At 71.5% G+C, this 56,317-nt stretch carries 54 protein-coding genes (1 of these 54 cut by a window edge); 32 read left to right on the top strand and 22 right to left on the bottom strand.

Annotation, left to right across the window (positions count from 1 at the left end):
• From ACGFI8_RS13725 to ACGFI8_RS13735, 3 genes are all read left to right on the top strand, one after another.
• Positions 1-834 (top strand): hypothetical protein (locus ACGFI8_RS13725; protein WP_392804118.1); only part of this gene is annotated, 834 nt, incomplete at its 5' end.
• A gap of 52 nt (positions 835-886) precedes the next feature.
• Positions 887-1,291, top strand: a complete 405-nt coding sequence (locus tag ACGFI8_RS13730) for a hypothetical protein (RefSeq protein ID WP_392804119.1) — start codon at positions 887-889, stop codon at positions 1,289-1,291.
• Between the two features lie 12 nt (positions 1,292-1,303).
• Entirely contained in the window at positions 1,304-2,362 is a 1,059-nt protein-coding gene (locus ACGFI8_RS13735) for a hypothetical protein (RefSeq protein ID WP_392804121.1), read from the top strand.
• On the opposite strand, the gene ACGFI8_RS13740 is transcribed toward ACGFI8_RS13735, so the two are convergent.
• Positions 2,341-2,550, bottom strand: coding sequence for a hypothetical protein (locus tag ACGFI8_RS13740; RefSeq protein WP_392804123.1), 210 nt, complete (start codon positions 2,548-2,550; stop codon positions 2,341-2,343). The two genes, ACGFI8_RS13735 and ACGFI8_RS13740, sit on opposite strands and share 22 nt — an antisense overlap.
• A gap of 33 nt (positions 2,551-2,583) precedes the next feature.
• Positions 2,584-3,072 carry a hypothetical protein gene (locus ACGFI8_RS13745; protein ID WP_392804125.1) on the bottom strand — a complete coding sequence of 163 codons (489 nt, stop codon included), beginning with the start codon at positions 3,070-3,072 and terminating at the stop codon, positions 2,584-2,586.
• A gap of 182 nt (positions 3,073-3,254) precedes the next feature.
• Between ACGFI8_RS13745 and ACGFI8_RS13750 the strand changes: the two genes are divergently transcribed.
• The 8 genes from ACGFI8_RS13750 (at position 3,255) to ACGFI8_RS13785 (ending at position 12,267) form a co-directional block, all read left to right on the top strand.
• On the top strand, positions 3,255-3,419 hold the full coding sequence (locus ACGFI8_RS13750; RefSeq protein ID WP_392804127.1) for a hypothetical protein: 165 nt from the start codon (positions 3,255-3,257) through the stop codon (positions 3,417-3,419).
• 131 nt (positions 3,420-3,550) lie between these two features.
• Entirely contained in the window at positions 3,551-4,405 is an 855-nt protein-coding gene (locus ACGFI8_RS13755; RefSeq protein ID WP_392804129.1) for an IS5 family transposase, read from the top strand.
• Between the two features lie 105 nt (positions 4,406-4,510).
• Positions 4,511-5,308, top strand: a complete 798-nt coding sequence (locus tag ACGFI8_RS13760; protein WP_392805343.1) for an ABC transporter ATP-binding protein — start codon at positions 4,511-4,513, stop codon at positions 5,306-5,308.
• Between the two features lie 9 nt (positions 5,309-5,317).
• Positions 5,318-6,079, top strand: coding sequence for an ABC transporter permease (locus tag ACGFI8_RS13765; RefSeq protein ID WP_392804131.1), 762 nt, complete (start codon positions 5,318-5,320; stop codon positions 6,077-6,079).
• Between the two features lie 29 nt (positions 6,080-6,108).
• The gene (locus ACGFI8_RS13770; protein ID WP_392804133.1) at positions 6,109-6,891 is read left to right on the top strand and encodes a MerR family DNA-binding transcriptional regulator; all 783 of its coding nucleotides are present in this window, start codon (positions 6,109-6,111) and stop codon (positions 6,889-6,891) included.
• Between the two features lie 185 nt (positions 6,892-7,076).
• Positions 7,077-8,651 (top strand): sigma-70 family RNA polymerase sigma factor, encoded by a 1,575-nt coding sequence (locus tag ACGFI8_RS13775; RefSeq protein WP_392804135.1) that lies wholly within the window; start codon positions 7,077-7,079, stop codon positions 8,649-8,651.
• Between the two features lie 478 nt (positions 8,652-9,129).
• The gene (locus ACGFI8_RS13780; RefSeq protein WP_392804137.1) at positions 9,130-10,596 is read left to right on the top strand and encodes a non-reducing end alpha-L-arabinofuranosidase family hydrolase; all 1,467 of its coding nucleotides are present in this window, start codon (positions 9,130-9,132) and stop codon (positions 10,594-10,596) included.
• A 264-nt stretch (positions 10,597-10,860) separates the two neighbouring features.
• Positions 10,861-12,267 (top strand): PQQ-binding-like beta-propeller repeat protein, encoded by a 1,407-nt coding sequence (locus ACGFI8_RS13785; protein WP_392804139.1) that lies wholly within the window; start codon positions 10,861-10,863, stop codon positions 12,265-12,267.
• Here ACGFI8_RS13785 and ACGFI8_RS13790 read toward each other — a convergent pair.
• Together ACGFI8_RS13790 and ACGFI8_RS13795 are read right to left on the bottom strand one after the other, a co-directional pair.
• Entirely contained in the window at positions 12,155-13,348 is a 1,194-nt protein-coding gene (locus tag ACGFI8_RS13790; protein ID WP_392804141.1) for a hypothetical protein, read from the bottom strand. The two genes, ACGFI8_RS13785 and ACGFI8_RS13790, sit on opposite strands and share 113 nt — an antisense overlap.
• On the bottom strand, positions 13,348-13,620 hold the full coding sequence (locus tag ACGFI8_RS13795) for a PadR family transcriptional regulator (protein ID WP_392805346.1): 273 nt from the start codon (positions 13,618-13,620) through the stop codon (positions 13,348-13,350). The genes ACGFI8_RS13790 and ACGFI8_RS13795 overlap by 1 nt, the downstream gene beginning before the upstream one ends.
• Positions 13,621-14,086: 466 nt before the next feature.
• Here ACGFI8_RS13795 and ACGFI8_RS13800 point away from each other — a divergent pair, with 466 nt between their 5' ends.
• Genes ACGFI8_RS13800 through ACGFI8_RS13820 form a run of 5 tightly spaced genes read left to right on the top strand, consistent with a single transcriptional unit; the run spans position 14,087 to position 19,365 of the window.
• Positions 14,087-15,898 (top strand): BTAD domain-containing putative transcriptional regulator, encoded by a 1,812-nt coding sequence (locus ACGFI8_RS13800; protein ID WP_392804143.1) that lies wholly within the window; start codon positions 14,087-14,089, stop codon positions 15,896-15,898.
• A 42-nt stretch (positions 15,899-15,940) separates the two neighbouring features.
• Complete coding sequence (locus ACGFI8_RS13805; RefSeq protein WP_392804145.1) at positions 15,941-16,513, top strand: MauE/DoxX family redox-associated membrane protein; 573 nt, start codon at positions 15,941-15,943, stop codon at positions 16,511-16,513.
• 13 nt (positions 16,514-16,526) lie between these two features.
• Entirely contained in the window at positions 16,527-17,072 is a 546-nt protein-coding gene (locus ACGFI8_RS13810; RefSeq protein ID WP_392804147.1) for a TlpA family protein disulfide reductase, read from the top strand.
• The gene (locus ACGFI8_RS13815) at positions 17,069-18,934 is read left to right on the top strand and encodes an ABC transporter ATP-binding protein (RefSeq protein ID WP_392804149.1); all 1,866 of its coding nucleotides are present in this window, start codon (positions 17,069-17,071) and stop codon (positions 18,932-18,934) included. Before ACGFI8_RS13810 ends, ACGFI8_RS13815 begins: the two co-directional genes overlap by 4 nt.
• On the top strand, positions 18,928-19,365 hold the full coding sequence (locus tag ACGFI8_RS13820; RefSeq protein ID WP_392804151.1) for a S26 family signal peptidase: 438 nt from the start codon (positions 18,928-18,930) through the stop codon (positions 19,363-19,365). Before ACGFI8_RS13815 ends, ACGFI8_RS13820 begins: the two co-directional genes overlap by 7 nt.
• Before the next feature lie 61 nt (positions 19,366-19,426).
• On the opposite strand, the gene ACGFI8_RS13825 is transcribed toward ACGFI8_RS13820, so the two are convergent.
• Positions 19,427-19,609, bottom strand: coding sequence for a hypothetical protein (locus ACGFI8_RS13825; protein ID WP_392804153.1), 183 nt, complete (start codon positions 19,607-19,609; stop codon positions 19,427-19,429).
• Positions 19,610-19,720: 111 nt separating this feature from the next.
• On the opposite strand from ACGFI8_RS13825, the gene ACGFI8_RS13830 reads away from it, so the two are divergent.
• Positions 19,721-22,507, top strand: coding sequence for a BTAD domain-containing putative transcriptional regulator (locus ACGFI8_RS13830; RefSeq protein ID WP_392804155.1), 2,787 nt, complete (start codon positions 19,721-19,723; stop codon positions 22,505-22,507).
• A gap of 331 nt (positions 22,508-22,838) precedes the next feature.
• A complete protein-coding gene (locus tag ACGFI8_RS13835) occupies positions 22,839-24,284 on the top strand; it encodes an endo-1,4-beta-xylanase (RefSeq protein WP_392804157.1) in 1,446 nt (481 codons plus the stop codon).
• A gap of 36 nt (positions 24,285-24,320) precedes the next feature.
• Here the strand turns inward: ACGFI8_RS13835 and ACGFI8_RS13840 are convergent, their stop codons facing one another.
• The gene (locus ACGFI8_RS13840) at positions 24,321-24,458 is read right to left on the bottom strand and encodes a hypothetical protein (RefSeq protein ID WP_392804159.1); all 138 of its coding nucleotides are present in this window, start codon (positions 24,456-24,458) and stop codon (positions 24,321-24,323) included.
• Positions 24,459-24,489: 31 nt separating this feature from the next.
• Here ACGFI8_RS13840 and ACGFI8_RS13845 point away from each other — a divergent pair, with 31 nt between their 5' ends.
• Positions 24,490-26,022: a PucR family transcriptional regulator gene (locus ACGFI8_RS13845; RefSeq protein ID WP_392804160.1), complete on the top strand. Its 1,533-nt coding sequence runs from the start codon at positions 24,490-24,492 to the stop codon at positions 26,020-26,022.
• 92 nt (positions 26,023-26,114) lie between these two features.
• Here the strand turns inward: ACGFI8_RS13845 and ACGFI8_RS13850 are convergent, their stop codons facing one another.
• Complete coding sequence (locus tag ACGFI8_RS13850) at positions 26,115-27,134, bottom strand: coiled-coil domain-containing protein (RefSeq protein ID WP_392804162.1); 1,020 nt, start codon at positions 27,132-27,134, stop codon at positions 26,115-26,117.
• Positions 27,135-27,187: 53 nt separating this feature from the next.
• Between ACGFI8_RS13850 and ACGFI8_RS13855 the strand changes: the two genes are divergently transcribed.
• The 7 genes from ACGFI8_RS13855 to ACGFI8_RS13885 all read left to right on the top strand — a co-directional run bounded on the left by ACGFI8_RS13855 (position 27,188) and on the right by ACGFI8_RS13885 (position 35,679).
• Complete coding sequence (locus ACGFI8_RS13855) at positions 27,188-28,456, top strand: aspartate aminotransferase family protein (RefSeq protein ID WP_392804164.1); 1,269 nt, start codon at positions 27,188-27,190, stop codon at positions 28,454-28,456.
• A gap of 481 nt (positions 28,457-28,937) precedes the next feature.
• Entirely contained in the window at positions 28,938-29,840 is a 903-nt protein-coding gene (locus ACGFI8_RS13860) for a MurR/RpiR family transcriptional regulator (RefSeq protein ID WP_392805349.1), read from the top strand.
• Between the two features lie 38 nt (positions 29,841-29,878).
• A complete protein-coding gene (locus tag ACGFI8_RS13865; protein ID WP_392805352.1) occupies positions 29,879-30,631 on the top strand; it encodes a sugar isomerase domain-containing protein in 753 nt (250 codons plus the stop codon).
• Between the two features lie 22 nt (positions 30,632-30,653).
• Positions 30,654-32,069, top strand: a complete 1,416-nt coding sequence (gene ngcE / locus ACGFI8_RS13870; protein ID WP_392804166.1) for an N-acetylglucosamine/diacetylchitobiose ABC transporter substrate-binding protein — start codon at positions 30,654-30,656, stop codon at positions 32,067-32,069.
• Between the two features lie 40 nt (positions 32,070-32,109).
• The gene (locus ACGFI8_RS13875; RefSeq protein ID WP_392804168.1) at positions 32,110-32,991 is read left to right on the top strand and encodes a carbohydrate ABC transporter permease; all 882 of its coding nucleotides are present in this window, start codon (positions 32,110-32,112) and stop codon (positions 32,989-32,991) included.
• A gap of 12 nt (positions 32,992-33,003) precedes the next feature.
• The gene (locus tag ACGFI8_RS13880; RefSeq protein ID WP_392804170.1) at positions 33,004-33,948 is read left to right on the top strand and encodes a carbohydrate ABC transporter permease; all 945 of its coding nucleotides are present in this window, start codon (positions 33,004-33,006) and stop codon (positions 33,946-33,948) included.
• 45 nt (positions 33,949-33,993) lie between these two features.
• Positions 33,994-35,679 carry a bifunctional 3'-5' exonuclease/DNA polymerase gene (locus tag ACGFI8_RS13885; protein ID WP_392804172.1) on the top strand — a complete coding sequence of 562 codons (1,686 nt, stop codon included), beginning with the start codon at positions 33,994-33,996 and terminating at the stop codon, positions 35,677-35,679.
• Here ACGFI8_RS13885 and ACGFI8_RS13890 read toward each other — a convergent pair.
• The gene (locus ACGFI8_RS13890; RefSeq protein ID WP_392804174.1) at positions 35,661-36,083 is read right to left on the bottom strand and encodes an NUDIX domain-containing protein; all 423 of its coding nucleotides are present in this window, start codon (positions 36,081-36,083) and stop codon (positions 35,661-35,663) included. The two genes, ACGFI8_RS13885 and ACGFI8_RS13890, sit on opposite strands and share 19 nt — an antisense overlap.
• Positions 36,084-36,201: 118 nt before the next feature.
• On the opposite strand from ACGFI8_RS13890, the gene ACGFI8_RS13895 reads away from it, so the two are divergent.
• From ACGFI8_RS13895 to ACGFI8_RS13905, 3 genes are all read left to right on the top strand, one after another.
• Positions 36,202-36,810, top strand: coding sequence for an NTP transferase domain-containing protein (locus ACGFI8_RS13895; RefSeq protein WP_392804175.1), 609 nt, complete (start codon positions 36,202-36,204; stop codon positions 36,808-36,810).
• 66 nt (positions 36,811-36,876) lie between these two features.
• Positions 36,877-37,245 (top strand): hypothetical protein, encoded by a 369-nt coding sequence (locus tag ACGFI8_RS13900; protein WP_392804177.1) that lies wholly within the window; start codon positions 36,877-36,879, stop codon positions 37,243-37,245.
• Positions 37,230-38,339 carry an XdhC family protein gene (locus ACGFI8_RS13905; protein WP_392804179.1) on the top strand — a complete coding sequence of 370 codons (1,110 nt, stop codon included), beginning with the start codon at positions 37,230-37,232 and terminating at the stop codon, positions 38,337-38,339. The genes ACGFI8_RS13900 and ACGFI8_RS13905 overlap by 16 nt, the downstream gene beginning before the upstream one ends.
• A gap of 143 nt (positions 38,340-38,482) precedes the next feature.
• Here ACGFI8_RS13905 and ACGFI8_RS13910 read toward each other — a convergent pair whose 3' ends face one another.
• The 4 genes from ACGFI8_RS13910 to ACGFI8_RS13925 all read right to left on the bottom strand — a co-directional run bounded on the left by ACGFI8_RS13910 (position 38,483) and on the right by ACGFI8_RS13925 (position 41,574).
• Positions 38,483-39,082, bottom strand: a complete 600-nt coding sequence (locus tag ACGFI8_RS13910) for a hypothetical protein (protein ID WP_392804181.1) — start codon at positions 39,080-39,082, stop codon at positions 38,483-38,485.
• 103 nt (positions 39,083-39,185) lie between these two features.
• Positions 39,186-39,824, bottom strand: a complete 639-nt coding sequence (locus tag ACGFI8_RS13915) for a nucleoside/nucleotide kinase family protein (RefSeq protein ID WP_392804182.1) — start codon at positions 39,822-39,824, stop codon at positions 39,186-39,188.
• Positions 39,821-40,609 (bottom strand): SDR family oxidoreductase, encoded by a 789-nt coding sequence (locus tag ACGFI8_RS13920; protein WP_392804184.1) that lies wholly within the window; start codon positions 40,607-40,609, stop codon positions 39,821-39,823. Before ACGFI8_RS13920 ends, ACGFI8_RS13915 begins: the two co-directional genes overlap by 4 nt.
• Positions 40,606-41,574, bottom strand: a complete 969-nt coding sequence (locus ACGFI8_RS13925) for an LLM class F420-dependent oxidoreductase (RefSeq protein ID WP_392805354.1) — start codon at positions 41,572-41,574, stop codon at positions 40,606-40,608. Before ACGFI8_RS13925 ends, ACGFI8_RS13920 begins: the two co-directional genes overlap by 4 nt.
• Before the next feature lie 149 nt (positions 41,575-41,723).
• Between ACGFI8_RS13925 and ACGFI8_RS13930 the strand changes: the two genes are divergently transcribed.
• Positions 41,724-41,930: a hypothetical protein gene (locus tag ACGFI8_RS13930; RefSeq protein ID WP_392804186.1), complete on the top strand. Its 207-nt coding sequence runs from the start codon at positions 41,724-41,726 to the stop codon at positions 41,928-41,930.
• 59 nt (positions 41,931-41,989) lie between these two features.
• Here the strand turns inward: ACGFI8_RS13930 and pth2 are convergent, their stop codons facing one another.
• The 4 genes from pth2 to ACGFI8_RS13950 form a co-directional block, all read right to left on the bottom strand.
• Positions 41,990-42,352 (bottom strand): peptidyl-tRNA hydrolase Pth2, encoded by a 363-nt coding sequence (pth2, locus tag ACGFI8_RS13935; RefSeq protein WP_392804188.1) that lies wholly within the window; start codon positions 42,350-42,352, stop codon positions 41,990-41,992.
• An 11-nt stretch (positions 42,353-42,363) separates the two neighbouring features.
• On the bottom strand, positions 42,364-43,173 hold the full coding sequence (locus tag ACGFI8_RS13940) for a metal-dependent hydrolase (RefSeq protein WP_392804190.1): 810 nt from the start codon (positions 43,171-43,173) through the stop codon (positions 42,364-42,366).
• Positions 43,174-43,216: 43 nt separating this feature from the next.
• Positions 43,217-43,867, bottom strand: coding sequence for an SDR family NAD(P)-dependent oxidoreductase (locus tag ACGFI8_RS13945; protein ID WP_392804192.1), 651 nt, complete (start codon positions 43,865-43,867; stop codon positions 43,217-43,219).
• 64 nt (positions 43,868-43,931) lie between these two features.
• Complete coding sequence (locus ACGFI8_RS13950; protein WP_392804194.1) at positions 43,932-44,501, bottom strand: DUF1707 domain-containing protein; 570 nt, start codon at positions 44,499-44,501, stop codon at positions 43,932-43,934.
• A 123-nt stretch (positions 44,502-44,624) separates the two neighbouring features.
• Between ACGFI8_RS13950 and ACGFI8_RS13955 the strand changes: the two genes are divergently transcribed.
• Both ACGFI8_RS13955 and ACGFI8_RS13960 read left to right on the top strand, forming a co-directional pair.
• On the top strand, positions 44,625-45,878 hold the full coding sequence (locus ACGFI8_RS13955) for a sensor histidine kinase (RefSeq protein ID WP_392804196.1): 1,254 nt from the start codon (positions 44,625-44,627) through the stop codon (positions 45,876-45,878).
• Complete coding sequence (locus tag ACGFI8_RS13960; RefSeq protein ID WP_392804197.1) at positions 45,875-46,540, top strand: response regulator; 666 nt, start codon at positions 45,875-45,877, stop codon at positions 46,538-46,540. The genes ACGFI8_RS13955 and ACGFI8_RS13960 overlap by 4 nt, the downstream gene beginning before the upstream one ends.
• Before the next feature lie 18 nt (positions 46,541-46,558).
• Here the strand turns inward: ACGFI8_RS13960 and ACGFI8_RS13965 are convergent, their stop codons facing one another.
• From ACGFI8_RS13965 to ACGFI8_RS13990, 6 genes are all read right to left on the bottom strand, one after another.
• Entirely contained in the window at positions 46,559-47,992 is a 1,434-nt protein-coding gene (locus tag ACGFI8_RS13965) for a GH1 family beta-glucosidase (protein ID WP_392804198.1), read from the bottom strand.
• A gap of 110 nt (positions 47,993-48,102) precedes the next feature.
• Positions 48,103-50,346: a DUF3488 and transglutaminase-like domain-containing protein gene (locus ACGFI8_RS13970; RefSeq protein WP_392804199.1), complete on the bottom strand. Its 2,244-nt coding sequence runs from the start codon at positions 50,344-50,346 to the stop codon at positions 48,103-48,105.
• The gene (locus ACGFI8_RS13975; RefSeq protein WP_392804201.1) at positions 50,340-51,470 is read right to left on the bottom strand and encodes a DUF58 domain-containing protein; all 1,131 of its coding nucleotides are present in this window, start codon (positions 51,468-51,470) and stop codon (positions 50,340-50,342) included. Before ACGFI8_RS13975 ends, ACGFI8_RS13970 begins: the two co-directional genes overlap by 7 nt.
• Before the next feature lie 4 nt (positions 51,471-51,474).
• Positions 51,475-52,449: an AAA family ATPase gene (locus tag ACGFI8_RS13980; protein WP_392805357.1), complete on the bottom strand. Its 975-nt coding sequence runs from the start codon at positions 52,447-52,449 to the stop codon at positions 51,475-51,477.
• Positions 52,450-52,479: 30 nt separating this feature from the next.
• Positions 52,480-55,062: a fibronectin type III domain-containing protein gene (locus ACGFI8_RS13985; RefSeq protein WP_392804203.1), complete on the bottom strand. Its 2,583-nt coding sequence runs from the start codon at positions 55,060-55,062 to the stop codon at positions 52,480-52,482.
• A 117-nt stretch (positions 55,063-55,179) separates the two neighbouring features.
• Positions 55,180-56,317, bottom strand: partial view of a tetratricopeptide repeat protein gene (locus ACGFI8_RS13990; protein ID WP_392804205.1) — the 3' portion only. 173 nt of this gene lie beyond the right edge of the window; 1,138 of the gene's 1,311 nt are visible here — the last part of the coding sequence; the start codon falls outside the window, past its right edge; it ends in the stop codon at positions 55,180-55,182.

The raw sequence follows: 56,317 nt of genomic DNA on the forward strand, positions 1-56,317 counted from the left end.
GAGCCGACGCCGTGCAAGGCGCACGGAATGTCTAACGGGGAGCCGAAATCAACCATGCCATCGCAAGAGGCGACGCGTCGCCGGTCGCGGGCGGCAGGCGGCGTCATTGCCCTGAGCCTGGCTGCCGTCATGGCCGCCGCCTGCACCACCGGTCCTCATCCCGAGCCACAGCCGACGAGCGCGGCGCCGAGCACCTCGGCGACCGCGCCGGCCTGCTCGCCGCGCGTCCTTGAATCGGGCTTCGCCAGAAAAGGAGCCGATTTCTGGTACGGCTTCATCGTGGAGAACCCGTGCGACCAGGCCGCGGTCCAGAACCTGGTCACTGTGCAGCCGATGACAGCGTCGGGAACACCCGCGGGCGAGCCGCAAACCGGCCTGGCCAACGTCCCGGTCCTTCTGCCCGGACAGCGGCTCGGGATCGGTGGCTTGCTCCATGTGCTACAGGGCGCGGACACCGTGGCCACACTGTCATTCAACATCCCGGACAACGATCTGCTGCCGGCCGGCTTCTTCAAGGCGTGGCCGAGGTCGGCGACCGCGCGGAACGTCACCTACGGCCCGCCCGATGCGGGCGGATACGTTTCGACAACGTTCGAGATCGTGACCGATCCGCCGAACACACCGATGTGCCAGCCGGTCGCGCACATCATCGCTCGCGACAAGGCGGGTCACATCGTCTACGGCAACCTTGAGCCCATCAAGGGCCCGATGGTTTCGCTCAGCGTGCCGTTTCCGGCAAGCGCCGACTTGTCCAAGACGGAGATCTACGTCGAGCAGGGCCAGTACGTCTTTGGGCGAAACCTACAAGCTGTTGCGTGCAGCGCAGCAGCATGAGCAATGCCGCGTCCGCGGTCGGGCGGCGCGGTCTAGCCGGGGGAGGCCGAGCATGTCGTTGAAGGGCCACGATCTTGCGGTGGATTTGTCGCGACTGAGGATGATCGGGACCGTTGACCTGCCGTTGATGGCCTACGTCTACGCGTCGTTGAACAACCTTGTTGCTGACTCCGCTAACGATGCCGCCGCGTTCGCCCAACCTGTCGTCGCCAGCGACCAGGCTGGTCCGATCTGGACGGAGCTGCGCAACCTGTTGCAGAACGCCCTCGGCAACACGTCCGCTGTCCTGGACGAGACCGGCCACACCATCCTGCGCATCGCCGACCTGTATGCCGAAACCGACGCGGCGGCGGCCCAGGAGCTTAACAACGTCTGGGCCGGCGGGCCGCCCGCGCAGCTGTTCGTCTCTGGCGAATTGCTGGTGCCCGGTCCACCCGCACCGATCAAGCAGGCGTGAGGGCAGGCATCTGTGGGCGACGCGTACGTCTACCGCAGCGCGGCCGATCTGCAGGCGCTCGGTGAGCGGGTCCGTGACACCGCCATCCGGGTCACCCTGACGCACGCCGAGCAATACCTGATGGCGCAGCAGCGGGCCAGCAACAAGGCCAGCCAGGGGCAGCCCGAGTACATCCCATCGAGTCGCGCCGACGACGACGCCCGGTTGCGCACGTTCGTTGCCGAGGAATTCGCCGGGATTCCCACCATGTTCACGCAGTTTGCGGTGCCGGACCCGAACGCCTGCCAGCCGATGGCCGATGCACTGTTTCGCGTCGCCGCCACGCTACAGCCCTCGCTGCAGCTGAAGGCAGAAAGCAACAAACTGTATGACCCGGTCGCCGTCGGCAACGACACGCTGAAGTTTCCACTCGGGGCGTACACCGATGCGATCCAGGTTCGCATGCAGCATTGGGCCGGTTCAGCGGCAGACTCGTTCATGTTCTACCTGAAGCTGTACGAGCGCTCGACGCTGTGCCAACGCCAGGTCGCGGTAGGACTCGCCCTCACGCTCCAGGCAGAGCTGGAGATCAAGAGGCGCATGCTCACAGACGTATGGACGCTCGGAGAAACCACGATCAAGGTGCTCGACGCGCTGGACCACTTTCACTGCCCGACGCGAGGCGGCGCGGCCATGATCCTCACCGTTATCGGAGCGCTCGCCGCGGTCGCCGTCGCCGCAGGACCAGTGGCGGAGTCACTCCTCGCCGCCGGCACCGGCGCGGCCATCGCCGGCATCCAGGGAGTCGGATCCATCCTCTCGACCGGCGGGCCTTACACGGTGGAGCAGCCGCTCGGCGGCGGGACCGTTCCCGACGTCATCCAATCGATGCAGACCGCCATGACGCGCATCACGCGCATCATCGACGACAAGCAACGCGAACTTGCGGCCGACCTGCACGGCTTCGCCGAGCAGGTCTATCACTCCATGAGCCTCATCCACCTCGACCCGCCATTCACCGACGAGAGACTCAAAACCGGCACCGCCGCCGACCTGGACAACACCGGTGGTCAACTGTTCTTCGATCGGTAGAAGCTGTGCAACGCACGCTGCGCCGCTGCCCCACCCCCACCGGCAGCGCCGAAGACCCGCGACATCGTCAGCTGGATAAGGTCGTCAGCGGTGGCCGTGCCACCGCGCACCACGGGCCCGGCGGGCGCCGCGGCCGCCGGTGGCGTGGCGGCCGGCGCGACCAGCACGGCCGCGACGACGAGTGCCACCGGCGTGTAACGCAGCAGGTTCCGTACGGCCGGTCAGCGCCAGTTGGAGTAGTACCAGGACGACGAGGAGAGGCAGTCGCCGTAGATGGCGGCCCGCGCGGCGTAGGCACCGTTGACCATCTTCGACCACAGGTCTCCGGTGCCGACCGGCCCCTGGGGGCTGTTGACCACGGACTCGACGCGCCAGCCGCCGTTCTGGGCGCACCAGGAGGACGAAGAGGCCGCCTCCACCCAGTTGGCGTTGCAGCGCGGCGAGTACATCAGGAAGACGGCGTTGTAAAGGCTGCGATCCGGGCTGGCCATCGCATAGCCCTGCAGGCCGTTGGGGTCCTTCACCTGATAGGCGTCGGCCCGGCAGCTGACGCCCGCGCGGTCGACCGTGCGGCCCGGGTCCCGACCGACGCAGCTCGCGGCCGAGCAGGGCGGGCCGTCGACGTACGCCTGCGCCGGCGTGGCGACCACCAGACCGACCGCGACCATGCAGAGCGCCACCAGACCAGCGACGCTGACACGCAACGACATGGCTTTCTCCTTCTTCGATGTCCGGGGATGAGCGTTTCGTACCGGCCGGGGCCCTCGAGCGGGAAGCCGTTCGTCGTCCGGGATTGCCGTTCGGCCGCGCTACCAGGGTGTTCGGCGCCAGGCCCGAACGCGCCGGACGCTCCCCGGACGCGCTAGGACCCGTGTCGCAATCGCAGTCATGGATGCGTACGGGGCGTATGGGCCGGCACCACGGGGCACGTCACCGCAAGTCCATCAACGAGCTGACCTACATCGCCGACTGGCTCGCCGATTGCCTCGCCGGACGCGCCCCTGACAGCGTGCTGACACTGGTCGGCCAGGACGGCCGGATCAGGCGAACCCCGTGATCTGACCGCCCTGCCTAAGAGAGACCGTCAATTGGGCGGAAGTCGGTCAGGACGACGGTTCGGGGTAGCAAACAGGCACGGGCGTGTCGATCATCGGAGTTCTCGACGCTCTGTGACCGACAAGGACGCCCGTGCCTGCCATCCCATCATCGCTGTTGGAACCCGTCTGGGTCGAGTTCGCCGCGCTGCTGCCCGAACGCAGCGAGTTCCATCCCGATCATCCGTTGGGCTGCCACCGGCGTCGCATCCCCGACCGGGTCGTGTTCGAACACCTTGTCGACGCGCTGGTCCACGGGTCCGGCTACGAACGTATCGCCACCTCCGCCTGCTCGGATTCCACGATCCGCCGCCGGCTCAAGACCTGGGCGGCCGCCGGCATCGCCGAACGCGTCCATGCGGTGGCCCTCGCAGCCTACGACCGGATCATCGGCCTGCAGTTGGCCGACATCACGGCGGACGGGTGCATCACGAAGGCCCCCTGCGGCGGAGACAAGGCCGGACCGTCCCCAGTGGACAGACGCAAGGGCGGCCTGAAACGCTCGGCCGCCACCGACGGCGCCGGTGTCCCCCTCGGAATCGTCTCCGCGGGCGCCAACCGCCACGACTCACCCCTGCTCGGCCCGACACTGCAGGCCGCCACCGACCAGGTCGGCGCCCACTGGCCCGACGACATCACCGTCCATCTCGACGCCGGCTACGACTCCAACGTCACCCGCACCCTGCTCGACGGGCTGGGGCTGCACGGCGAGATCGCCCGCAAGGGTGTCCCCGCGCTGGTGCAGGTCGGCAAACGGTGGGTCGCCGAGCGTACCCACGCCTGGATGAACGGCTACGGCAAGCTGCGCCGCTGCACCGACCGCGACGGCAAGATCGTGGACTTCTTCCTGTATCTCGCCGCAGCCTTCGTCACCGTCCGTGCACTCATCCGCGAGGCCCGAACCCGGTATCGCTGGTCGACCAGGCCCACCACCCGCCGCCTCAAGTGATCCAATTGACGGTCTCTCTAAGTTGCCGGGCGGCGCAGCGAGACGTACCGAATATGCCCTGCGGACTTGACTATGACGCTGCGTCAACCCTTCATGCTGGCGGTCATGGGCATTCCTTCAACAACCCACCAGGTCCACGTGCCTGCGATCCACGTGCAGGGCCTGGAGAAGTCGTACAAGGAGCTGCGTGTGCTGCGCGGCGTGGACTTCGAGGTGGCGCGTGGCAGCATCTTCGCCCTGCTCGGCTCGAACGGGGCGGGCAAGACCACGGCGGTGAGAATCCTTTCCACGCTGCTCAAGGCCGACGCGGGGACCGCTCGGGTCAACGGCTTCGATGTCGTGACACAGGCCGCCGACGTCCGTGAGTCCATCAGCCTCACCGGACAGTTCGCGGCCGTCGACGAGATCCTCAGCGGGCGGGAGAACCTCGTCCTGATCGCCCGGCTCAGGCACCAGAAGGATCCGGGCACGATTGCGGATGACCTCCTGAGGCGCTTCTCGCTGACCCAGGCGGGCGCCCGGAGGGTGGCGACATACTCCGGTGGCATGCGCCGCCGTCTGGACATCGCGATGAGTCTCATCGGGAATCCGCCGGTCATCTTTCTCGACGAGCCGACGACCGGGTTGGACCCAGAGGCGCGCATCGAGGTGTGGCAGGCCATCAAGGAGCTTGCGGGCGGCGGCACGACCGTGCTGCTGACGACTCAGTACCTGGACGAGGCCGAACAGCTCGCCGACAGGATCGCGATTCTTCACGAGGGCCGGATCATCGTCGACGGCACCCTGGCCGAGCTCAAGCAACTGCTGCCGGCCGCCAAGGTCGAGTACGTCGAGAAACAGCCTTCCCTCGAGGAAGTCTTCCTCTCGGTCGTCGGCCGCGCCGGCGAAGACGCCAAGAAGTAAAGGACGAAAATGGCCACGCATTTCTTCGCCGATACCGCCGTGCTCACCGGGCGGACCATGCGCCACGTCACTCGCAGCCTGGACACCATCATCACGACCGCGATCACACCGATCGCCATCATGCTGCTATTCGTCTACGTGTTCGGCGGCGCGATCGACACCGGGTCGGTCTCGTACGTGAACTACCTGCTTCCCGGCATCCTGCTCATCACCATCGCGTCGGGCATCTCGTACACCGCGTTCCGGCTCTTCACGGACATGCAGGGCGGGATCTTCGAGCGTTTCCAGTCCATGCCCATCGCTCGGTCGGGCGTGCTCTGGGCGCACGTGCTGACCTCGCTGCTTGCCAACCTGATGTCGCTCGTGGTCGTCGTCGGCGTCGCCCTCCTGATGGGGTTCCGCTCGGGCGCCGGTGTGCTGGCCTGGCTCGCGGTCGCCGGCATCCTCGTCCTGTTCACCCTGGCGTTGACATGGCTTGCCGTCATACCCGGTCTCACCGCGAAGAGCGTGGACGGCGCGAGCGCGTTCTCCTACCCGCTCATCTTCCTGCCGTTCATCAGCTCGGCGTTCGTGCCCACCGACACCATGCCCGGCCCGGTGCGCGCCTTCGCCGAGCACCAGCCGGTGACCTCCATCGTCAACGCGATACGCGACCTGTTCGCCCAGCAACCGGTCGGCACCAGCATCTGGACCGCCCTCGCCTGGTGCGGCGGCATCCTCGTCGTCGCCTACGTCTTCGCGAACATCATCTACCGTCGCAAAATCTCGTGAGCCGGGCTTGGTGAGGGCAGGATCAGAACATGCTGACGATCGGTCAACTGGCGGAGTACGCCGGCGTCACGGTGCGGGCGGTGCGGCACTACCACCAGGTCGGACTCCTGCCAGAGCCGGAGCGAGACGCGTCGGGTTACCGCCGGTACGGCGCCATGGCAGTCGTGTCCCTCATCAAGATCCGCACCCTCGCCAACGCCGGCGTGCCGCTGTCGCAGATCCGTCAGATGCTCGACGCCGACGCGTCGACGTTCGCCGAAGCGGCCCGAAGGATCGACAGTCACCTCCGCGACGAGATCGAACGGCTCGAGACCAGCCGCAAGCAGATCGCGCAACTCGCCGCCGGTGACAGTCTGGTGCTCTCACCCGCGGTGGTGTCCTATCTCGATCGCCTCCGGGAGATCGGGGCGTCGGAACGGATGGTGGCGGGCGAGCGGGACGGGTGGATCCTGATCGCGGCTCGCTGGCCCGACCGCATCCATGAGTGGATGCCCAGGAAACTCGCAGAGCTCGAAGATCCGCAAATGGTCCGGCTCTATCGTCTCCTGTCGGACATCTTCGACGGCGACCTGGGCGACGACGACCCGCGACTGCGGGAAGCCGCCGACATCTTGGCTGCCCTCGCCGAGCAGGCATACGCGTCCGGCGATATCGACGTTGGCGAGGGGGCGCACGACGACCTGCCGTTCGACCTTCTGGATGCCCTTGCCGTCGAGTCCGACCCGCGGGCGAAGCGGCTTCAGGAGCTTGTGCGCGAGCGTGGCTGGGCCCGTTGGACCCGGCTGGAGCGGCTGGCGGAGCCGCCCGAGTAACCGACTATCTGTCCGCGCCGACCACCGCGTTGCCCTTCGCCGCGGTCAGCGGCGCACCCGACGGCGCGCCGAGACGCCTCGGCAGCCGCATGGTCGGCGTCGGCCAGTAATAGGCGGTAACGGGACCGGTTCGGTGCCGGCCGTGCCGGTCCCGCGAGGCGTGGCGCTGCCGGGCCGGTCCTGGCATGCTGATCGCCTGGTGGGACGGCAAGTTCCATAGATCGGTGATGCATATGGGCAGGGCAGGTACGAGGAAGACAACGCTGGTCGCCGCGGCGCAGGCTGGCGACGGACGGGCGATCGACGAGCTCATGGCGGCCTACCTGCCGCTGGTGTACACGATCGTGCGCCGCGCCCTCGTCGGGCACCTGGCCGCCGTCGACGACGTTGTCCAGGACACCATGCTGCGCGCCCTGCGTCAGCTGCCGTCGCTGCGCGAGCCGGACAGGTTCCGGGCCTGGATCGCCGCGATAGCCGTCCGCCAGGCCGCGACGTACCTGCAGAGTGAGCGCCTCACCGCGGGGCGCAACGCCGCGCTGGACAACGTGGCCGGTGTACCGGACGCCGTCGACTTCGAGGATCTCACCCTGCTGCGCCTGGAACTCGCCGGGCAGCGCCGGCAGGTCGGGCAGGCGGTCGCCTGGCTCGACCCGGACGACCGGGTGCTGTGGTCGTTGTGGTGGCTGGAGGTCGGCGAAGAGCTCAGCCGTGCCGAGCTCGCCGCCGCGTTCAGGGTGAGCGTCGCGCACGCCGGTGTGCGACTCCAGCGTTTGCGCAACCGGCTGGTGCAGGCCCGCGTCCTGGTCGCGGCGCTCGAGGCTCGGCCGCGCTGCCCTTGGCTGGACACCGTCGTTGCGGACTGGGACGGTATCCCGAGCCCGCTGTGGCGCAAGCGGATCGCCCGGCACACCCGCTCCTGCGCCACCTGCGCCGCCACCGCCGAGGAGATGGTCGACGCCGAGCGGCTGCTGACCGGGTTCGCGCTGCTGCCGGTGCCCGTGGCGCTTACCGCCGCCCTAGCCGGCCAGGGCCCGCCCGCCGCGTCCGCCGCCACCGCCTCGGGCGGCCTCGCCGCTACCACTGGCCACGGCCCGCTCGCCGCATCCGCTGCCAGCACCGCGGGCGGCGCCGCCGCGACGACCGGGTGGCTGACCGGTTTCCCCGTCGCGAAGGCGACCATTGCCGCGACGATCGTCGCCGGAGCTGCCGTCGTCACCCTGACCTGGCCCAGCGGCGCCGGCTCGCCACCCACCTCGGCCGCGCCGTCCAGCCAGCCGTCACCAACCGCGCCGTCCGGCCAGCCGTCATCGGCTGCGCCGTCCGGCCAGCCGTCGGTGTTGCGCCTCGGACCGGTGTCGTTCGAGTCCGGCGCTGTCCCCGGACGCTACCTGGGCACCGACGGGCAGTTCGGCATCCTGGTCCCCGAAACCAGTTCGATCCAGCGTGGCCGGGCGACCTTCGAGGCCGTGTCCGGCCTGTCCAACGGAAGCTGCTACTCGTTCCGGGCGGCCAGCGGGCAGTATTTGCGGCACCAGTCGTGGCGGCTGCGGCTGAGCTGGGATGAGGGAAGCTACGTGTTCCGTGGCGACGCCACCTTCTGCCCGATGGTCACGGACGGCGGCGAGGTGTTCCTGGAGTCGGCGAACTATCGGGGCTACTTCATCCACCGGCAGAACGACCAGCTGTGGGTGGACCAGTCCGACGGCACCGCCGCGTTCCGCGCCGACAGCGCGTTCCGGCTCCGTCCGCCGCTGGCCTGACCGAGGCACACCACGGCGAGCGATCTCGGCGACTTTCCGACAGCCCCGCGCATAACACAAATCGCCGATCGAATTCGGGTTGGGAAAAAGCGTTACGAGCCGTTGGGGAAATTGGTCGCAGATCGGTGGGCGTGAAATTCTCAACGTCGTTCGATCGCATTCATCGTGGTGGTAGCAGACCCGGCAGTACGGTGCTGACCTGGGTGGATGCTCGCAGTCGATGGCACGAGAACGGCTTGCCGAGGGGAAATGGCCGACCTTCGGCCTTGCATGTTCCGAAACGTTCTGGCAATCTCGCGATCCTGGATGTGAGCGTTCTCGCAACCCGTTCTCCCGTCACTCGGCACGTCTCGAAGCCCGCCTTCACGTCGTCGGCCGCAGTCTGTTAGCGCTAACACGGGGCGGTCCACCGTCAAACGGCAACAACCAGCAGTGGCAACTCGTCCGCATCGGCTGAACCGAAAGGAGATCTCCCGCCATGAGAATCATCGGCGCCGCGCTCGCGGCGACGGTCGTGGCCGCCGGGGTGGTGGTCGCGATCAACGTGACGACCGCTTCGGCGGCGACGGTGGACACCAGCGCGTGGTACGAGCTGGTGAACCGCAACAGTGGTAAGGCCCTCGACGTGTGTGGCGTGTCCACCGCGGACGGTGCGTGTGTGCAGCAGTACACGCGCTCGGGTGGGCAGAACCAGCAGTGGCAGTTCGTCGACTCCGGCGGCGGCTACTACCGGCTCAAGGCCCGTCACTCCGGCAAGGTCCTCGACGTCTACAACTACTCCACCACCGACACCGCCAAGATCGTGCAGTGGACCGACGGCAACGGCACCAACCAGCAGTTCCGCCTCGCCGACTCGGACAGCGGATACATCCGGCTCATCAACCGCAACTCCGGCAAGGCGGTGGAGGTGCAGAACGCCTCCACCGCCGACGGTGCCGCGGTCGTGCAGTACGCCGACTGGGGCGGCACCAACCAGCAATGGCAGCTCGTCCGCGTCGGCGGCACCACCCCGACCACACCCGGCAGTACCGCGCCGACATGCGCGCTTCCGTCGACGTACCGCTGGACATCGACGGGCTCGCTGGCGAACCCGCAGTCGGGGTGGGTCTCGCTCAAGGACTTCACCAACGTCGTCTACAACGGCAGGCATCTGGTCTATGCGACGACGCACGACACCGGATCGACGTGGGGCTCGATGAACTTCGGTCTCTTCACGAACTGGTCCGACATGGCCTCGGCCAGCCAGAACCGGATGTCGTTCGCCGCTGTCGCGCCGACGCTGTTCTACTTCGCCCCGAAGAACGTCTGGGTACTCGCCTATCAGTGGGGTGGGACCGCCTTCTCCTACAGGACGTCGAGCGACCCCACGAACGCGAACGGATGGTCCTCAGCGCAGACGCTCTTCGCCGGAAGCATCTCCGGCTCCGGCACCGGACCCATCGACCAGACGCTCATCGGCGACAGCACGAACATGTACCTGTTCTTCGCCGGGGACAACGGCAAGATCTACCGGGCCAGCATGCCGATCGGGAACTTCCCGGGCAGTTTCGGCTCCACGTCGGTGGTGGTCATGAGCGACACGACGAACAACCTGTTCGAAGGGGTTGAGGTCTACAAGGTCCAGGGCCAGAACCAGTACCTCATGCTCGTCGAGGCGATCGGTGCGAACGGGCGCTACTTCCGCTCGTTCACGGCCACCAGCCTGGACGGTGCATGGACACCGCAGGCCGCGACCGAGAGCAATCCCTTCGCCGGCAAGGCCAACAGCGGCGCCACCTGGACCAACGACATCAGCCACGGCGACCTGGTTCGCAGCAACCCCGATCAGACCAAGACCGTTGACCCGTGCAACCTGCAGCTGCTGTACCAGGGGCGTTCCCCCAGCTCCGGCGGCGACTACGGTCTGCTGCCCTACCGGCCGGGCGTGCTGACACTGCAGCGCTAGCGCGCTGCCCTACCGGATGGGCCTGCTCACCCAGACCAACTCCACCTGCTGATCGTCCCTCCGGCGCCCCCGCCCGTACACAGACACCCCTGGGCGGGGGCGCCTTAGCCGTGACCACCGTGCCGGACCGCGGCCGGTTGACGAACACCGTTTGTGACAAACCGGGCGGCGTCGGCCAGCAACGGGGTGAACCGCCGCTATCCCGACCCGCTATTCTGATCGGCTTCCGCCTAATTGACGGTCTCGCTGAGGAGGGGGAGACCCGTGACGGACGCGATGATCGAGCTCGACGTCAGCACGCCCTGGGAACCGCCGGCCCCGGACCGCCGCGGTCGGCGGCGCTGGTTCGCCCTGGCCGCCGTGCTGGTCGTCGCGGGCAGCCTGCACTCCGCGGCCGCCGCGCGTCACGGCCTGGCGCCGCTGTACCAGGCCGACCCCAACGTACTCACGATCGATGCCGCCGCCGACCGGCTGTACCTGGTCCGGCAGGATGCCGGCGGCGAGGCAGCGCAGGCGATCGAGGCGGTCGCCCCTCGCGACGGCCGGGTGTTGTGGCGCCGGCCGATGGAGCACAGCGAGTCCCTCTTCGTCGCCGAAGGGGTCGTGCTGGTACAGGACCAGGGGGCGGGCACGGGCGGAGGCTACACCGGCCGGTTGGTCGCGATCGACGGCGCAAGCGGCACGGTGCGCTGGGAGCGCCCGCTGAGCCGGCGTGCCGGGATGATCGAGCCGGGCGGCCCGGCGGGCGTGGGCGGTCCGGGCGGGCGGCTGGTACTGGTGCGGGACCTGGCCTGGCCGGACGAGCCCCAAGGGTTCGATACGTCCTACGGCCCGGACGACCTGTCGGTGGCCCTGCCGCTGCTGCCGCACCACGAGCGGTACCTCGCCCTGGAGCTGGACACCGGCCGCGTCGTGTGGAGCGTCGAGACGTCGCCCGGCAGCGTGTCGAGCCTGGACCCGACCGGTTTCTCCGACGTCACCGGCCTGAGCGTGCTGGACGCCTCCGGGGTGCTGCGGGTACACGACCTGCGCACAGGCGCGGTCGCGGCGACCTATCGGCTGGACTGGTCGGGCGCCGTCGCCCTGCACCGCGACGGCGTGCCGGGCCAGGAACTGGTGTACCGGGCCGGTGGGCGCGGCGTCGATGTCTACGATCGCGCCTCCGGGCGCTTACTGTGGCGTTGGCCGGGTGACCCGGCGACCGGCTACCACGGTCTGTACCCGTGTCTGCAGGGGCGGTACTGCGTCTCCGGCACCGACGGCACCGACGTGCTCAACCCGGCCACCGGTGCCCGGCTGTGGCGCGCGGAGCGCTACAACGCCGCGCGGGACGGAGCGCCGGGCACGCTGATGCTCGACGCGGAGGACGGCGCGGACGGGCGGGCGGACGACGTAGCGGCGTTCTCCGGCGACACAGGTGCGCTCCGGTGGCACCTGACGGGCTGGCACCTCGCGTACAGCTACGCCGACCGCCTGACCCGGCACGGGGCGATCGTGTGGCGGCCGGTGAACGATCTCGCCGCCGTCGTCGGCCTGCTCGACCCGGCCGACGGCACCGTCAAGGTGATCGGCCGGGCCGAGAACTTCTACGGCACCCCGCAGTGCGCCGCCACTGACGATCGGATCGCCTGCGTCGCCGTCGGCCGGCTGTTCGTCTGGGCGCGGCCCTGACCAGCTCACCCGGCCGGCGGTTGTGGCTCAGCGGCCGCTCAGTTGGAGGCTGGCGGCGAGTGCCGTGAGGACTGCGATGCCGAGGATCAGCAGGGTGAGGCGTATGGCTCGGCGTCGGCGCGGTACCGGCGTCGGCTGGTTTGCCGGGTTCGGTGTGGTCATTGGGTTCACACCCCTGCGCCGGCTCGGCGGCCGGCGGGGCGGCCGGTGTGGGCGTACAGCGCACCAGGTAGCCGGCGAGGGCGGCGGCGGCCCAGCCGACCATCGCGATGATCAGCGTCGAGACCACGAGGTCGACGATGTTGTTGCCGAGGCGGTCACTGACCGTGCCGCGGACCGTGAAGCCGCCGTCCGCATCGGGTGGCCCGCCGCCGCCGAGGATGGCGACCGCGACTGTGGCGTACAGCAGTCGCAGCAGCCCGGCGCTGAGGGCGGCCAGGCGGGCGACGCGGCGTCCTGCGGCCGGGTCACGGCGCCACAGGGTGCCGGCGGCGCCGATCGCGGCGGGTACCGCGATCACGGTCACCCACTGCTGCCAGGGCTTCGGGATGAAGGTGACCTGGTCGACCGCGGTGAACCCGGACAGCCCCAGCCCCACCATGGTCGCGAACACGCCGCCCAGCAGGCCGGGCAGCGCGACACCGGGCCGTCGCAGCAACGCGCTCATACCGAGCAGGTATCCGGCGCAGATGATCAGGACGACCGCGAACGCGATCCAGGCACCGACGCCGAGCCGGTAGTGGACGATCAGGCCGCCGTAGATGGTGAAGCTGGCTGCGGTGATCCCGATCGTCGCCCAGAGGGCGCCGGCGGCCCGGCCCCAGGGCGGCAGGATCAGGGCGGCGCCGGCACAGCCGAGCGTGAAGCGCATCCGCCGCGGGCGTCCGTCGAGGTGGCCGAGTTCGCCGAGCATGGCCTGGCCCCACTCGGCCCGCTGTGGGGACAGCAGGCCGATCGCCCAGCGCAGCAGCCGCAGCGGCCCGTCCTCGGTCGGGCCGTCCAGGAACCGGCGGGGGTTGCGGCGGTACAGCGCGATCGCCACTCCGATCGGCGTCATCAGCAACACGAAGAAGAACGGCATCACGCCTCCTTCAAACGGCGGTGGGGGCGGGCGGCGGCACTGTCGCGGCGCGCGGCGGTCAGGGCGGCCACGAACTCGCGGCCGGCGCCGGTCAGGCGGTACAGGTGCCGGGGCGGCCGGCTGTCGATGCTCGGCTCCCAGGACGTCTCCAGCAGGCCACGGTCGGCCAGCCGGACGAGGATCGGGTAGAGCGAACCCGATTTGAGGTTCACCTCGGTGGCTAGGTCATAGCCGTAGCGCCACCGGGCCGGATCGGCGGCCAGCGCCCGCAGGACGTTGACCGTCTGTGGCGATGGGGGGCGGTTACGCTGCGCGGACGTTAACTCTACTCATGTAGCCGTTAGCGTCAAGGGTCCGTCTCGAGCGCGCGCAGCGACTCGGCCTGGCGCGCCGTGAGCCCGAGGCCCCGCCCCGCGTCGTCCGTGCGACGGTCCAGCCGGCGGGCGGCGATGCGCACGTGCCCACGGCGTCGAGGATCCCGCGCAGATCACGGGTCCGCAGCGAGGACACGGCGACAGCATAGGACCGCCGTGTCGCGCGGGCCGCAAGCCCCGACACAGCTGAGAGCTGCCCGGTTGACCGGCTCGTTGAGATTTTCGCAAGGTTCCGGCAGGTCCGCCGCAGCAGCATCTGCGGTGACCACTGGTTCTCGTGCGTCGTGTCCAGTGCGTCGTCGGGGGAACGCGCGCCGGCCCGGCCGGCGCGCGTTACGAGAAGCGCCGTCACGGGGGAATGCCGATGTCGTTCACGTTCCAGGTTCTGGGACAAATCGGCGTGCGGTGCGGCCCGGTGCCGGTGGAACTGCCCGCCGGCAAGCCGCAGTCACTGCTCGCCGCTCTCCTGCTCAACGCCAATCGGCTCGTGCCGGTACAAAGTCTCGTGGACGCGCTGTGGGATGAGGCGCCGCCTCGCTCGGCGGTGGCCAACGTCCGCACGTACGCGGTCCGCGTCCGCAAACTGCTCGCCGACCCGGAGACCGCCGCCGGCTCGCGGCTGCTGGGCCTGGAGCGGGCCTACCGCATCGCCGTCCAACCGGGCGAGCTGGACCTGGCCGACTTCACGGAGCTCGCCGCGCAGGGAAGAGCGTCGCTGCGGGCCGGTGACGCGACCCGCGCCGTGGAGCGGCTCATCGCGGCGCTGGCCTGCTGGCGGGACGATCACGCGTGCGTCGGCCTGCTGCGGCTCGGCGGGCTCGGGCAGCGTCTGGCCGCGCTCGACGATGAGCGGCTGCGCACCGCCGAGGATCTCGTCGACGCCCGGCTCGCGTTGAACCATCACGAGGTGCTCATCGGCGAGCTGCGTCGCACGGTGGTCGAGCACCCGCTGCGGGAACGGTCATGGGGGCAGTTGATGCGCGCCCTGTACCGCGCCGGCGACGTGTCGGGCGCGCTGCACTGCTTCCTGGATGCGCGTGCGGCGCTGCAGAAGGAGATCGGCGTCGATCCGGGTCCGGAATTGCGCCGCCTGCACGCGGCGATGCTGGCCCGCGACCCCACGCTGGACGAGGCCCTCCAGGTGGGTGAGGCGCAGCCGCAGCCGCCACCCCAGATCGCGATACACCGGCCGCGGCCGGAGCCACCACGGCAGCTGCCACCCGGCCCGGCGGTCCTGGTGGGGCGTGACCAGGCGGCGAACAGCGTGATGGCGGCCGTCGACACGGGCGCGCGGATCGTCTGCATCTACGGGCCGCCGGGCGCGGGCACGTCGGCGTTCGCGGTCCACGCCGCGCACCTGCTCGCTCCCCAGTACCCGGACGGCCAGTTGTTCGTGCAGCTCGGCGCCGCCGACACGGTCGCGGTCGCGGCGCACCTGCTGCACTCCCTCGGTGTCGCCGACGAGGCGGTCCCGCGGGGACTCGCCGCCCGCACGGCCCGCCTGCGTACCGCGTTCGCCGGCCGTCGGGTGCTGCTGCTCGTCGACGGCGTCGACGACGTCGCACAGGTGCGGCCACTGCTGCCGGCCGGCCAGGGCTGCCTCGCCGTGGTCGCGGGCAGCCGGCCGCTGCCGACACTCGACGGGGCGGCGCTCGTACCGCTGGAGCCGCTGCCGCCGTCCGACGCGGTCGCGCTGCTGCGCCAATCGCTGGGAGAGGAACGAGCCGGGGCAGAGGATCCTGAGGCGCTCCGCGAGATTGTCGACTGGTGCGACGGGCTGCCGATGGCGCTGCGGATCGTCGTGGCCCGCATGCAGGGGCGCCCGGACCGCTCGGCCCGCTCGTGCGCGCAGCGGCTGCGCGAACCGCAGCGGCGCCTCGACGAGCTGCGCGCGCACGACCTGTCGATCCGGGAGAGCCTCGCCGCCCGCTGCGCCACGGTCAGCGCGACCGCGATCGGCGCCCTGCGGGCCCTCGCGGGGCTGCCCGGGCGGGTGACTGCGCAGGACCTCGCCGCCGCGTCGGCACTCAGCATCGACCGGACCCGGGACGTGCTCGACGAACTGCTCGACGCGCAGCTCGTCACCACCGACGGCGAAGGCGGACACCACGCCGGCAGTCTCGTCCGGCTGTTCGCGTCCCGACAAGCTCAGGGAATGATAAATGTCGATGTATGAGACCGTCCGGAACGCTGTATCCGCGCTGGATACGGTCCTGTCGTGAGCTACGTCGAAGCCGGCTGCCGATGCCTGCTCGTGCTGGTCTTCGCGGTCTCCAGCACCAGCAAGCTGCGCGACCGCGCCGCCTGGCGCCGGTTCACGGAATCCGTCGCGGGCCTCGCGCCCGTGCAACGGCTCGCGACAACGCCGACAGCGGTGGCCGTCGTCGCCGCCGAGGTGGCCACCACGCTCGCGCTCGCCATCGAACCGACCGCTCGGGTGGGGTTCGCGACGGCCGCCGGCATATTGGTGGCGCTCACGTCGGCGGTGATCATCGCGTACCGCCGCGAACGGCGCGTCCAGTGCGCCTGCTTCGGATCCGGCAGCGTTGTCGGGCCGCGGCACGTCGTGCGCAACGCGATCCTCGGCGCGGTCGCCGTCGCCGGCCTCCTCACCGCGAGCGGCGACCCGGGGTTCGCGGTGCTGCCGCCCGGCGTGCACCCGGCCGGCGCGGCGATCGCGATCGTGGCCGGGCTGCTCGGCGGGATTGTCATGATCATGTTCGACGACCTGGTCGAACTGTTCGCCCCGGCGCCGGTCAGGGCCGGCACGCCACAGCGAGAGCCGCAGTGAAAGGAGAACCCGCATGCCCTACCTGGTTTCCGTGGTGGTGCTGGTCGGTGCCGTCGGCCTGCTCAATCTGGTGCTGACGTACGGCGTCATCCGCCGCCTGCGCGAACACACCGCCCTGCTCGCCGGCCCGCCCGCCGGCGGCGGCTCGCCCTGGCCGGAGGTCGGCAAGAAGGTCGGCGCGTTCACGGCGACGACGACCACCGGCCGCCCCCTGTCCACCGCCGACCTGCCCGAGGGCGCGGCGGTCGGCTTCTTCCGGACCGGCTGCCAGCCGTGCACCGAGCGCATGCCGCGGTTCGCCGAGTACGCGCAGGCCCACGACGCCCCGGAGCGGTTCGTCGCGGTGCTCGTCGGCGAGCCCGAGGAGCTTGCGGAGGAGATCCGGCTGCTCACGCCGCTCGCCCAGGTCGTGCTGACACAGCGGGACTCGGACGTGCTCAAGGCGTTCGACGTGAGCGGCTTCCCGACGCTCGTGCGGCTCGGCGCCGGTCAGGTCATCGCGGCGAGCGGGCTCGAGACCTCCACACTGGACGCGGCCCAGCCGGCGCTGGCGTCATGACCGTGCGCTGGCCGCGACGCAACCGTCCGACCAGCGCCGACCTGAGGGGGCTGCCCGCCGCGCTGCGACTCGTGGGGCGGGCGGCCCCCGGCCATCTGGCGGCGGTCGCCGGCCTCGCGCTGTGCGGCGCGCTTGCCCCGGTCGCCGCCGCCCGGCTGCTCAAGGCCGTGCTGGACACCATCGTCGCCGCCGCGCACCGGCCCGCCGTCCTGGTCGGCCTCGCCCTCGGGCTGGCCGGTGCCACCGCGGTCACCGCGTTCCTGCCGCCGCTCAACACGTATGCCGCCGGGGAACTGCGCCGGCGCGCTGCCTGGCGGGCCGCGGACAAGCTGTTCACGGCAGTGAACCGGCTCGAGGGCCTCGCGCACTTCGAGGATCCGGCCTTCCTCAACCGGTTGCAGATCGCCCAGGACGCGGCCCGGGCGGCGCCGGGCAACGTCGTCGCGATGAGCGTCGACACGCTGCGCGGCGCGCTCGCCGCGGCAGGGTTCCTGGCCGCGACGGCGGCCCTCGACCTGCGGCTGGCGCTGCTCGTGTCGGTCGCGGCGGTGCCGGCGCTCGGCGCCGAGCTGGGCCTGTCCCGGCGGCGGGCCGCGATGATCTGGGCGCTCGGCCCGCACGAGCGCCGCGAGTTGTTCTACGGCGGGCTGCTGGCCAACGTCCGCGCGGCGAAGGAGATCCGGCTGTTTGGCGCCGGTGACCTGCTGCGGGAGCGGATGCTGGGCTCCCGCGCCCGCGCCGATGCGGCCCAGCGCCGGCTGGACCGGCGCATCCTGGTCACGCACAGCGGGCTCACGCTGCTGAGCACAGCGGTCAACGCGGTCGGGATCGTGATCGCGGTGGGCCTCGCCGGCGCCGGGGAGATCTCCGTCGGCGACGTCTCGCTGGCGCTCGCCGCCCTGGTCGGCGTGCAGAGCGCGCTCAGCGGGGTCGTGCTCGGCATCGCGCAGACGCACCACCAGCTGCTGCTGTGGACGCACTACCGCGCGGTGCTGGCCACCACCCCCGACCTCGCCGTGGCGCCGGACGGCCCACGCGAGCTCCCGGCGCTGCGACACGGCATCGAGCTGCGGGACGTGTGGTTCCGCTACGCCGACGACCAGCCGTGGATTCTCACCGGCGTGGACCTGTTCATCCCCGCCGGCCGCACGGTCGCGCTGGTCGGGCCGAACGGCGCCGGGAAGAGCACCCTGGTGAAGCTGCTGTGCCGGTTCTACGACCCGACCCGCGGGTCGATCCGCTGGGACGGCGTCGACCTGCGCGACGTGCCGGTCGAGGCGCTGCGGGCCCGGCTGACGGCGACGTTTCAGGACTTCATGTGCTACGACTTCACGGCCGCCGACAACATCGGCATCGCCGAGCCCGCGCGGGTCGGCGACCGCCCCGCCATCGTGGCGGCGGCCGAGCGGGCCGGGGCGCACCACAAGCTCGCCACGCTGCCGCGCGGCTACGACACGCTCCTGTCGCGGAGCTTCACCCAGGACGTCGAAGGCCACGGCACCGCGGAGCGGGACGACGCGCCCGGGGTCGACCTATCCGGCGGGCAGTGGCAGCGGGTCGCGCTCGCCCGGGCGTTCCTGCGCCAGGCCTGCGACGTGCTCATCCTCGACGAGCCGTCATCCGGGCTCGACCCCGACGCGGAGCACGAGATCCATCGGCGGCTGCGCGACTACCGCGCGGGTCGCACCAGCGTCCTCATCTCCCACCGGCTCGGCGCGGTGCGCGACGCCGACCGGATCATCGTGCTCGCCGGTGGCCGGGTCCTCGAGGACGGCCCGCACGAGGTGTTGCTGGCGCTCAACGGCGAGTACGCCCGTCTGTTCAACCTGCAGGCCCAGCCCTACGGAGCCGCGACATGCTGACCGCACTGGCCCTGGCCGTGCCGCTGGTCGTGGCGGCCTCGCTCGCCGTCCGGGTGCGGCGGCGGTACCTCGTGGTGGACGTCCGCGGGCCGAGCATGATGCCGACCTTCCGCGACGGCGACCGGGTCCTGGTGAAGCGGGTTCCGGGCGACCGGGTGCGGGCCGGTCAGGTCGTGGTGCTCACCGGGCCCGAGCTCCCCGCCGGGGTGCGAGCCCGGGCGCCGCATGCGCCGCCGCTGGGGCTGCTGGTCAAGCGGGTCACGGCGGTGCGGGGCGAGGCGGTGCCCGGGTACGTCACCGGAGCGCCGCCGCGGGTGCCGGCGGGGAGCCTCGTGGTGCTCAGCGACAACCCCGCGGCCGGTGTGGACTCGCGCACGGTGGGGCTGTTCTCGACGGAGGGCGTCGCCGGGGTCGTGCTCCGCAGGCTGTAGCACGGGAGCACCAACAGAAAAGGGCCGTGAGACTGCGTCTCACGGCCCTTTTCGAGCTACCTCACGGACAGGTTGACGCGCAGACGATGTCGATCCAGCCCAGCTGCCCGTTGAGGCACCTGCCGTACCAGCCCGACTGGCAGTTGCCCCGCTCGCAGGCGATGCAGTACTTCGCCGAGGCCGTCGCCCGCGGGGCGACGAGGCTGAGCAGCGAGTCACTGATCTTCGCAATAGCTCCACGCATTGATGTTCACCTCCCAGATAATGCGTTTGCGGCTTTCACGGCCGCCGATAGCTAACGTAGGATGCGTCGATACGTCGGCTCGACATCGCCGATACAACGGGCAGGGGGGCGATGGAGTTCCGGCTGCTCGGCCCGGTTGAGGCGTGGTCCACGACGGGACGGTTGGAGGTTGGACCGCCGCGGCAGCGCACGGTGCTCGCCGCGTTGTCGGTCGACGCCGGCCGGCTCGTGCCGATGGAGACCCTCGTCGATCGGGTCTGGGCCGACGAGCCGCCCGACCGGGTCAAGCAGGCGCTGTATGTGTATGTCGCCCGGCTCCGCGCGATCCTGCGCGACGGTGACGAACCGTCGCCGCTGGTGCGCCGCTCCGGTGGCTATGCGCTCGACGTCGACCCGCTCACCGTCGACCTGCACCGGTTCCGTGATCTCGTCGAGCGCTCCCGCGACCCGCACGCCACCGATCAGCAGCGGGTCGTGGCTCTGCGGCAAGCCCTCGACCTGTGGCAGGGCGTGCCGCTCGCGGACGTGTCCGGCCCGTGGGCCGAGCGTCAGCGCGACGGATGGCGCCAGCAGCGCCTCGACGCGGCGGTGGCGTGGGCGCAGGCGGCGTTGCGGCTCGGCGAGGCGGAGACCCTGATCGGCCCGCTGACCGAGCTGACCGCCGAGCACCCCTTCGCCGAGCCGCTGGCCACGGTGCTCATCCGGGCGCTGCACGAGGCGGGGCACACGGCGGAGGCGCTCGACCGGTATGCGCGGATCCGGCAGCGACTCGTCGATGAACTGGGCACCGAGCCCGGCGCGGACCTGCGCGGCCTGCACGTCCGGCTGCTGCAGCAATCCCGTGACGTTCCGCCCGCCGCATCGCGACCTGTCCCGACCGCGGCGCAGCTTCCCCTCGACCTGCACAGCTTCACGGGCCGCGGCGCCGAGCTCGACCGACTCGACAGCATGCTCGGCGCCGCCGGCGAGCAACCGAAGGCCGTCGTCATCGCCACCGTCGTCGGCACCGCGGGCGTCGGCAAGACCAGCCTCGCCGTGCACTGGGCGCACCGCGTCGCCGACCGCTTCCCCGACGGGCAGCTCTACACCGACCTGCACGGCTTCGGCAGCGCCGACACCCTTGTCAGCCCCGCTCAGGCCGTGCGCGGGTTCCTCGACGCGCTCGACGTGCCGCCGCGGCGCCTTCCCGCCGACCTGGCCGCGCAGACCGCGCTGTTCCGCAGCCTCACGTCGGGCCGGCGGATGCTCATCGTGCTCGACAACGCCCGCGACGCCGAACACGTCCGCCCGTTGCTGCCCGGCGGCCCCGGCTGCCTCGTCCTCGTCACCAGCCGGACCCACCTCGCGGGGCTCGTCGCAGTGGAAGGGGCGCAGCCGGTACCCCTCGACCTGCTGACCCATGGGGAGGCCACGCAACTGCTCGCCCGGCGGCTCGGACAGCCCCGCCTTGACGCCGAGCCCACCGCGGTCGACGAGATCGTCACGGCCTGTGCCGGCCTGCCACTCGCCCTCGCGATCGTCGCCGCCCGCGCCGCCCTGCGCCCCAACCAGCCGCTCGCCGAGCTCGCCGCGGAGCTGCGCGAAGACCTCGACCTGTTCGACGTCGGCGACACCCGCAGCGACGTGCGGGGCGTGTTCTCCTCGTCGTACCGCACCCTCAGCCCCGCGGCGGCCCGCCTGTTCCGGCTCATCGGCCTGCACCCCGGTCCCGACGTCAGCGCTCCAGCGGTCGCAAGCCTGCTGGGTGTACCGGCGAAGCAGGTCAAACCACTGCTCACCGAGCTGGCCCGCGCCCACCTGCTCACCGAACCGGCCCTCGACCGCTTCGCCAGCCACGACCTGTTGCGCCGATACGCGGCCGAGCTCGCCGCCGACGAGGACCCGGCCGCCCACCGCGCCGCGGCGATGCGGCGGCTGCTCGAGTACTACCTGCACACAGCCAACGCCGCGACCACGCTCCTGCATCCCTACCAGGTGCGCATCCCCGACCCCGCGCCGCCGTCCGCCGGCGTCACCCCGACCGCCCTCGCCGACCAGGCCGCCGCGGTCCGGTGGATGGCGGCCGAATATCCGGTCCTCATCGCCGCCGTCCACGCGGCCGTCGCGACCGGCTTCGACACCCTCGCATGGCAGCTCGCCTGGACCCTCACCAACTTCTTCAACCGGCAGGGCCGCCACCACGACTGGCTCACCATCCAGAGGCTCGCGCTCGCGGCCGCCCACCGCAGCGGCGACCGCCACGGTGAGGCCCACCTGCACCGCACCCTGGGCCGCGTGCACAACATCCTCGGCCACTTCGACGAGGCCCACGCCGCGCTCAACGCGTCGCTGGACCTCTTCAGCGCGCTCGACGACCACCTCGGCCTGGCCGCCACCCATCTCAACCTCGCTGAGGTCTACGAGGCCCAGGGCCGCAACGAGGCCGCCCTCAGCCACACCGAACAGGCCCTGGTGCTCTACCGCGCCACCGACCGCGAGTCCGGCCTGGCCTATGCGTTGAACGCGGCCGCCTGGTACAACGTCGAACTCGGCAGCCCGCACGACGCCGTCGACTACTGCCGGCAGGCCCTCGCCCTCCAACAGAAGATCGACGACCGTCACGGCCAGGCCGCGACGCTCGACACCCTCGCCTACGCCCACCACCGGATGGGCGCGTTCGACGAGGCGATCGCCTGCTACCGCCGCGCCGTCACCCTCACGCGCGACCTGGCCGACGGCCCCAACGAGGCCGCCATCGGCGAACGCCTGGGCGACGCCCTCTTCGACGCGGGCGACCTGCCAGGCGCACGCGCGGCATGGCGGGAAGCGCTGAAGATATTCGAGGAGCTGAGCCACCCGGCCGCGGAGAAGCTCAGCACGAAGCTGGACAGCCGGCTCCGATTCCCCGCAGCCCGCTGACGCCTCGGCCTTGGCATCGATTTCCGGATCCGTCCCGGAAGGTATCGGCGACGCACCGGACGACACGGCGGGTGGGCCGGTCATGGCCACCGCCCACGCACCCGATCACCCGGCCGCGATCGAAGCCGACTCCCCGCGACACGTTCGATGAAGTCCGAGGTCACAGGCCCACGGGAGGAACCATAAGCGGTGGGGCGGAAATTATCCTGAATGTCCGAATCATCGCGGAACTTACTTCCGTAACAGTTTCGAAAAGTATTGTTAACCGCCGATCGACATGCCAGCATCCCAGGGCATTGAAGTACCTCCATCCCTGAGAAAGGAGGCCCTGGTGGCAGCAAAGCGGTCACTGGGCGTCAAAGCCCTGCTCGGCAGTGCTTTCGGCGCCGCTGTCCTGGCGGGTGCCGTGATCATGATTCCCGACGCGAGCGCGGCGGCCAGCACGCTGGGCGCCGCGGCCGCACAGTCCGGCCGATACTTCGGCACCGCGATCGCGGCCGGGAAGCTCGGCGATTCGGCGTACACCACGATCGCCGCGCGTGAGTTCAACATGGTGACGCCCGAGAACGAGATGAAGATCGACGCGACCGAGCCCCAGCGGGGCCAGTTCAACTTCACCGCGGCCGACCAGATCTACAACTGGGCCAGCCAGCGCGGCATGAAGGTCCGCGGTCACACCCTGGCCTGGCACTCGCAGCAGCCGGGCTGGATGCAGAGCCTCAGCGGCAGCACCCTGCGCCAGGCCATGATCGACCACATCAACGGCGTGATGGCCCACTACAAGGGCAAGCTCGCCTACTGGGACGTGGTCAACGAGGCCTTCAACGAGGACGGCAGCCGCCGCCAGTCCAACCTGCAGGCCACCGGCAACGACTGGATCGAGGTCGCGTTCAAGACCGCGCGCACCGCCGACTCGTCGGTCAAGCTCTGCTACAACGACTACAACGTCGAGAACTGGAGCTACGCCAAGACGCAGGGCGTCTACAACATGGTCAAGGACTTCAAGTCCCGCGGTGTTCCGATCGACTGCGTTGGCCTGCAGACCCACTTCACCGGCGGCAGCTCGCTGCCCAGCAACTTCCAGACCACGCTGTCCAGCTTCGCCGCCCTGGGCGTGGACGTGGCGCTGACCGAGGTCGACGTCACCAACGCCTCCACCACCCAGTACGCCGGGCTGACCCAGGCCTGCATGAACGTGTCCCGCTGCGTCGGCATCACCGTGTGGGGCGTGCGTGACAGCGACTCCTGGCGCTCCGGCGAGAGCCCGCTGCTGTTCGACGGCAGCGGCAACAAGAAGGCCGCCTACACCTCGGTCCTGAACGCCCTCAACGGCGGCTCCACCCCGCCGCCCACCACCGCGCCGCCGACCTCCACGCCGCCGACCACGACAACCCCGCCGGCCGGCGGCAAGCGGATCCTCGGTGCCCAGTCGGGCCGGTGCATCGACGTGCCCAATGCCTCGCACAACAACGGCACGCGGGTGCAGCTGTACGACTGCAACGGCCAGACCAACCAGCAGTGGACGTACACCGCGAGCAAGCAGCTGACGGTGTACGGCAACATGTGCCTGGACGCCGCCGGATCCGGCAACGCCTCGGCGGTCCAGATCTACAGCTGCAACGGGCAGACCAACCAGCAGTGGAACGTCAACTCCAACGGCACCATCACCGGCGTGCAGTCCGGCCGCTGCATCGACGTCTGGGGCACCGGCAACGGACAGCAGGTCCAGATCTACGACTGCAACGGGCAGGCCAACCAGAAGTTCAGCCTGAGTTAGCCGGAGCTAGTCGCAGCTAGTCGCAGCTAGTCGGAGCTAGCCTGAGCTGGCCCGGGCGCGCGAGCTGACAACCCCGACCGTGGTGTGGCGGCGACACTGCCGCCACACCACGTCGGTTGACGCACGGTAGTCGGACAGGCGCTCGTCGTCGGGGTTGGTGATCGGTACGGCCACGAGGCCCATTCTGCTTGTAGCATCCGCGCTGATGTTCCCGACCGTCCGCGAGGTGTTAGCCCTGGAGCCGGTCCGCAACGGCGCCCCGCGGATCGTGGCGGGCGAACGCGGGCTCGACCAGGCCGTTCGCTGGGTGCACAGCTCCGAGGTGCCCGACATCGCCACCCTGCTGCGTGGCGGGGAGCTCGTGCTGACCACCGGCATCGGGCTGCCGCCGGACGAAGCCGGGTTGCGGCGGTATATCACCGACCTGGCCGAGGTCGGCGCGTGCGGCCTGGCGGTGGAGATGGGGCGCCGTTACGCACAGCGACTGCCGGCCGTCATGGTGCGCACGGCGGACGAGCTCGGCTTCCCGCTGGTCGAGCTGCACCGGGGCACGCCGTTCGTGGCCATCACCGAGGCCGTGCACTCGATGATCATCGACGCTCAGCTGGCCGAGCTGCGGGCGACGGAGGAGATTCACCAGCGCTTCACCGACCTGTCCGTCGAGGGCGCCGGCCCGGCCGAGGTCGTCGCCCAGGCCGCGGCGCTGGCCGGCGCGCCGGTGGTGCTGGAGAACCTGTCCCGGCAGGTGCTCGCGTACGACGCCGCGGGCGGCTCGGCGGAGCTGCTGCTGGCCAGCTGGGAGGCGCACTCGCGGGCGATCCGGCCCGCCGGGCGCACCGGGTACGACGCGCAGTCGGGCTGGCTCGTGACCGCCGTCGGCGCTCGGGGCCAGGACTGGGGGCGGCTGCTCATGCGGGTGCCGTCGGCGGAGCCGCGGTACGTCATTCTGATCGAGCGGGCGGCCTCGGCGCTCGCCCTGGGCCGGCTGATCGACCCCGACCCGGAGGGCCCGCAGCGGACGCTCCTCACCGCGCTGCTCAACCACACCATGCCGGTCGAGGACGTGGCCCTGCGCTCGCGGGCGCTGGGCGTGCCGCTGGAGCGCCGCCACCTCGTCGGCCTGGTGATCCGGCCGGCGCTGGCCGCCGACGCCGAACGGGCGTTGTCGGAAATGTCGGTCAAGGGGCTTGTCGGGACTCTGGACGCGATGAGCGCAGGCGTACTGCTGACCCTGCGCGACAAATCGGACGAGCCCGAAATATTACGACAGTTTGCGGAGCGGCTGCAGAAGGGCGACCGGTCGGTCGTCATCGCGGCCGGCGAGGGCGTGTCGTCCCCGCGCGAGGCGCGCCGGTCGCTGGTCGAGGCGGGCCAGGTCGCCGAGGCGGTACGCCACCCGGCCACCGGCGTCGTCCGCCTCACCGACGTCGGGCTGCCCGGCCTGCTGCGCATGCTGCGCGACGAGCCGCGCCTGCAGACGTTCGTGGAGCGGGAGCTGGGCCCGCTGCTGGCCCACGACGCACACCACCCGCGCGAGCAGCTGCTGGACGTGCTGCGGGTGTACCTCGAGTGCGGCCGCAACAAGTCGGCGGCGGCCGAGTACAGCCACCTGTCCCGCCCCGCGTTCTACGAGCGCCTGGCGAAGATCCGCAAGATCCTGGGCGCCGACCTCGACGCGGTCCCGGTGTGCCTGTCGCTGCACGTGGCCCTGCTGGCCCTGGACGCCCTGCGCAGCTGAGTTCCCGTGATGGCGAGGAGCCCGTCGCGGTCCGTGCATATACGAAATGTCGGATATATCCGGGCGCGTCAGCGCCTGGATATATCCGCTCGCTATTGCATCGAGATGTGCACGTGGTTGTAGTGGTCGCCGGCCGGGGTGCCGTCGCCGCCGTAGGACTTCCAGCCGCTGCTCGGCTGCCAGATCCGTTTGTACCAGATCACGTATTTCACGCCGAGGTTCTTGGCGTTCGCGATCGCCCAGGCGGCCAGGTTGTCGCCGTAGGTCTTGTCGGCGCCGGTGGCCCTCGCGTTGACGAATGTCGATGCATTCGCGGAGAAATCGCACGCCTTGCCAAGCGGATGATCGCCGCCGCCGCCGTTGCGATGGCACGACGTGTAGTGCGTGAAGCCGGCCTTGCGCGCCTCGTTGTAGGCGTTGAGCATGCGCGGTGAGATGCACCCGCTCGTCGTCGGGTCGTTGATCGTGCAGCCCTCGGACGGATACGAGCCGTCGGAGTTGCGGGCGACCGGGTTGGTGGTCACCTTGCCGCCCGTCGGCACGCCACTGCTCACGTCCGCGCCGCCGCCGGCCTTGCGCAGCGCGTCCTCGGCGGCCTTCTTGTTGGCCTCCATGATCTTCAGCTGCGCCTGCTGGTTGGCGACCGCCGCGTCGATGTCCTTGCGCTGCTGCTCGAGCTGCTTCTGCGTGGCGACCACCTCGCGCAGCTGCTTGTCCTCCTGCTGCAGCATGTACTCGACGGTGACCATGTTGTGCAGCATGTCGTCGGGGTTTTCGGCGCCGACCATCACCGTGAGCAGGCTGACCCGGCGGCCCCGGTATGCGGTCGCGGCGATCGTGCCGGCCGAAGCCTGCAGCTCGGTGAGCCGGGTCTGCGTCGTGGCCATCTGGTCGCCGATCGAGGCCTGGTCGGCGACGGACTTGTCGAGCCGGCCCTTCGCGTCGTTGTACGCCGCGGTCGCCTTGTCCAGGGCCTGACGCACAGTGAGGTTCTGCCCGCCGTCCTCGTTTGCGCCGGGGGTCGGCTCCGCCGTCGCCGGGTTACCGAACGTGGCCACCAACAGCAGCGCGGTGACCGCCAGCGTGAGGAGACGTCTGGGTGCCGTCAGCATCGCCGGACAGCATACCGAAGCGTCCTGAAAACACCAGCGCGAGAATGAACGGTATGGACGACCTACTCACCCGTCATCGGCGGGTCATGCCCGCCTGGATGCCCGTGTACTACGACGAGCCGATCGAGCTGGTCACCGGCAAGGGTTCGCGCGTCACGGACAGTAATGGAAAAATCTACCTGGACTTCTTCGGCGGCGTGCTGACCAACTCGCTCGGTTACGATCTGCCGGAGGTCCGCGAGGCCGTCGAGCGCCAGCTGCGCACCGGCATCGTGCACACCTCCACGCTCTACCTCATCCGCCAGCAGGTGGAGCTCGCCGAGAAGATCGCGCGGCTGTCCGGCATCCCCGACGCCCGGGTCTTCTTCACCAACTCCGGCACCGAGGCCAACGAGGCCGCCCTGCAGGTCGCCACCAACAAGCGCGCCAGCAACAGCATCCTGGCCGTGCGCAACAGCTACCACGGCCGCACGGCCGGCACGATCGCGGTGACCGGCAACCGCGCCTGGTCCGCCTCGCCGCTCAGCCCGTTCAACGTGAGCTACCTGCACTCCGGGGACCGGCTGCGCGGGCTGTTCAAGGGCATGAGCGACGAGCGGTACCTCGAGGCGGCCGAGGAGGACCTGCGCGAGGTGCTGGCCACCACCACCGCCGGGCCGGTGGCCTGCCTGATCGCCGAGCCGATCCAGGGCGTCGGCGGGTTTGTGCACGGCCCCGACGGCCTGCTGGCGGTGTGGAAGCGGGTGCTGGACGAGCACGGCATCCTGCTGGTCAGCGACGAGGTGCAGACCGGCTGGGGGCGCACCGGCGAGCACTTCTGGGGCTACCAGGCGCACGGCGTGACGCCCGACCTGCTCACGTTCGCCAAGGGCATCGGCAACGGCTTCGCCCTGGCCGGCGTTGTGGGCCGGGCCGAGGTGCTCGAGTCGGTGCAGGGCATCTCGTTCTCCACCTTCGGCGGCAACCCGATCTCCACGGCGGCCGGCAACGCGGTGCTCGACTACATCCTCGAGCACGACCTGCAGGCCAACGCGGCGCGGACCGGTGCGATCCTGCTCGACGGCCTGCGCGCGGTGGACAGCCCGATCGTCGCCGAGGTGCGCGGCCGGGGCCTCATGATCGGCGTCGAGCTGACCAGCGCGGCGGCGACGACCGCGGTGTTCGAGTCGTGCAAGCGCGACGGCCTGCTGATCGGCAAGGGCGGGCTGTACGGCACGACCCTGCGCATGGGCCCGCCGCTGAACCTCACCGAGGACGAGGCGCGTGAGGGCCTGGAAATTCTGACCAGCGCGCTGCATGAGCACGGGCGTATTTCGGGCTGAAAACGCCCAGGTCAACACGACGATCATCGGCGGGGCCGAATCATCCCAGACGGGTTGGTTCGGCCTTTTCCGTGAAAACCGGCGATCCCGACCCAACCTCCGCTTGTAACAAAACGGGCTAATTCCCGGCTCGTGCCCGCCGCCGCGCCCGTCTCGGGTGGTCTTCCCGGGCGGTCGGCGGGCGGCGTCGCCTCAAGATCGAGATCTATTCCGACCTGCTCTTTTAGCTGTATTTAAGATCCACTTCTTTGGTAACAGTTTGAAAACTTCACCCAACTCCTTGACAAGAAGGGCCCTTCAGTAAGAACTTTTACCACTAACAGTTAAGGAACTTTGCTGAAAGGGAAACGTCATGACGTCACGCGAGGAGCTCACGACGGCGGTGCAGACCGCGGTCAGCGCCTCGCCGGTGTCGTCCGTTTCCGCGGCCGCGCAGGTCCCGCCGTCCCAGATCGCACCGGCCGGCCCCGCCGACGGCTTCATGCTCGCCGCGCCCGGCGCCGGCGAGAGCGTTCTGGTGCGGGTCCGCGCCGGGCTGCCCGAGTTCACCGGCGCCCTGCAGCGCGTGGCCGAGCTGATCCTGGCCGACCCCGCGGCGGCGGCCCGCTCGACCATCGTCGAGCTCGCCGAGCGCAGCGGCACCTCGCCCGCTACCGTGACCCGCTTCTGCCGGGCGCTGGGCTTCGTCGGCTACGCCGAGCTGCGACTGGCCATCGCCGGCGAGACCGGCCGGGCCGCCCGCACCGGCGGCTGGACGGTGGACATCGGTCGCGAGATCCAGCCGACCGACCCGCTGGAGCGCGTGCTCGGCCAGATCATGGCCGCCGACACGCAGGCGATGCACGACACCGCCGCGCTGCTGGACCTCGCCGAGGTGGAGCGCGCCGCGGAGGCCATCGCGCGCGCCGGCCGGGTCGACATCTACGGACAGGGCGGCAGCGCGCTGGTCGGCGGGGAGATGCAGTTCTGCCTGCACCGCATCGGCGTCGCCGCCTGGGCGTGGACCGACGTGCACAACGGCCTGGCCAGCGCGGCGCTGCTCAAGGCCGGCGACGTGGCGCTCGGCGTCTCGCACAGCGGCCAGGCACGCGAGACGGTCGAGATGATCGCCGAGTCGAGCAGCCGGGGCGCGACGACGATCGCGCTGACCAGCTTCCCGCGCTCGCCGCTGGCGGAGGTCGCCGACATCGTCCTGCTCACCGCGACGCAGGCGACCACCTTCCGGCCGGACGCCCTCTCGGCCCGGCACCCGCAGCTCGTGGTGCTCGACCTGCTGTACATCGCGGTCGCCCAGCGCACCCACGAGCGCGCCCACGCAGCGTTCTCCGTCACGGCCCAGGCGGTCGCCGGTCACCGGTCGCCGTCCGGAAAGGAAGGGTCGTGACCACCCTCCAGGACGCTCGCGCGAGAAAGGGCGACGGGATGGCCGTCACCGCTCACGGTTACGTCTCCGCGATCCAGTCGGTCATCGACCGGATCGCCCTGACCCAGGTCGACGGCCTCAGCCAGGCCGCCGACCACATCGTCGCCGCGCTGCGCGCCGGCGGCCTCCTCCAGGCGTTCGGCACGGGACACTCCGAGGCGGTGGCGGTGGACTTCGCCGGCCGCGCCGGGGGCCTCGTGCCGACGAACAAGATCCTCCTCCGGGACCTCGTCGTCTACGGCGGCGCGGACCCGAAGATCCTCGAGGACGAGAAGCTGGAACGCGATCCGAGCATCGCCGCCCGGCTCTACGAGATCGCCGCGCCGCGTCCCGAGGACGTGTTCGTGATGGCCTCACAGTCGGGGATCAACGGGGGGATCGTCGAGATGGCGCTGCTGATCAAGCAGCGCGGGCACAGGTTGATCGCTATCACATCGGTCGAGCACACCCTCCGGGTGTCCCCCAGACACCCCTCGGGCAAGCGGCTCGCCGACATTGCCGACGTCGTGCTGGACAATGGCGCGCCGTACGGCGACGCACTGCTGTCGCTGGATAGCGGCGGCGCGGTCTGCCCGGTCTCGTCGGTCACCAACGCGCTGATCGCGCAGCTGGTGGTCGCCGAGGTCGTGCGACGCATCGAGGCCGCGGGTGAGGTGGCTCCCGTCTACCTCTCCGCAAACGTCCCCGGCGGGGACGAGCACAACCACACCCTCGAGTCGCGGTACGCCGGACGCGTCCGGCGAACCGCCTGACCCGAACCGAGGAGACCCCCAAATGTCCAATGAACTGACTCGTCGTACCGTCCTGCGGCGCGCGGCGGCTGCGGGCCTGCTCGCCACGCCGGCCGCCGGTCTGCTGGCCGCTTGCGCGGACAGTGGCAGCGAGGAGCCCTCCACCAGCAACACCGGGGAGGTCAGCGCGAACAACCCGCTCGGTGCGCCCGAGGACCAGCCGATCAACGTCGTCATCTTCAACGGCGGCTACGGCGACAAGTACGCGACCGACGTGCACGAGCCGCTGTACAAGAAGGCGCACCCGAAGTCCGAGGTCAAGCACCAGTCCAGCCAGGCCATCTCCACCCTGGTGCAGCCGCTGATCGCCGGCGGCAACGCCCCGGAGTTCGTGAACAACTCCGGTGAGAAGTCGATGGACTTCGGTGCGCTCGTCGCCGACGGCCAGCTGCAGGACCTCACGCCGCTGCTCGACGCGCCGTCGGTCGACGACCCGAACAAGAAGGTCCGCGACACCCTGATGCCCGGCACGATCGACGCCGGTTCGTTCAACGGCAAGCCGTACGTCCTGTACTACGTCTCGACCGTGTTCGGCATCTGGTACTCCGGCAAGCTCTTCGCCGACCACGGCTGGAAGCCGGCGAGCACCTGGAGCGAGTTCACCGCGCTCTGCGAGGAGATCAAGAAGGCCGGCATCGCGCCGTACGCGTACGCCGGTGCCAACGCCGCGTACTACCAGTGGAACGTGATCCTCACCAGCGCCGCGAAGATCGGCGGCATGGACGTCCTCAAGAACATCGACAACCTCGAGGACGGTGCCTGGAAGGCCGACGCGGTCAAGCAGGCCGCGGAGGCGTGGGCCGAGATCGGTGCCAAGTACAACCTGCAGGGCGCCGAGGGCCTCAAGCACACCGACGTCCAGCTCAAGCAGAACCAGTACCAGCTGGCGTTCTACCCGTCCGGCGACTGGCTCGAGAACGAGCAGAAGAAGGACACGCCGGACGACTTCAAGTACCAGATGATGCCGACGCCGAGCGTCACCGCCTCGGACAAGCTCAAGCCGACCGCGGTTCGCGCGGCGGCCGGCGAGGGCTACATCGTCCTGGCGAAGAGCAAGAACCCCAAGGGCGGCCTGGAGTACATGCGCCAGATGCTGTCGAAGGCCGGCGGCAAGGGCTTCACCGAGACGGTCAAGGCGCCTACCGTGGTCCAGGGCAGCACCGACGGCCTCACCTTCACCCCCGGCACGCAGTCCTCGCAGGACGCCCTCAAGGCGGCCGGCCAGGAAGTGTTCAACCTGTACTTCGACGGCTGGTACAAGGACCTCGACAAGGAGGCCCGTACCGCCACCAACGAGCTGATGTTCGGCCGCATCAAGGCCGACGCGTTCGTCGAGCGCATCCAGAAGAAGGCTGACGAGATCAAGAAGGACTCGTCCGTCACCAAGTTCAAGCGCTGATCGGAGCCTGATCATGCGGCATGGAAGATACCCCTTCATTGTGGGTTTCCTGGCTACGCCGGTGCTGCTCTATGCGTACTTCGTTCTCTGGCCGTACGTGCAGACGATCAATCTGTCGTTCTACCAATGGCGCGGATTCACCGCGAAACGGTGGGTCGGTCTGGAGAACTACGATCGGATGCTGCACGCCGAGCGGTTCTGGAAGGCGCTTGAGCATCATGCGGTCATCCTGGTCTTCCTGCCGCTGTTCACAATTGCGTTCGCGCTGGTCTTCGCCTTCCTGCTCAACGTGGGCGGGAAAGGCGTCGGCGGCAAGACGGCGGGGGTCTGGGGGTCGAGTTTCTACCGGGTGGTGTTCTTCCTCCCCCAGGTCCTCGCCGTGCCGGTCATCTCGGTGCTCTTCGCGACCGTGTACCGGCCCAACGAGTCCGGCCTGATCAACGGTGTGTTGTTGCGGGCCGGACTGGAGAAGCCGGTCGGCTTCCTCATCGAGAAGAACCTCGCACTGCCCGCGCTCATCGCCGTGCTGGTCTGGCAGGCGGTCGGCTTCTACGTGGTGCTCTTCTCCGCCGGCATGGCGAACATCCCGGCGGAGATCTACGAGGCCGCCGAGCTCGACGGCGCCAACAAGGTGACGTTGTTCTTCCGGGTCACGTTCCCGCTTTTGTGGGACACGATCCAGACGGCCTGGGTCTACCTCGGCATCCTCGCGTTCGACGGATTCGCGATCGTGTCGGTGCTCGCCCAGGACAACGGTGGCCCCGACGGCGCCACCACCGTGCTGGGACTCGAGATCTACAACAACATCCAGATGAGCCGGTACGGCGACGCCGCCACCTACGGTGTCGCGCTGTGCGTGCTGTCGCTGGTGTTCGCGGCGTTCACGCTGCGGCTCACCCGTCGTGAGTCCTACGAGTACTGAGAGGCCGGGGAAATGACCGCTATCATCGGCCACGACACGCCGGGTCAGCGCAGCGGCCGGCCGGGCGCCCCCGCGGTGCCGCCGCCGCCGCGCCCGCGGCGCAAGCTCAACATCGCCGGCGGGGTCGGCCACATCATCCTGGCGATCTGGGCACTCATGATCATCGTGCCGCTCATCTGGGTGTTCCTCGCCTCGTTCAAGAACACCACCGAGATCTTCAGCGCGCCGTGGACGCTGCCAGAGCACCTGCGCTGGGAGAACTGGGGCCGGGCCTGGACCAAGGCGAACGTCGGCCGTTACGTCCTCAACAGCGCGTTTGTGGTCGCCGTCGCCACGGCCGGCACCATGCTGCTGAGCGCGATGGCCGCCTACGTCCTGGCCCGCTACAAGTTCGTCGGCAACCGGCTCATCTACTTCCTGTTCGTGGCTGGCATCGCCTTCCCGCCGTTCCTCGCCGTCGTCCCGCTGTTCTTCCAGGTGAAGCAGATCAGTAGCTTGGCGGTCATCGGCCCGTACTTCGGCCTCAACAGCTACGGCGGCCTGATCGTCGTCTACATCGCGTACTCGCTGCCGTTCACGATCTTCTTCCTCACCGCGTTCTTCCGGTCATTGCCGAACTCGGTGGCGGAGGCGGCGACGATCGACGGCGCCTCGCACACGCGGCTGTTCTTCTCGGTCATGCTGCCGATGGCCAAGCCCGGTCTGATCAGCCTCACGATCTTCAACCTGATCGGGCAATGGGGCCAGTACCTGCTCCCGCTGCTCCTGATGGCGGGCGCGAAGGACAAGTGGGTGCTCACCCAGGGCATCCAAGACATCTCGACGGCGGCCGGCTACGAGGCGGACTGGTCCGGCCTCTTCGCCGCGCTGACGATCTCGATCCTGCCGATGATCGTGATGTACATCATCTTCCAGCGCCAGATCCAGGCCGGCCTCACCGCCGGTGCCGTGAAGTAAGCGCAAGCACGCCGTGGACCCCGGCGGGTGCGGTGTAATGCCCTCGTGCTCGTCGCGCTGACACCCTCCGGGGCCGGTGGTCTGCTCAGGCCGCTGGCCGACGACGGCACGCCCGCGGGGCCCGAGCGGCACGTCACCGACCTGGCGGGGGCGGTCGCGGAAGTCGAGTCACGCGACCGCCCCCGCTGGCTGTGGGCGTCGACGGCGGACATCTATCCCCGGTTGGTACGGGCGGGAGTCCGCGTCGAGCGCTGCCACGACCTCGAACTGGCCGAGGCGCTCCTGCTCGGGGCGGAGGGCGCCTGGGGCCAGCCACGGGCGCTCGCCGCGGCGAGCGCCCGCCTGGCGGGACGTCCGGTGCCGCCCGACCCGCCGGCGCGAGCGGCCGAGCCCCCCGGCCTGTCGCAGGACTCGCTCTTCGACGCGTTCGACGCACCGGCGGTACCGCTGCGCGAACTTCTCGACGTCTATGCGGCGCAACGGGCGCGGATCGAGGCGCTGCCCGAGCTGCCGTCCGCGCCCCCGCTCGCGCCCCGGGCCGGCGGCATGCGCACCCTGATCGCGGCGGAGTCCGCCGGGGCGCTGGTCGCCGTCGAGATGGGGCTGGCCGGGCTGCCCTGGCGCGCCGACGTGCACGACGCCCTGCTGCGCGAGCTGCTCGGCCCGCCGTCGCCGGTCGGCGGCCCGCCCGCTCGCCTGGCCGAGCTCGGCGCCCGGCTCAACGACGCCCTCGGCCAGCGCGTGCATCCCGACTCGCCGGCCGAGCTGCTGCGCGCCTTCGCCCGGGTCGGCATCATGCTGCGCAGCACCCGCCGCTGGGAGATCGAGCACGTCGACCACCCGGCGGTGCCGATCCTGCTGGAGTACAAGGAGCTCTACCGGCTCTGGGTCGCGCACGGCTGGTCGTGGCTGGACCAGTGGGTCACCGGCGGGCGGTTCCGCGCCGAGTACATCCCGGGCGGCGTCGTGTCCGGGCGCTGGGCCACCCGCGGCGGCGGCGCCCTGCAGATCCCGAAAGTCGTCCGCCGGGCCGTCGTCGCCGACCCCGGCTGGGCGTTCGTCGTCGCCGACGCGGGGCAGCTGGAGCCGCGCGTGCTCGCCGCCGTCTCCGCCGACCGCCGCCTGGCCCGCGCCGCCGCCGCGGGCGACCTCTACGCCAACCTCGCCGCCGAGGCGTTCGACGGCGACCGCGCCAAGGCGAAGATAGCGCTGCTCGGGGCGATGTACGGCCAGACCGGCGGCAACGCCGCGCCGGCCCTCGCCGCGCTGCGGCGCTTCTACCCGGCCGCCTGGGACCTCGTCGAGGGGGCGGCGCGCACCGGCGAGACCGGGGGACTGGTGCGCACCTGGCTGGGCCGGACCTGCCCGCCGGCCTCGGCGACCTGGCGCGAGGGGTTCGACGAGCCGGGCGCCGAGGTCGAGTCGCGCGGCGGCGCCCGGGGCCGGGCCCGCGGCCGGTTCACCCGCAACTTCGTGATCCAGGGAACCGCGGCCGAGTGGGCCCTGGTACTGCTGGCCCGCCTCCGCGCGGCGCTGGCCGGGCGCCGCGCGGAGCTGGTGTTCTTCCAGCACGACGAGGTCGTGGTGCACTGCCCGCGGCCTGAGGCCGAGGCCGTCGCCGCCGCCGTGCACGCCGCCGGCGACGAGGCACGGCGGCTGCTGTTCGGCGACACCGAGGTGCGCTTCCCCCTCGACGTGTCGATCGTGGAGCGCTACAGCGACGCGAAGTAGGCGGCCATCGCGTCGGTGTGCGTCGAGAAGCACAGCGGCCGTGGCCCGACCGAGACCTCGAACCCGAGCGACTCCTCCGTGCGGATCGACGCCGGCAGGTCGGCCAGTGGGCGCGGCGGCAGCAGACCGAACACGATCAGGTTGCCGCTGTGCACGCTCTGCACGTCGAAGAGGTGTACGTCGGCCGCGTCGGCGAGGATCGAGGTCTCCTCGCGCAGCTCCCGGGCCGCGGCCTCCTGCCACGACTCACCGAGCTCGATGAACCCGCCGGGCAGCGCCAGCTCGCCGCGCATCGGCTCGATGTCGCGGCGCACCACCACGATGCCGCGCCCCTCGTCCGTGTCGACCGGCAGCAGCACGACGGCGACCGGCAGCGGGTTGCGCCAGGTCGTCTCGCCGCACACGGCGCACACCCGCGGCCACGGCGCCCCTTGCGCATAGGCGGCGCCACAATACGAACAGTGATCATGGAGGGCCATGAGCATGCAGCCTACCGAGCGGGTACTAATCTGATCCGCGTCGGTGCTGACCCGTGGACGTAGGAGAGCCCCGCTGAGCGCGATAGTCGGACTGGTTCTCGCCGCAGGTGGTGGCCGCCGGTATGGCGGGCCCAAGGCCCTCGTGCGCCACGAGGACGGCCGCTTGCTGGTCGAACGCGCCGTCGCCACCCTACGCGACGGCGGCTGCACGCGGATCTGGGTGGTCCTGGGCGCGGAGTCCGGCCGGGTGCGCGACGAGGCGCAGCTCGCCGGCGTCGAGCTGCTGGACAACCCCATCTGGAAGAGCGGCATGGGCTCCTCGCTGCGGGTCGGCCTGGCCGCGCTGGCCGAGACCGATGCCCAGGCGGTGGCGGTGCTGCTCGTCGACACCCCCGGCATCGGCCCGGAGGCGGTCGCCCGCCTGCTGGCCGCCGCGCCCGGGGGCTCCGGGGCGCTGCTGACGGCCACGTACAAGGGCCGGCGCGGCCACCCGGTGATCCTGGGCCGCGACCACTGGCCGGGCGTGACGACCCTGGCCACGGCGGACGTCGGCGCCCGCGCCTACCTGATCGCCCACTCCGCCGAGGTGCAGGGCGTGCCGTGCGAGGACATCGCCGACGACACCGACCTGGACGTGCCGCCGGAGACCTGAGCGGCGCGCGCGTTCATGGCCCGCACGGGTTTTCCGGATCCGCCTTCGGTGGAGGATAGTGGGAGCGTGCCGGACTTCGCGTCGCCGGCCGCTGTCGCGGCGCGCCTGGCCGACGTGGGCTACCTCGCCGACGAGGAGCTCGCGATGGCGGGCTTTCTCTCGCTGCGCCTGCACCGGCCGATCTTCCTGGAGGGCGACGCCGGGGTCGGCAAGACCGCGTTCGCGGCCGCGCTCGCCGAGGCCGCCGGGGAGGAGCCCGAGCCCGACCTCTACGACCGGCGGTTCCTGCTTTCCCGGCCGCTGCTGCGGGCGATCGAGCGGGCCCCGTGCGTGCTGCTCGTCGACGAGGTCGACCGCGCCGGCGACGAGTTCGAGGCATATCCGCTGGAGCTGTCGCGCTTCGCGCATGGAGGTTCGCGGTGCGTGAGGTGTTGAGCGAGCTGCTGGGCTGGTGGCGCGCGGGAGAACCGGTCGGGATGGCCACCGTCGTGCGCACCTGGCACAGCTCGCCCCGACCGCCGGGCGCGACGATGCTGGTCGGCCCGGACGGCACCGCCGTCGGCAGCGTGTCCGGCGGCTGCGTCGAGGGCGCCGTGTACGAGCTGGCGCGCGAGGTGGTCGAGACCGGCACTCCGGTCTTGCAGCGCTACGGGGTCAGCGACGACGACGCGTTCGCCGTCGGCCTCACCTGCGGCGGCATCATCGAGCTGCTCGTCGAGCCGGTCGGCCCGGACACGTTCCCGGCGCTGGACAAGGTGGCCCACGCGATCGAGCACCGCGACCCGGTCGCCGTGGTGTCCATCGTGGAGGGTCCCGACGACCGCATCGGCCGCCGCCTCGTCGTCTGGCCCGCCTCGGTGGACGGCAGCCTCGGCTCGCCGCGGCTGGACGCCGCCGCGACCGACGACGCCCGCGGCCTGCTCGCCGCTGGGCGCACCGATGCCCTGCACTACGGCCTGGACGGGGAGCGGCGCGGGGAGAGGCTGACGCTGTTCGTCGCCTCGTACGCCCCGCCCGCGCGCATGCTCGTGTTCGGGGCCATCGACTTCGCCGCCGCGGTGGCGCGGATCGGGGGCTTCCTGGGGTACCGCGTGACGGTCTGCGACGCCCGCCCGGTCTTCGCGACGTCCAAACGCTTTCCCGGCGCCGACGAGGTGGTCGTGGACTGGCCGCACCGCTACCTGGAGGGTGAGATCGAGGCCGGCCGGGTCGACGACCGGACCGTCGTGTGCGTGCTCACCCACGACCCCAAGTTCGACGTACCGGTGCTGCGGGTCGCGCTGCGGCAGCACTTCGCTTACGTCGGCGCCATGGGCTCCCGGCGTACCCACGACGACCGCATGGCGCGGCTGCGCGAGGCCGGCGTCGGCGAGTCCGAGATCGCCCGGCTCTCCTCACCGATCGGCCTGGACCTGGGGGCGCGCACACCCGAGGAGACCGCGGTGAGCATCGCCGCCGAGATCATCGCCGGCCGCTGGGGCGGCGGGGGAGCCCGCCTAACCACCACCGCCGGCCGAATTCACCACTGATCGACCCGTGTCGGTATTTCGGTGACCAACCACACCGGCCTGTGACCGTACCGGCCTGAACACCACAACAACCAGCGGGCGCCCCGGGGAACCTCCCGGGGCGCCCGACCCATCAGCCCGACCTGGCGGGCTTCCCGTCCGGCTCAGCCCTCGGCGGCGCGGCGCCGCCCTTCCGCGAAGAACGCGCCCAGGTCCGGCAGCTCGCGCAGCGGATGAGCGGCCCCGAAGGAGACGTTCCAGAAGTCGCCCGAGCGCGGCTTCCAGGGCCCGACGTACGCGTACGGCTCGTCGATCGTCCCGTCGCCGGCCGACACCCCGAAGTTCACCTCGTTGAGCGAGATGCCGACGTCGAAGTGCTCCGGCCACAGCACCGCAACCGCGTCCCCACCCATCGCCCGCAGCGCCGCGTCCCCCGCGACGAACCCGCCGATGATCTCCGCCGCCCCGTCGAGCACGACGCGATCGCAGGGCGCGGCCCCCGACCCGTCCGGGTAGAGCTCGCGCGGCGCCCCGATCTCGACCCCGGCGTCGTCCGCCACCTCGGCGAGCGTCCGCCCGGCGAGCGGCACGCGCCGCCCCCCGACGACGAGCGAGTCGGCGGTCACCCGCAGATCGGGCGCGGCCACGGTGGCGAACCCGTCCTCGGTGATCCGAAGCCGGATCGTCCCGCTGGCGCGGTGCTGCGGCCCGGCGAGCACCAGCTCGGCCAGCCCGTGAAGGGAACGTCGAGTCTCATTGGTCACCCGACCATGCTGTCACTCAAGCTCGACGTCGACGAGATCGTGCGGCGGGGCCGCAGGCCGAATAGCCGGCGGCGCCCCCCGCCGGCGCCCGCGCGAAGCGCGCCTAGCTGCGGGACAGGATCAGGTCGGCACGGTTGCGGGTGCCGGCGATGACCTCGGCGTTGCGTTCGTCGCTGCGGTACACCCAGTCCTGCGCCTCCGGCAGGGCCAGGCCCTTCGCGAGCTGGCGGCGCACCAGCGACTCCTGCCGCACCTCGTCCGGCGCGTCGAGGTACAGCACGAGGTCCAGCAGCCCGCGCACCGAGGACCACGGGCCGTGGTCGAGCAGCAGGTAGTTGCCCTCCACCACGATCACGCGCACGTCCGAGGGCACGGGTATCACGCCGCCGATGGACTCGTGCAGGGTGCGGCTGTAGCTCGGGGCGTACACCAGGTCCTCGCCGGCGCGCAGGCGGCGCAGCAGGTGCACGAAGCCGGCCGCGTCGAAGGTCTCCGGGGCACCCTTGCGGTCGGTGAGGCCAAGGCGGTCCAGCTCGGCGTTGGACAGGTGGAAGCCGTCCATGGGCACGGCCGCACTGGACAGTCCATCGTGGACGTTCAGGGCGTCGGAGAGCGCGCTGGACAGCGTGGACTTGCCGGCCGCCGGCGGGCCGCAGATGCCGATTATGCTGCGGCCCTGGCGCCCCCGGACGAACGGCACGACCACGTCCAGGGCCGCCTGCAGCACGTCGGGGCGCCTCATGACAGGGAGTCGCGCAGCTTGCGCATGCCGGCGATCCAGCGGTCGGTGTCCGTCGCGCGGTGCAGGTAGTACCGGGCGACCTCGGGGTGCGGCAGGATCAGGAACCGTTCGGCGTCCAGGCCGGCGACGACGGCGTCGGCGACCTCGTCGGCGGACAGGACGGCGCCGCCGGCCGCGGTGACCTTCGCGCCGATGTGGCCGGCCTCGAGCCCGCCGGTGAGCATGGGGGTGTCCACGCCCTGCGGGCACAGCGCGCTGACCCGCACGCCCTGGTCGCCGTACGTGATGGACAGCCACTCGGCGAAGGAGACCGCGGCGTGCTTGGTCACCGCGTAGGGCGCGTCGCCGACGGCGGTCAGCAGGCCCGCGGCCGAGCAGGTGTGCAGCAGATATCCGGACCCCCGCTCGAGCATCGACGGCAGCACCGCCCGCGCCGAGTAGACGTGCGACAGCACGTTGACCGCCCAGGTGCGCGCCCACGTCTCGGCCGTGGCCTCAAGGCCGGTGCCGCTGATGATGCCGGCGTTGGCGCAGAACAGGTCGATGCGCTCGTAGCGCTGGAGCGTCTCCCCGACGAGCTCGGCGACCTGCTCCTCGCTGGTCACGTCGACCTCGACGCCGACGGCCTCGCCGGGCAGGCCCGCGGCAAGCGCCGCGACGGCCGCGCCGTCGAGGTCGGCCAGCACGAGCGCGGCGGCCTGCTCGGCGGCGAACCGGCGGGCCATCGCCGCGCCGATCCCGCCCGCCGCGCCGGTGATGACGACGACCTTCCCATCGAGCCTCACGACCGCGCCCCCAGCTCTCCCAGCGTCTCCAGCAGCGCGGGCGCGCCGCCGGCGATGAGCTCCCGCGTCGGCAGCAGCGCGACGACCGGCGTGGTGACCCCGGCGTCGGCGTAGCGCTGGACGTGCGCGCGGCACCGGTCGGCGCCGCCGTGGACGATGAGCGCGTCGACGACCTCGTCCGGGATCGCGGCCAGCGCGCTCTTGCGGTCGCCGGCCGCCCACGCGTCCCACATCGGCTTGAGCACCTCGCCGCGGCCCAGCCAGCGGTGGAACGCCGCGTAGGCGGGCACCGTCAGGTAGGCGGCGATGAGCCGGCGCCCGGTCGCGCGGGCCTCCTCGGCGTCGGCCGTGGGGCACACGAAGATGCGCGCCGCCACCTCGAAGCCCTCGGGCGCGGCGGTCAGCTCGGCCCGCGCGGTCGCCACGTCCTCGACCGACAGCCAGTTGAGGATCGCGCCGTCGGCCTCCGCCGCCGCCAGGCGCAGCATCCGGCCTCGAAGACCCGCCAACAGCAGCTTCGGCGGCAGCTCGGGAGCCCGCTCGAGCCGGAACCGCCGCACGGTGAACGTGTCGAAGTCCCCGTCGACGAGTTCGCCCGCGAGCGCGCGGCGCAGGAAGCGCAGGACGTCCCGGCTGCGCTCGTACGGCCGGTCGAACGGCACCGCGTTCCAGTCGCCGACCACGACCGGCGAGGAGGCCCCGATACCGAGGGCGAACCGCCCCGGCGCGGCCTCGGCGAGGGCGGCCGCCTGCATCGCCAGCAGGCCGGGGCCACGGGTGAAAACGGGGACGATCGCGGTGCCCAGCCGAAGTGCCGGGGACCAGACCGAGGCGAGCGCCAGCGGGGTGAACGCGTCGGTTCCGGCGACCTCCGAGGACCAGACGTCCGTGTAGCCGAGATCCGGTAGCTTGGACAGCAACGCTGCGTGGTCGGGCAGCGGGATCCCGGTGAGAGGGATCGTCAGCCCCCATTGGCCGTTCATCAGCCGATCATCTCCGCGACACGGCCGATGTGGCAAGCGCAACGGTCCACCCGTCCGCAAGCTCTCACGTTGCAGGCTGTAGATGTGCGACGTAGCCTGGCGCGGGTTTTCACCGACAGAAGGAGCGCGACATGCTTGGTCTGGAAAAGAAGCTGATGAAGGAGTGGGAAGGCAAGAGCGCGCAGGAGCTCGCCGACGCCCCCGTCACCGCGATCGCCGGCGTCAGCGAGGGCGACGCCGAGAAGCTGCTGGCCGCCTTCAACATCAAGACGGTCCGCGACCTGGGCACCAACAAGTACTTCCGCTGGGCGCAGGGCATCGTCACGCTCGCCGACTGATCGTCGCGCCGCACACGACGGTCGCTCCCGCTTCGGGGGCGACCGTTTCGCTTTCCTTATTACAGCAGCGACAGCCCGCCGGTCACCGGGTGCAGCGCGTCGCCGCGGGCCGGGCCGATCGCGCAGCAGGTCGGGGTGCCGGCAGCGACCTGGGTGCGCCCGGCGTCGTGGATCACCTCGACCGGCAGCCCGGCCTCCTCGGCGGCCCCGACGACGAGCCCGAGCGTGTCCTCGTCGGGCACCTTGAGCACCACCTTCGGCTGCCCGGCCCGCCACCAGTCGGCGAATGCCGCCGTGCCCTGGTTGCGCATCGCCGCGGCGACCGCGGCGTGCGCCGCCTGCGCGGCGATCTTGCCCTTCCCCATCCCGAGGTCGGTCCGCATCACGATGATGAGTCTGAACTCACCGAGGGTCGCGCTCACGGCTGACGACGCTACAGCGCGATGTTGAACCGCTGGATGAGGATCGGGACGAGCAGGACCGCGCCGGCGAAGATGGCGACCGTGGCGAACACGGTGCGCAGGAACACCGTCTCGGTCTTGTCACCGGCGGTGAGGGCGATCGAGTGCGGCAGGCCGATGCAGCGCCACATCCGGCGGCCGGTCGGTATCGGCCAGAGGATCGGCGAGCCGTGCCGGGTGATCATGTCGCCGAGCAGGTGGACCAGGCCGCCGACGCCGACCGCCACGCCGAGCAGGGGATAGCCGCGGTCACCGGGGAGCCGCTCGTACACCAGGAACGCCGCGCCGGCGGCGGCGAGGGTGACGATGACCCAGCCGGCGCGCTCGGCCCACTTCTCGAACAGGCCGCGCAGCGCGAGCGCGAACGAAAGGAAGAGCACGCCCATGACGGCCCACTTGCCGTAGGCGTTGCACAGGGCGAGGGTGCCGTACCCGACGCCGACGTTGAACACGATCGTGTGCGTGAGCGTGCGGTGGCCGTTGCGCCGGGGTGGGTCGTACTTCATGCGGGTCAGCTTGTAGACGCCGAGCGAGAACTTCTCGATGCACTCGGCGAGGAACAGCGAGAGCACGCCGAACGTGTGCGCCACGGTCGCCCCGCCCTGGTTCCGGGTGACCCGGCCGGAGAGGTCCAGGTCGGGCAGCAGGGCGCCACCGGCGCAGATCGCGGTGCCGACGGCGAGTTGCAGCGGCGTCTGGTGGAAGCCCGCGAACTGGTCCAGCGCGAGCGATCCTGTCAACCAGACGGCCGCTCCGGAGAGCGCATGCGACGAGCCCATCATGGCACCTGACTATCCCAGGTGGACGGTCATTCGTACATAGGATCTACAGTCGCATCAATGTACCCGCAACGTCGAGTGTCGTTGCCGTCATGCTCGCCGCGGCGTCCGAGGCCAGGTAGAGGGCCGCGAAGGCGGCGTCGTCCACGGTCGACTCGCGCGGTGTCCAGGACACGACATTCGCCCGCACGCCCGCGTCGGCGACCAGCCGGGCGTAGTGCCGGGTGAGCGCGGTCACCCCGCCGCCGACCGCGTTCGTCGCCGGGTCGGGGCCACAGGGCGCGAGCGTCACCACGGCGCCGCCACCGGCCTCGGCCATGCCCGGCAGGAACGCCTGCAGCGCCTGGAAGGTCGCCGTCAGTCCACTGTCGACGGTCTGCTGCCAGCCGCCGCCGGACGGCGAGGGGCACGGCAGCACGAACAGCAGGTCCGGCCGGCCGAGCTCGGCGAGCACGCCGAGCCGCACCGCGTCCATCGCGGCCGCTCCGGCGCCCTCGGCCAGGATGCCGACCGCCTCCGCGCCGCCCCAGCGCAGCTCGTCCACGAGGTCGGCGAGCCGGGCCTCGTCCGGGCCGACGACGGCGACCCGCGCGCCGCGTTCGGCGAGCATCCGGGACACCGCCGCGGACACCCCATCCGGCCCGCCGAGCACCACGGCGACCCGGCCCTTCAATTCGAAGTACGACGATCCGAGCACTGCTTGCCACCTTCCTCTCGTCGGCGGGGGCCGCCGCGAACCGTGCGGCGGCCCCCGATCGGTGTCAGCGGGTCCAGCCCTGCCGGTCCGACGCGGCCCCCCACGGTCCGCGCCCCCAGCCCTGGTGCGCCGCGTGCCCCCACGGGCGGGCGCCCCAGCGCGGGTGGTGCCCGCCGTACGCCCGCCAGCGCGCATGCCTGGCCAGGCCGAACACCATGAAGAAGAGCGGGATTGCCGGCCAGAAGAAGTGCGCACCGGACAACACCCACAGCCCCGTCAGCGCCGCCGCGACGACGGTCACGAAGCCGGCGTGGCCCCACAGGTGCCGGCGTCCGTCCCGGGCGAACTGCTCCTTGGCCTCCGGCGTCTGGTAGAGCCCGCGCCGCCCGCCCTCGGGCAGGTCGGCGGTGAGCGGCGGCAGTTCGTCGCGGAACTTCGCGGCGTAAACCCCGCTGAGCCGCTCCTCCCCCTCTTCGAGCGTGAGCCGGCCCTCGGTCATGCCGGCCCGCACCATGTTGGCGTACTGTTCGCGCTCCTCGTCCGAGGCGCGCACCCGTTCGCCGACCATGTTCTCGGCCCCCTTCCGGTTGTTGGACTCCAGGGTGCCGGTCCGCGGCGCCCGGGCGCGTCGCACCGGCGTCGGCTCGTGCGCTACCTCCGGCGGCGCAGCCGTGCCCGGCGTGTACTCCCGCGGGAGTACACGCCGGCGCGCCGGCAAGGCGATGCCCCTGGTGGGCGCCTCCACTACGTTTGTGCTGTGAGACGACCGCCGTGGGCCGACGAGCGCCGCGCCGAGCGCCTGGAGCGCAAGTTCCAGCGCTTCGAGCAGCGGCTCGAGGGGCGGCGCGCGCGGCGCTGGCGGGGGCCGCACCCGGTGCCGTTCGCGGTGTTCATCGCGCTCCTGCAGGTCTTCGGCACCCGCGCCGCGGCCTACGGCAGCACCGCCCACGAGCTGGACCAGACCGGCTATCTGCTGCTGATCGCCGCCCCGGCGGCACTGGTACTGCGCCACAAGCTGCCCCTGCTCACGCTCGCCGGGGCGCTGACCGCCACGGTCGCCTACTTCGCGCAGCTGTACCCCAACGGGCCGGGCTTCATCGCCGCGATCGTCGCCGTCTTCACCGCACTGTCGGCGGGCTTCCGCTGGCTGACCTGGATCGCCGTGGTCGCCGCCTACAGCGCGTACGTCGTGCTGGTGCTGCCGCACGCCTCCGTCGGGCGGCTCGTCGCCATCGGCGTGTGGTGCGTCATCATCGCGTTCTTCGGCGAGGCGGCCCGGGTGCGCGGCATGCGGTACGCCCAGATGGCCCGCGACCGCGCGCACCAGGAGGCGCTCGCCCGGGCGGAGGAGGAGAAGGCCCGCAAGGAGCAGCAGCGCCGCCAGGCCAGCGACGAGCGGCTGCTCATCGCCCGGGAGCTGCACGACGTCATCGGCCACCACCTGTCGCTCATCAACGTCCAGGCCGGCGTCGGGCTGCACCTGATGGACGAGCAGCCCGAGCAGGCCCGGGTGGCGCTCACCGCGATCAAGCACGCCAGCGCCGAGGCGCTCAAGGAGACCCGGGCGGTGCTCGCCGGGCTCAACCCGGGCGAGGCGGCGCCGCGCACCCCGGCACCCGGCCTGGCCGACCTGGAGCGGCTGGCCGGCGAGGCCCGCGGCGCGGGGCTGCCGGTCACGCTCGACACCGTCGGCGAGCCCCGGGCGCTGCCGCCGCAGGTGGACCGGGCGGCGTACCGCATCGTCCAGGAGGCCCTCACGAACGTCCGCCGCCACGCCGGCCCGGACGCCACGGCGACGGTCGTCGTCGGCTACGGCCCGGCCGAGCTCACCCTGGTCGTCACCGACGACGGCGCGGGCGCGGCGGCGGGGGCCGGCCAGGCGGGCAACGGCATCGCCGGCATGCGCCACCGCGCCGCCACATTCGGCGGCACCGTCGAGGCCGGCCCGCGCGAGGCCGGCGGCTTCGAGGTCCGCGCCACGATCCCCCTGCGTGAGGAAGACAAACCGTGATCAAGGTCCTGCTGGCCGACGACCAGGCGCTGGTGCGGGCGGGCTTCCGCGCGCTGCTGGACGCCCAGTCCGACATCGAAGTGGTCGGCGAGGCGGCCGACGGCGCGGAGGCGGTACGCCTGGCGGTGCGGACCCGCCCCGACGTCGTCCTCATGGACATCCGCATGCCGGTCCTCGACGGCCTGGAGGCGACCCGGCAGATCGCCGCGGACGCCAGCCTCGCTGACGTGCGCATCGTCATCCTGACCACGTTCGACCTCGACGAGTACGTCTTCGAGGCGCTCCGCGTCGGCGCCAGCGGCTTCCTGGTCAAGGACACCGAGCCGGTCGACCTGCTGCGCGGCGTGCGCGCGGTCGCGGCCGGCGACGCGCTGCTGTCGCCGGGCGTGACCCGCCGGCTCATCGAGGAGTTCGCGAGCCGCTCCCGCGCGCCGCTCGCCCCGATGTCGCTGGACACCCTCACCGACCGCGAGCGCGAGGTGATGGCCCTGGTCGGCGCCGGCCTGTCCAACGAGGACATCGCGGCGAAGCTCTACGTCAGCCCGGCCACCGCGAAGACCCACGTCAGCCGGGCCATGATCAAGCTCGGCGCTCGCGACCGTGCCCAACTCGTCGTCTTCGCCTACGAGGCCGGCCTGGTCCGCCCCGGCTGGCTGGGCTGAACCGTCACTCCGAACCGGTCACGGCTGCACGCCGTTGCGGGCGATGACGCCGCGGTACCACTCCGCGCTCGCCTTGCGCCGCCGGTCCCGGGTCTGCGGGTCGACCCGGATCAGGCCCCATCGCTGGGAGTACCCCTCGGCCCACTCGAAGTTGTCCAGCAGCGACCAGACGTGGAAGCCCTCCAGCCGCACCCCCGCGCCGATGGCCCGGTGCGCGGCGGCGAGGTGGTCGCGCAGGAACGCGATGCGGTCGTCGTCCTGGACGTCGTTGGTGGTCGGCATGCCGTTCTCGGTGACGGTCAGCGGGATGTCGCCGTAGTCGCGCTTGACGCGGGTCAGGATGTCGTACAGTCCGTCGGGGTACACCTCCAGCCAGCTCGCCTGGGTCGTGGGGTGCTTGACCACGCGCCCGCCCTGCGCGGTGACGTGGATCGGGTTGTAGTACTGGACCCCGAGCAGGTCGGAGCGCTCGCCGATGAGCGCCGCGTCGCCGTCGCGGATGGCCGCGCGCACGGGCGCGCCGGCGGGCTGGGCGGCGAGCCAGTCCTCGGGATAGCGACCCAGCAGCACGGGGTCGAGCCACCGCCGGTTCTCCTCGCCGTCCACGATCTTCGCCTGCCGAGCGGCCGCGGCCGAATTGTCGGCCGGGTACACCGGCGACAGGTTGAGCGCCGCGCCGATCCGTCCCTTTCGATTGGTACCGCGAAACGCCCGCACCGCCAGCCCGTGCCCGAGCAGCAGGTGGTGCCCGGCCACGTCGGCCGCCCGCCGGTCCCGCTTGCCCGGCGCGTGCACCCCGGTGGTGTACCCGAGCAGGACGACGGTCTTCGGCTCGTTGAGCGTGAGCCAGGTCGCCACCTTGTCCCCGAGCGAGTAGAACATCTGCTGCGCGTAGTCGGCGAACCACTGCGCACAGTCGCGCTGCTCCCACCCGCCCTTGTCCTGCAACGCCTGCGGCGTGTCCCAGTGGAACAGCGTCGCTACGGGCGTGATCCCGCGCGCCAGCAGCCCGTCGACGAGCCGGTGGTAGAAGTCCAGCCCCTTGGCGTTGAGCGCCCCGCGCCCGTCCGGCAGCACCCGCGACCAGGAGATCGAGAAGCGGTAGCTCCTGAGCCCGAGGTCCTTCATGAGATCGAGGTCCTCGTACACGCGGTGGTAGTGATCGGCGGCCACGTCCCCGGTGTCCCCGCCGCGGGTCCGCCCCGCCTGGTGACTGAACGTGTCCCAGACCGACGGCCCCCGCCCGTCCTCGGCCGCCGCTCCCTCGACCTGGTACGCCGACGTGGACGCCCCCCACGCGAACCCCTGCGGAAACGCGAGCCCGCCGGGCCCGAGCGTGGGCGCCGGACTGGCCGCCGGTCCGCTCTCGGCACGCGGCGGAGGGTCATCCGGCCGGCAGCCGGCGGCGACCGCCCCGACGGCGGCGAGGGTGAGCACGTGGCGCCGTCGCATGCACAAAACCGTAGAGGGTGCGCGCCATTCCTGGCATCTCGACCAGCCGATCGAAGCCGGCGTTGCTCGGCGACACGACCTCGGCCGTGAGCGTTCGGCCGGGTTCGGGCTCAGCGGCGGCGCTGCCAATGCAGTGGGCGGGGGTCGAAGGTCCACAGCAGGCGGCGCCACCACGGGCGGCGCGACCGGAGGTCCTCCACGTAGGCGGCGGCCTGGGCGGTGGCGCGGGCGGCCTGGGGCTCGCCCGGGCCGGCGGCGGGGGTCGCGAAGGCCACCGCGTTGACGAGTTCGGCCAGGTCGTCGATCGGGGGCGCGGCCGGGCGCAGGAGGCGCGGCGCGGCGTGGGCCCGGTGCTGCGCGGCCGTCGCGGCGTGGTGGGCGATCTCGCCGGCCGTGAGGTGTGCCGGCGCGGGGCGGCCCGCCTGGCGCAGGCCGATGAGCACCTCGTTCCAGGCGGCATCGATGCGCGCCGACGGGGGCCCCTCCGCCAGGCGCCGGCGGCGGCGGTTGCGCAGCACCAGCGGTACCGCCGCGAAATAACCGGCCACGAGCAGCAACGCGGCCGCGGCGGCCGAGGTGGCGATCAGCGGGCCGGCCCCGGAGCCGGCCGGGGCCGCGGCGGCCGAGGGGGAGCCCGAGCGGGCCGGAGGGGCGCTCGCGGTGACGGACGGCGGCGGCACCGACTGGGGCGGTGGCTGCGACGGCGGCGCCTTCGGGCGGAAGTCGTCCTCGACCGGGCGCTGCACGGTGTCGGACTTGGGCAGCGGGTCGAACGCGACCCAGCCGAAGCCCTTGAACTGGATCTCCGGCCAGGCGACGGCATCGGCGCCGCGGACCGCCTTGTCGTTCTTGTGCGTCTGGAAGCCCACGACCACGCGGGTGGGCAGGCCGGCCAGCCGGGCCAGGACCGCGAAGGCGGCGGTGAACTGCTCGGACGTCCCCCTCTGCCCGCCGAGCTGCTTGCTGCCGAACAGGAAGTGCTCGACGTTGGGGTACGCGTGGCCGCTCGGCGCGTCGGAGACGAGCTTGTAGTGCTCCTCCAGCCACTGCTGGATGGCGAACGCACGCTGGTACGGATTGGAGACGCCCTCGCCGAGGTGCGCGGAGAGCTGGGCGATCGAGTCGGGGACCTTGCCGGGCAGGGCCAGGAAGCGGGCCGCCTCCTCGGGGGCGGGCACGTCGGCGACGAACAGCGCCTGGTCGTCGGGGCGCGGCCGCTGGCGCGACGTGACCGTGTATGTCAGGCCCTCGCGCAGGCTGTCGGTGAGCGCGATCGTGCCGGTGTCGGCGTCGTAGGCGACCCGGACGCCGTCGACGCGCTGCGGGGTCGCGACGCCGGGCAGGAGGCGGCCGTCGAGCTCGTCGATCGTGATCGTCTGCGTGACCTCGGGGCCGTCGCCCTCGGGGCGGCCGAGGACGCGGCCGGCGTTGCGATAGACCGAGCCGATCCGCCAGGTGATGCCGTCGTAGTCGTTGAGCACGGCGAGGCGGATCGGCGGCTCCTGCTGGGCGCCGGGGCCGGGGGCGACGACCGCGTCGAAGAGGTGCTGGCCCTTGTTGAGGTTCCAGCCGGACAGGCGCACGAGCGGGTTCTCGTCGAGCGCGTCCAGCTGCGGCGGGGTGACGTAGTTGCGCGGGTCGACCGGGGTGTCGTTGCCCTGGCCGGCGACGGCCGGGCCGAGGAACTGGGAGAGCAGGACGACGACGGCGAGGCCGGCCGCCGCGCCGGCACCCAGCCGGACGCCGATCGTTCGTTGCTGCGTCTTCGTCAGGACGTTGGACGAAAAATCCGGGCGGGCACTCGCGATCAGGCCGAGTGCGGCGAGCGCGGCGTAGGCCAGCGGGATCCACGTCGTGGCGCGCGCCGCCGTGGTGTCGGGGCCGACGAGGTACAGCGCGCCGCCGTACAGCAGCGTCGGCGCGGCGTAGGACAGCAGCACCCGGCCGTAGCGCACGCCGACCTCGGCCGCGGCGAGCCCGGCGAGCCAGGTGGCGATGACCGGCAGCAGGACCGTGTCGGGCTGCGGCTCGATCGGGATCAGCGCGGTGAGCAGCCGCGGAATGCTGTTGCGCAGCGCCTCCCGGGCGATGTCGGGCACCGCACCCGGGATCTGCCCGGCCTGCGCGGAGACGCGCACGGCGACGAACGTCATCACGGCCAGGCCGAGCACCGAGGCGGGCGCCGCCGTCCAGGCCGGCAGCCGGCGGACCGCGACGCTGATGAGCACGGAGGCCGCCGCGGCGACGGTGGTGAGCAGCGGCAGCAGGGTGCCGTTGTAGATCGGGGCGAGCGAGAGCCCGGCCAGGACGAGCATGCCGAGCAGCGACGCCGGCACGAGCAGACGGCTCACCATGCCTGCACCCCGTCCCACGCGGCGGCGAACTCGGCGCCGTCGCGCACGGCGAGGACGACGACGCGCTCCAGCGCCGGGCGGGCGTCGCCGAACACGCCCGCGACCAGGGTGGGGTACGCGGCGCGCAGGGTGCTGACCCGGGACAGGTCGGGGTCGCCGCTGAGGTAGACGAGGGTGTCCCCGAGGCGCTGGGTGCGCAGCGCCGCGATGGAGCTTTCCGGCATTTCCGATTTTTCCGAAATTTCGGCCTCGGCCAGCAGGTCCAGGTAGTCGCGGGTGGTGTTTCCGGAGGCCCCCTCGACCTGCCGCCCGCCCGACAGCAGCCGCAGCGCGATCGGCAGCTCCTCGCGGAAGGCGGCCATCACCAGCGACGCCGCCGCCTCGCACGCGGACTCGAACAGCTCCGGGTCGGCGTAGGAGGCGCGGCGGTCGTCCAGGAGCACGACCAGGCGCGGCAGGCTGGTGTCCAGCTGCTCGCGCACCATCAGCTCGCCGACCCGGGCCGACGTGCGCCAGTGCACCCGCCGCAGCTCGTCCCCGACGACATACTCCCGCAGCGTGTCGAACGTGATCGTGCCGTGCGGCACCCGGTCGTCGCGCCCGTCCAGGGAGCGCGTGACACCCGTCGGCACCGCGGCGAGCCGGTGCACCCGCGGATAGACCCACACCTGCGCCGTCCCGCCGTAGCCGCGGGCGAGCGACAGCAGGCCGAGCGGGTCGCGGCGCACCACGCGCAGCGGGCCGATCGGCACCACGCCGCGGCGGGCGGTCGGCACCGGATACTGCGCCGTCGTCTCGCCCCCGGCCTTGAGGCGCAGCAGCGGTACCGGCACGGACGTCTCCCCGCAGCGGTCGTGCGCGACCAGGGTGGCGCCGCGCAGCCGGCTGGTGTTGCCGACCCGCAGCGTGACCGTGCTCGACTCGCCGCGCATGACCCGGTCCGGCTCGACGCCGCGGGAGACGGTCAGCCGGGGGCGCCACCAGACGTATGCGGCGGCGAACACGAGCGCGGCGACGGCGGCCGTGCCGAGCACGACGAGACTGGGGTAGCCGAAGACCAGCCCGACGCCGAGCAGCACCGCGGCCGCCGCGCACAGCCCGGCCCCGCGGGCGGTGACGCGCATCGGCTCAGGCCGCTACGGGGGACGGCACGGGCACCGCGTCGAGCACCTGGCGTACGACATCGGCCGGCGCCACGCCGCGCACCTGCGCGTCGGGCGAGAGCACCAGCCGATGCGCGAACACCGGCTCCGCGAGGGCCTTGATGTCCTCGGGCACGACGTATCCGCGACCGTCGGTGAGCGCGTAGGCGCTCGCCGCGCGGGTCAGCGCGATCACGCCGCGCGGGCTGACCCCGATGCGGACCTGCGGGTGCGAGCGGGTCGCGTTGCCCAGCCGGACCGCGTATCCCAGCAGCGGATCGGCGATGTGCACGCGCCGGGCCAGCCGCACCAGCTGGGCGACGACCTGCGTGTCGGCGACCGGGTCGAGGGCCTCGGGGGAGCGGGTCACCGCGCCGCGCAGCACCTCGATCTCGACCGCCTCGCTGGGGTAGCCGACCGCGAGCTTCATCAGGAACCGGTCCAGCTGCGCCTCCGGCAGCCGATACGTGCCGTCCATCTCGATCGGGTTCTGGGTCGCGACCACGAGGAAGGGCCGTGGTACCGGGTGCCGCACGCCGTCGACGGTGACGTAGCGCTCCTCCATGACCTCCAGCAGCGCCGACTGCGTCTTGGGCGAGGCCCGGTTGATCTCGTCGGCGATGACGATGTTGGCAAAGACCGGCCCGGGGTGGAACTCGAAGCCGCGGGTCGCCTGGTTGAAGATCGTCACGCCGGTGACGTCGGAGGGCAGCAGGTCGGGCGTGAACTGGATGCGCCGCCATTGGCCCTGCACGCTGGCCGCCATCGCCCGGGCGAGCGTGGTCTTGCCGACGCCCGGCACGTCCTCGAGCAGCACGTGACCCTCGGCCAGCAGCGCGGTCACGGTCAGCCGCACCACCTGGGGCTTGCCCAGCACGATCGACTCGACGTTGCGCGCGAGCCGGCCGACCAGCTCGGCCGCCGCGCCGACCTCCTCAATGTTCGGTGGACTCGTTTCCAGGGACGGTTCAGGCGAGATCACGGTGCTCCATCAGCATGGCTTCAGCGGCCCCGTGCCGCTGGGCAGATTGAACCAGGCGTACGGGATGTAGTTCTCGCCCTGGAACTGGATCTTGATCCACTGCGTGCTCTTCTTGCCGCCGTAGGGCTCGGCGTTGATGCTCACGCTCGTGTTCGTCTGGCAGATGGCGACGTAGCTGTCCGGGGCGAAGACGTCCCCGACCGAGGTGCCGTTCTGCGACGGGGTCTTGTAGACCCAGATGCCGCCGCCCTGGGCGCCGTGGCCGCAGTAGCTGTTGTCGGTGCACACGACGGTGCCCTTGTACACCGGGGTGCTGATCGACCCGCTGTCGCTCGCCGTCATGCCGGCCGTGTTGGTGATCGTCACGGTGTAGCTGTAGGCGGTGCCCGGCCACAGCCCGTTCATCGTCAGCGAGCCCGAGCAGTTGCCCTGCACGCCGCCGACGCCCGCCACGTCGAGCCGGCAGGTGGCCGGCGCGCCGCCGCCGTCGGTGGCGGTGAAGCGGGCCGTGATCGAGTTGAGCGCGGCGGTGTCGGCGCCGTCGTCGACGGTCATCTTCGGCTGGGCGAGGGTGTCCGCGGCTCCGGTGGCGACCGCGCCCTGGCCCGCTTTGTTGATCGCCCGCAGCTGGATCGTGACGTGCTCGGCGTCCTTGAACCCGTCGAACTCGTGGCTGAGCGCGGCGTCGATGCTCATCTTGGTGCCGTTGACCGTCGCCTCGTACCCGGTGATCGGCGCGCCGTTGTCCTGCGGCGCCTTCCACGACGCCACCACCGCGCCGCGCTTGGTGAGCACCGCTTTCACGGTCAGCGAGCCCGGCGCGCCCGGCTTGTTGAACGGCACCACGGACGGGCTCAGCGGCGACTGCTCCGAGCTCGCGCCGATGTCGTTGATCGAGGCCACCTTGAACGCGACCTGCGTGCCGTACGGCAGGTCGCCGGCCGGCACCGTCAGCGACGGCTGCGCGGACTCGTACGTCTTCGACTCCGCGCTGGACACGCTCGTCACGACGTACTTGGCGATCTTGTGGCCCTGCCCGTTCGCGGCCGGCCAGGTCACGGCGACCGTGCCGTCCGGGTTGGCGGTCGCGGCGACGCTCGCCGGCGGGTCGGGCACGTCGCGGGTCGGCACTACCGGATTGGCGGCCTTCTTCGGCCCGTTGCCCTTGGCGTTGACCGCGTAGACGGTGAACTTGTACGTCTGGCCGTTGGTCAGCCCGGTGACGTCCAGCGAGCGCTGGCTGGCCCCCACCTCGTGCGGCGGCTGCCCGTCGCCCTCGACCACGTACTTCGTCACGGCGCTGCCGTTGGGCGGGGCCGCGGTCCACGTCACCCGCGCGGTCGCGTTGCCCGCCACCGCGCTGACCCGGCCCGGCGCGCCCGGCGGGCCGACCGGCGGCTTCGCCGGCGGCGGGGGCGGCGGTGCGGGCGGCGCGTCGCCGCCGAGGACGTCGTTGGCGTACTTGTCGACGGTGGTCACGTGGTTCTTGCTGTCCACGACCCGCGCGGTCGAGCCGCCGGGCGCGTTGATGAACATGCGGTCCTCGCGGACCTCGATCTCCAGCGGCTTGCCGCCGGCCTGGATCCGGATCGGCTCGAGCGCCTTGCCCTGCGCGTCCAGCACGTACACGGTCCCGGTGGCGTCGTCGGCGCAGTAGAGCCGGCCCGACCAGGGCACACACGGCTGCAGCTTCGGGCTGTCGCCGGGCACGGCGAAGTCGCTGACCTTGTCGTCGTTGACGACATACACGTGGCTGCCGTCGACCACGGTGACCGGCACGTCGCCGCCGACCGTGCGCCCGGGCATCGCGCTCTCGCCGTCGAGGTGCAGCGGCACCTTCTTCACGGCGTTGCCGCGCAGCGTGGTCAGGGTCGTGGCGGTCTTGTCGAGCACGGCCACGCCGGAGTCGAGGATCGACAGCGTCAGGTCGTGGCTGGGGTCGGCGACGCCGACCGTCTTCACCTTCACCGGGTCGCCGGCGAACCCGCCGCCCTGGCCGCCGGCCGGGGAGGCCTTCTTCTCCGGGGCGGGCTCGATCGCCACGACCGTGCCCTCGGAGGGCACCAGCAGCCACAGCCGGCCGCCGTCGTCGAACGTGCCGCCGGAGATGCCCGGCGGGAAGCTCAGGATCTCGCCGACCGGCAGCAGCGTCGCCGGGTCGAGCTGGCGGACCTGGCCCTGCACGGTGTCGACGATGAACGCCGTGTCGTCGTGCACCGCCACGGTCACGCCCAGGCCCGGCGTCGACTGCGTGGTCGCGCCGAGGCTGAGGCTGGACAGGTCCAGCACGCTGATCTTGCCGGTGTTGAGGTCCCGCAGGATGACGAACCGGTCGCTCTGGCTCACCTCCATCGTGTGGCCCTGCGCGTCGGTGATCTTCGTGCGCGTGTCGACCTTGCCGGTGACCCCGTTGACCCGGGCGAGCTCGCCCTTGTCGGTGCTCCACAGCCAGGCACTCACATCGAAGCTCGCCACCGCGTGGTTGGCCGATCCGTTGCCGAACAACGTCAGCCCGAGCACCGCGACCAGGGCCACGACGGTGCCGAGCGTCACCAGCCCGCCGCTCTTGCGCGAGCGCAGGTTCAGCCGCATTGCATCACCATCCCGGCCCCCTCCCCGAAACCGGCGCCCATCATATTCCCGTCGATGTGTGGTGGATACCCGCAGGTGCGCTCGGTGTCCTCGTTGTTACGCGGGGTGGCGCGGCGCTCATTTGCGCGTCGTGCACGCCAGGTCGGAGAGCTGAACGTCCTGCGTGCCGTAGATCGCGGCGACGGTGAAGCAGTACTCGAGCTTCGGGTTCAGGCCGCTGATGGTGACCCGCGTGCTGCCCGCCGGGAGGCCCTGCAGCTCGCGCATCGCGCCCTGCGCCCCGCCGGCCACCACGAACGGCACGCTGCCCTGGCTCGGGTCCTTCCACGTCAGCGTGACGCTGGTCCTTTCGTCCTTGAGCTTCAGGCCGCCCGGGGCCCGCGGGTTGCCGGCCGGTCCGGCGCTCGGCGCCGTGGACGGCGGGGCGGACGAGGGCGGCGCGGACGGCGCCGGCGGCGGCGCGGCGGTCTCGTCCGCGCTCGCCGCGAAGAACGCCGCGGCCGCGGCGATTCCGCCGCCGAGCACCGCGACGGCGACGATGACGAGGATGGTGACCAGCGGCGAGCGGCGCCGCCGGGGCGCGCCGCCGGCCGGCAGCGGCGGTGCGGTCGCCGACGTCGGCGCCGGGGCGGCCTGCCACGACGGGCCGGGCATCGGCTCGTAGTCGGCGCGCTGCAGCACCCCGGGCGCGACCCGCTGCCACGGCGCCGGCTGGTAGTCGTCCTGGTCCGGCTGGTCCGGCGGCTCCTCGCCGGTCTCCACGGGATATCCGGACGCCTGGACGGTCTGCGGCGACAACGGCGGCCGGTCCGCGTCTTGTGGCTCCGGCCGGAAGATCGGCCGCTCCTCGGCGGGCGGCGCGGACACCGGCTGCGGCGGGAGCGGTGGCTGCGGCGGGAGCGGCGGGGCCGGCCGGATGGCGGCGTGCGACGGCGGGGGCGGCGTCACCGGGTCGAACGTCGGCGGCGGGGGCTGCGGCACGTGCACCGCGCCCTCCGGCTCGGGCAGGCCCAGGTACTGCCGGGCCGCGCGCACGCTCGGGTGCCCGTCGCCGAGCGCCTGCGGACCGAGCTTGACCAACTGGCCGTAGCGCCGCTTGGCCTCGAACACGTTGCCGAGCTCGTCGGCGATCCGGGCCAGCTCGTACGACAGGCCGAGCATCACCGCGTGCCCGTCGCCGAGCCGGTGGTGGCCGGCGGCCAGCCCCTCCTCGAGCACCCGGCGCGCGTCGCCGAGGTCGCCGAGCTCGACGTGG

The sequence above is a fragment of the Dactylosporangium sp. NPDC048998 genome, from assembly GCF_043197855.1.
Classification (GTDB): domain Bacteria; phylum Actinomycetota; class Actinomycetes; order Mycobacteriales; family Micromonosporaceae; genus Dactylosporangium.

What these genes read in the sequence shown, in the direction of transcription:
- ACGFI8_RS13940 (WP_392804190.1), bottom strand. Translation starts at nt 43,173, where the DNA reads ATGATGGGCTCGTCGCATGCGCTCTCCGGAGCGGCCGTCTGGTTGACA.
- ACGFI8_RS13855 (WP_392804164.1), top strand. Translation starts at nt 27,188, where the DNA reads ATGGACGACCTACTCACCCGTCATCGGCGGGTCATGCCCGCCTGGATG.
- ACGFI8_RS13985 (WP_392804203.1), bottom strand. Translation starts at nt 55,062, where the DNA reads ATGCGGCTGAACCTGCGCTCGCGCAAGAGCGGCGGGCTGGTGACGCTC.
- ACGFI8_RS13825 (WP_392804153.1), bottom strand. Translation starts at nt 19,609, where the DNA reads ATGCGTGGAGCTATTGCGAAGATCAGTGACTCGCTGCTCAGCCTCGTC.
- ACGFI8_RS13810 (WP_392804147.1), top strand. Translation starts at nt 16,527, where the DNA reads ATGCCCTACCTGGTTTCCGTGGTGGTGCTGGTCGGTGCCGTCGGCCTG.
- ACGFI8_RS13750 (WP_392804127.1), top strand. Translation starts at nt 3,255, where the DNA reads ATGCGTACGGGGCGTATGGGCCGGCACCACGGGGCACGTCACCGCAAG.
- ACGFI8_RS13765 (WP_392804131.1), top strand. Translation starts at nt 5,318, where the DNA reads ATGGCCACGCATTTCTTCGCCGATACCGCCGTGCTCACCGGGCGGACC.
- ACGFI8_RS13865 (WP_392805352.1), top strand. Translation starts at nt 29,879, where the DNA reads ATGGCCGTCACCGCTCACGGTTACGTCTCCGCGATCCAGTCGGTCATC.
- ngcE (WP_392804166.1), top strand. Translation starts at nt 30,654, where the DNA reads ATGTCCAATGAACTGACTCGTCGTACCGTCCTGCGGCGCGCGGCGGCT.
- ACGFI8_RS13970 (WP_392804199.1), bottom strand. Translation starts at nt 50,346, where the DNA reads ATGGTGAGCCGTCTGCTCGTGCCGGCGTCGCTGCTCGGCATGCTCGTC.
- ACGFI8_RS13830 (WP_392804155.1), top strand. Translation starts at nt 19,721, where the DNA reads ATGGAGTTCCGGCTGCTCGGCCCGGTTGAGGCGTGGTCCACGACGGGA.
- ACGFI8_RS13730 (WP_392804119.1), top strand. Translation starts at nt 887, where the DNA reads ATGTCGTTGAAGGGCCACGATCTTGCGGTGGATTTGTCGCGACTGAGG.
- ACGFI8_RS13745 (WP_392804125.1), bottom strand. Translation starts at nt 3,072, where the DNA reads ATGTCGTTGCGTGTCAGCGTCGCTGGTCTGGTGGCGCTCTGCATGGTC.
- ACGFI8_RS13880 (WP_392804170.1), top strand. Translation starts at nt 33,004, where the DNA reads ATGACCGCTATCATCGGCCACGACACGCCGGGTCAGCGCAGCGGCCGG.
- ACGFI8_RS13760 (WP_392805343.1), top strand. Translation starts at nt 4,511, where the DNA reads ATGGGCATTCCTTCAACAACCCACCAGGTCCACGTGCCTGCGATCCAC.
- ACGFI8_RS13815 (WP_392804149.1), top strand. Translation starts at nt 17,069, where the DNA reads ATGACCGTGCGCTGGCCGCGACGCAACCGTCCGACCAGCGCCGACCTG.
- ACGFI8_RS13850 (WP_392804162.1), bottom strand. Translation starts at nt 27,134, where the DNA reads ATGCTGACGGCACCCAGACGTCTCCTCACGCTGGCGGTCACCGCGCTG.
- ACGFI8_RS13800 (WP_392804143.1), top strand. Translation starts at nt 14,087, where the DNA reads ATGTCGTTCACGTTCCAGGTTCTGGGACAAATCGGCGTGCGGTGCGGC.
- ACGFI8_RS13790 (WP_392804141.1), bottom strand. Translation starts at nt 13,348, where the DNA reads ATGCCGTTCTTCTTCGTGTTGCTGATGACGCCGATCGGAGTGGCGATC.
- ACGFI8_RS13965 (WP_392804198.1), bottom strand. Translation starts at nt 47,992, where the DNA reads ATGCGACGGCGCCACGTGCTCACCCTCGCCGCCGTCGGGGCGGTCGCC.
- ACGFI8_RS13780 (WP_392804137.1), top strand. Translation starts at nt 9,130, where the DNA reads ATGAGAATCATCGGCGCCGCGCTCGCGGCGACGGTCGTGGCCGCCGGG.
- ACGFI8_RS13930 (WP_392804186.1), top strand. Translation starts at nt 41,724, where the DNA reads ATGCTTGGTCTGGAAAAGAAGCTGATGAAGGAGTGGGAAGGCAAGAGC.
- ACGFI8_RS13770 (WP_392804133.1), top strand. Translation starts at nt 6,109, where the DNA reads ATGCTGACGATCGGTCAACTGGCGGAGTACGCCGGCGTCACGGTGCGG.
- ACGFI8_RS13845 (WP_392804160.1), top strand. Translation starts at nt 24,490, where the DNA reads ATGTTCCCGACCGTCCGCGAGGTGTTAGCCCTGGAGCCGGTCCGCAAC.
- ACGFI8_RS13820 (WP_392804151.1), top strand. Translation starts at nt 18,928, where the DNA reads ATGCTGACCGCACTGGCCCTGGCCGTGCCGCTGGTCGTGGCGGCCTCG.
- ACGFI8_RS13775 (WP_392804135.1), top strand. Translation starts at nt 7,077, where the DNA reads ATGCTGATCGCCTGGTGGGACGGCAAGTTCCATAGATCGGTGATGCAT.
- ACGFI8_RS13975 (WP_392804201.1), bottom strand. Translation starts at nt 51,470, where the DNA reads ATGCGCGTCACCGCCCGCGGGGCCGGGCTGTGCGCGGCGGCCGCGGTG.
- ACGFI8_RS13860 (WP_392805349.1), top strand. Translation starts at nt 28,938, where the DNA reads ATGCTCGCCGCGCCCGGCGCCGGCGAGAGCGTTCTGGTGCGGGTCCGC.
- ACGFI8_RS13915 (WP_392804182.1), bottom strand. Translation starts at nt 39,824, where the DNA reads ATGAGGCGCCCCGACGTGCTGCAGGCGGCCCTGGACGTGGTCGTGCCG.